General features: G+C 68.3%; 52 protein-coding genes (2 of these 52 cut by a window edge). 30 read left to right on the forward strand and 22 right to left on the reverse strand.

Features of this window, described 5'->3' with window-relative positions:
* From HWX76_RS26785 to HWX76_RS26825, 9 genes are all read right to left on the reverse strand, one after another.
* Window positions 1-785, reverse strand: partial view of a D-amino acid aminotransferase gene (locus HWX76_RS26785; protein ID WP_176016574.1) — the 5' portion only. Its footprint begins 142 nt before the window's first position; 785 of the gene's 927 nt are visible here — the first part of the coding sequence; its start codon is at window positions 783-785; its stop codon lies off the left edge, out of view.
* Window positions 786-833: 48 nt separating this feature from the next.
* Entirely contained in the window at window positions 834-2,144 is a 1,311-nt protein-coding gene (locus tag HWX76_RS26790) for a D-alanyl-D-alanine carboxypeptidase family protein (RefSeq protein WP_050018155.1), read from the reverse strand.
* 497 nt (window positions 2,145-2,641) lie between these two features.
* Entirely contained in the window at window positions 2,642-3,286 is a 645-nt protein-coding gene (locus tag HWX76_RS26795) for an alpha/beta hydrolase (RefSeq protein ID WP_050018156.1), read from the reverse strand.
* A 13-nt stretch (window positions 3,287-3,299) separates the two neighbouring features.
* Window positions 3,300-3,617, reverse strand: a complete 318-nt coding sequence (locus HWX76_RS26800) for a ferredoxin (protein WP_050018157.1) — start codon at window positions 3,615-3,617, stop codon at window positions 3,300-3,302.
* A gap of 154 nt (window positions 3,618-3,771) precedes the next feature.
* Window positions 3,772-4,923 (reverse strand): VanZ family protein, encoded by a 1,152-nt coding sequence (locus HWX76_RS26805; protein ID WP_089488852.1) that lies wholly within the window; start codon window positions 4,921-4,923, stop codon window positions 3,772-3,774.
* A gap of 31 nt (window positions 4,924-4,954) precedes the next feature.
* Window positions 4,955-5,578, reverse strand: coding sequence for an ABC-type transport auxiliary lipoprotein family protein (locus tag HWX76_RS26810; protein WP_023478104.1), 624 nt, complete (start codon window positions 5,576-5,578; stop codon window positions 4,955-4,957).
* An 83-nt stretch (window positions 5,579-5,661) separates the two neighbouring features.
* On the reverse strand, window positions 5,662-6,591 hold the full coding sequence (locus HWX76_RS26815) for an MlaD family protein (protein WP_050018159.1): 930 nt from the start codon (window positions 6,589-6,591) through the stop codon (window positions 5,662-5,664).
* A gap of 17 nt (window positions 6,592-6,608) precedes the next feature.
* Entirely contained in the window at window positions 6,609-7,508 is a 900-nt protein-coding gene (locus tag HWX76_RS26820; RefSeq protein ID WP_050018160.1) for an ABC transporter ATP-binding protein, read from the reverse strand.
* The gene (locus HWX76_RS26825; protein ID WP_235356330.1) at window positions 7,505-8,737 is read right to left on the reverse strand and encodes an ABC transporter permease; all 1,233 of its coding nucleotides are present in this window, start codon (window positions 8,735-8,737) and stop codon (window positions 7,505-7,507) included. Before HWX76_RS26825 ends, HWX76_RS26820 begins: the two co-directional genes overlap by 4 nt.
* 184 nt (window positions 8,738-8,921) lie before the next feature.
* Here HWX76_RS26825 and HWX76_RS26830 point away from each other — a divergent pair, with 184 nt between their 5' ends.
* Together HWX76_RS26830 and HWX76_RS26835 are read left to right on the forward strand one after the other, a co-directional pair.
* Window positions 8,922-10,991: a bifunctional 2',3'-cyclic-nucleotide 2'-phosphodiesterase/3'-nucleotidase gene (locus HWX76_RS26830; protein ID WP_176016575.1), complete on the forward strand. Its 2,070-nt coding sequence runs from the start codon at window positions 8,922-8,924 to the stop codon at window positions 10,989-10,991.
* 8 nt (window positions 10,992-10,999) lie between these two features.
* Window positions 11,000-11,851, forward strand: a complete 852-nt coding sequence (locus HWX76_RS26835) for a tetratricopeptide repeat protein (RefSeq protein ID WP_050018163.1) — start codon at window positions 11,000-11,002, stop codon at window positions 11,849-11,851.
* Window positions 11,852-12,351: 500 nt separating this feature from the next.
* On the opposite strand, the gene HWX76_RS26840 is transcribed toward HWX76_RS26835, so the two are convergent.
* On the reverse strand, window positions 12,352-12,981 hold the full coding sequence (locus HWX76_RS26840; protein WP_080334426.1) for a type VI secretion system amidase effector protein Tae4: 630 nt from the start codon (window positions 12,979-12,981) through the stop codon (window positions 12,352-12,354).
* Entirely contained in the window at window positions 12,963-13,568 is a 606-nt protein-coding gene (locus tag HWX76_RS26845) for a hypothetical protein (RefSeq protein WP_235356331.1), read from the reverse strand. The genes HWX76_RS26840 and HWX76_RS26845 overlap by 19 nt, the downstream gene beginning before the upstream one ends.
* Before the next feature lie 490 nt (window positions 13,569-14,058).
* Between HWX76_RS26845 and HWX76_RS26850 the strand changes: the two genes are divergently transcribed.
* From HWX76_RS26850 to HWX76_RS26860, 3 genes are all read left to right on the forward strand, one after another.
* Entirely contained in the window at window positions 14,059-14,979 is a 921-nt protein-coding gene (locus HWX76_RS26850; RefSeq protein WP_050018164.1) for a biotin--[acetyl-CoA-carboxylase] ligase, read from the forward strand.
* Window positions 14,976-15,776: a type III pantothenate kinase gene (locus tag HWX76_RS26855; RefSeq protein WP_050018165.1), complete on the forward strand. Its 801-nt coding sequence runs from the start codon at window positions 14,976-14,978 to the stop codon at window positions 15,774-15,776. The genes HWX76_RS26850 and HWX76_RS26855 overlap by 4 nt, the downstream gene beginning before the upstream one ends.
* A gap of 197 nt (window positions 15,777-15,973) precedes the next feature.
* A complete protein-coding gene (locus HWX76_RS26860; protein ID WP_050018166.1) occupies window positions 15,974-16,216 on the forward strand; it encodes a hypothetical protein in 243 nt (80 codons plus the stop codon).
* A 16-nt stretch (window positions 16,217-16,232) separates the two neighbouring features.
* On the opposite strand, the gene rfaE2 is transcribed toward HWX76_RS26860, so the two are convergent.
* The 6 genes from rfaE2 to HWX76_RS26890 all read right to left on the reverse strand — a co-directional run bounded on the left by rfaE2 (window position 16,233) and on the right by HWX76_RS26890 (window position 22,277).
* Entirely contained in the window at window positions 16,233-16,718 is a 486-nt protein-coding gene (gene rfaE2 / locus HWX76_RS26865) for a D-glycero-beta-D-manno-heptose 1-phosphate adenylyltransferase (RefSeq protein WP_012329309.1), read from the reverse strand.
* Between the two features lie 171 nt (window positions 16,719-16,889).
* The gene (locus tag HWX76_RS26870) at window positions 16,890-17,768 is read right to left on the reverse strand and encodes a ferritin-like domain-containing protein (protein WP_176016576.1); all 879 of its coding nucleotides are present in this window, start codon (window positions 17,766-17,768) and stop codon (window positions 16,890-16,892) included.
* A 466-nt stretch (window positions 17,769-18,234) separates the two neighbouring features.
* Entirely contained in the window at window positions 18,235-19,461 is a 1,227-nt protein-coding gene (locus HWX76_RS26875; protein WP_050017804.1) for a patatin-like phospholipase family protein, read from the reverse strand.
* 24 nt (window positions 19,462-19,485) lie between these two features.
* A complete protein-coding gene (locus HWX76_RS26880; protein WP_176016577.1) occupies window positions 19,486-20,235 on the reverse strand; it encodes a PhaM family polyhydroxyalkanoate granule multifunctional regulatory protein in 750 nt (249 codons plus the stop codon).
* 81 nt (window positions 20,236-20,316) lie between these two features.
* On the reverse strand, window positions 20,317-21,144 hold the full coding sequence (locus HWX76_RS26885; RefSeq protein WP_050017802.1) for an enoyl-CoA hydratase/isomerase family protein: 828 nt from the start codon (window positions 21,142-21,144) through the stop codon (window positions 20,317-20,319).
* 140 nt (window positions 21,145-21,284) lie between these two features.
* On the reverse strand, window positions 21,285-22,277 hold the full coding sequence (locus HWX76_RS26890; RefSeq protein ID WP_050017801.1) for a fumarylacetoacetate hydrolase family protein: 993 nt from the start codon (window positions 22,275-22,277) through the stop codon (window positions 21,285-21,287).
* A gap of 129 nt (window positions 22,278-22,406) precedes the next feature.
* Between HWX76_RS26890 and HWX76_RS26895 the strand changes: the two genes are divergently transcribed.
* The 5 genes from HWX76_RS26895 (at window position 22,407) to metH (ending at window position 29,172) form a co-directional block, all read left to right on the forward strand.
* Window positions 22,407-23,273, forward strand: a complete 867-nt coding sequence (locus HWX76_RS26895) for an IclR family transcriptional regulator (RefSeq protein WP_050017800.1) — start codon at window positions 22,407-22,409, stop codon at window positions 23,271-23,273.
* Window positions 23,274-23,386: 113 nt separating this feature from the next.
* Window positions 23,387-24,637, forward strand: coding sequence for a DUF3108 domain-containing protein (locus tag HWX76_RS26900; protein WP_050017799.1), 1,251 nt, complete (start codon window positions 23,387-23,389; stop codon window positions 24,635-24,637).
* A 247-nt stretch (window positions 24,638-24,884) separates the two neighbouring features.
* Window positions 24,885-25,142 (forward strand): DUF3567 domain-containing protein, encoded by a 258-nt coding sequence (locus tag HWX76_RS26905; RefSeq protein ID WP_006477667.1) that lies wholly within the window; start codon window positions 24,885-24,887, stop codon window positions 25,140-25,142.
* 203 nt (window positions 25,143-25,345) lie between these two features.
* The gene (locus tag HWX76_RS26910; protein WP_050017798.1) at window positions 25,346-26,413 is read left to right on the forward strand and encodes a homocysteine S-methyltransferase family protein; all 1,068 of its coding nucleotides are present in this window, start codon (window positions 25,346-25,348) and stop codon (window positions 26,411-26,413) included.
* A gap of 41 nt (window positions 26,414-26,454) precedes the next feature.
* On the forward strand, window positions 26,455-29,172 hold the full coding sequence (gene metH / locus HWX76_RS26915) for a methionine synthase (protein ID WP_050017797.1): 2,718 nt from the start codon (window positions 26,455-26,457) through the stop codon (window positions 29,170-29,172).
* Window positions 29,173-29,266: 94 nt separating this feature from the next.
* On the opposite strand, the gene HWX76_RS26920 is transcribed toward metH, so the two are convergent.
* Window positions 29,267-29,590 (reverse strand): DUF1840 domain-containing protein, encoded by a 324-nt coding sequence (locus HWX76_RS26920; protein ID WP_006489103.1) that lies wholly within the window; start codon window positions 29,588-29,590, stop codon window positions 29,267-29,269.
* Window positions 29,591-29,790: 200 nt separating this feature from the next.
* Here HWX76_RS26920 and argS point away from each other — a divergent pair, with 200 nt between their 5' ends.
* The 6 genes from argS to HWX76_RS26950 all read left to right on the forward strand — a co-directional run bounded on the left by argS (window position 29,791) and on the right by HWX76_RS26950 (window position 37,956).
* Window positions 29,791-31,572, forward strand: coding sequence for an arginine--tRNA ligase (gene argS, locus HWX76_RS26925; RefSeq protein WP_050017796.1), 1,782 nt, complete (start codon window positions 29,791-29,793; stop codon window positions 31,570-31,572).
* A 120-nt stretch (window positions 31,573-31,692) separates the two neighbouring features.
* Window positions 31,693-32,592, forward strand: coding sequence for an SPOR domain-containing protein (locus HWX76_RS26930; protein WP_124630934.1), 900 nt, complete (start codon window positions 31,693-31,695; stop codon window positions 32,590-32,592).
* 70 nt (window positions 32,593-32,662) lie between these two features.
* On the forward strand, window positions 32,663-33,301 hold the full coding sequence (locus HWX76_RS26935) for a thiol:disulfide interchange protein DsbA/DsbL (protein WP_011694426.1): 639 nt from the start codon (window positions 32,663-32,665) through the stop codon (window positions 33,299-33,301).
* A gap of 19 nt (window positions 33,302-33,320) precedes the next feature.
* Window positions 33,321-34,094: an SDR family oxidoreductase gene (locus HWX76_RS26940; RefSeq protein ID WP_176016578.1), complete on the forward strand. Its 774-nt coding sequence runs from the start codon at window positions 33,321-33,323 to the stop codon at window positions 34,092-34,094.
* A gap of 421 nt (window positions 34,095-34,515) precedes the next feature.
* Entirely contained in the window at window positions 34,516-36,111 is a 1,596-nt protein-coding gene (locus HWX76_RS26945) for an ABC transporter substrate-binding protein (protein ID WP_050017793.1), read from the forward strand.
* Window positions 36,112-36,303: 192 nt separating this feature from the next.
* Window positions 36,304-37,956, forward strand: a complete 1,653-nt coding sequence (locus HWX76_RS26950; RefSeq protein WP_050017792.1) for an ABC-F family ATP-binding cassette domain-containing protein — start codon at window positions 36,304-36,306, stop codon at window positions 37,954-37,956.
* Between the two features lie 13 nt (window positions 37,957-37,969).
* Here HWX76_RS26950 and HWX76_RS26955 read toward each other — a convergent pair whose 3' ends face one another.
* From HWX76_RS26955 to HWX76_RS26965, 3 genes are all read right to left on the reverse strand, one after another.
* Window positions 37,970-38,218 (reverse strand): DUF6429 family protein, encoded by a 249-nt coding sequence (locus HWX76_RS26955; protein WP_176016579.1) that lies wholly within the window; start codon window positions 38,216-38,218, stop codon window positions 37,970-37,972.
* Between the two features lie 30 nt (window positions 38,219-38,248).
* Window positions 38,249-40,036, reverse strand: coding sequence for a DUF6880 family protein (locus tag HWX76_RS26960; protein WP_089488861.1), 1,788 nt, complete (start codon window positions 40,034-40,036; stop codon window positions 38,249-38,251).
* A 76-nt stretch (window positions 40,037-40,112) separates the two neighbouring features.
* Window positions 40,113-41,189, reverse strand: a complete 1,077-nt coding sequence (locus tag HWX76_RS26965; RefSeq protein WP_050017789.1) for an MBL fold metallo-hydrolase — start codon at window positions 41,187-41,189, stop codon at window positions 40,113-40,115.
* Between the two features lie 302 nt (window positions 41,190-41,491).
* On the opposite strand from HWX76_RS26965, the gene aceK reads away from it, so the two are divergent.
* The 9 genes from aceK to bioB all read left to right on the forward strand — a co-directional run bounded on the left by aceK (window position 41,492) and on the right by bioB (window position 51,598).
* Window positions 41,492-43,309 (forward strand): bifunctional isocitrate dehydrogenase kinase/phosphatase, encoded by a 1,818-nt coding sequence (gene aceK / locus HWX76_RS26970; protein ID WP_050017788.1) that lies wholly within the window; start codon window positions 41,492-41,494, stop codon window positions 43,307-43,309.
* A gap of 56 nt (window positions 43,310-43,365) precedes the next feature.
* The gene (can, locus tag HWX76_RS26975; protein ID WP_050017787.1) at window positions 43,366-44,133 is read left to right on the forward strand and encodes a carbonate dehydratase; all 768 of its coding nucleotides are present in this window, start codon (window positions 43,366-43,368) and stop codon (window positions 44,131-44,133) included.
* Between the two features lie 111 nt (window positions 44,134-44,244).
* Complete coding sequence (locus HWX76_RS26980; RefSeq protein ID WP_050017786.1) at window positions 44,245-44,922, forward strand: SDR family oxidoreductase; 678 nt, start codon at window positions 44,245-44,247, stop codon at window positions 44,920-44,922.
* A 39-nt stretch (window positions 44,923-44,961) separates the two neighbouring features.
* Window positions 44,962-45,399 carry a YchJ family protein gene (locus HWX76_RS26985; protein WP_176016580.1) on the forward strand — a complete coding sequence of 146 codons (438 nt, stop codon included), beginning with the start codon at window positions 44,962-44,964 and terminating at the stop codon, window positions 45,397-45,399.
* A 106-nt stretch (window positions 45,400-45,505) separates the two neighbouring features.
* Window positions 45,506-46,777 carry a CocE/NonD family hydrolase gene (locus tag HWX76_RS26990; RefSeq protein WP_176016581.1) on the forward strand — a complete coding sequence of 424 codons (1,272 nt, stop codon included), beginning with the start codon at window positions 45,506-45,508 and terminating at the stop codon, window positions 46,775-46,777.
* A gap of 512 nt (window positions 46,778-47,289) precedes the next feature.
* Entirely contained in the window at window positions 47,290-48,636 is a 1,347-nt protein-coding gene (gene bioA, locus HWX76_RS26995; protein WP_176016582.1) for an adenosylmethionine--8-amino-7-oxononanoate transaminase, read from the forward strand.
* Window positions 48,633-49,820 (forward strand): 8-amino-7-oxononanoate synthase, encoded by a 1,188-nt coding sequence (gene bioF / locus HWX76_RS27000; RefSeq protein WP_050017782.1) that lies wholly within the window; start codon window positions 48,633-48,635, stop codon window positions 49,818-49,820. Before bioA ends, bioF begins: the two co-directional genes overlap by 4 nt.
* A complete protein-coding gene (bioD, locus tag HWX76_RS27005; protein WP_176016583.1) occupies window positions 49,817-50,539 on the forward strand; it encodes a dethiobiotin synthase in 723 nt (240 codons plus the stop codon). Before bioF ends, bioD begins: the two co-directional genes overlap by 4 nt.
* 39 nt (window positions 50,540-50,578) lie before the next feature.
* A complete protein-coding gene (bioB, locus tag HWX76_RS27010) occupies window positions 50,579-51,598 on the forward strand; it encodes a biotin synthase BioB (RefSeq protein ID WP_176016584.1) in 1,020 nt (339 codons plus the stop codon).
* 78 nt (window positions 51,599-51,676) lie between these two features.
* Here the strand turns inward: bioB and HWX76_RS27015 are convergent, their stop codons facing one another.
* On the reverse strand, window positions 51,677-52,594 hold the full coding sequence (locus tag HWX76_RS27015) for a LysR family transcriptional regulator (RefSeq protein WP_176016585.1): 918 nt from the start codon (window positions 52,592-52,594) through the stop codon (window positions 51,677-51,679).
* Between the two features lie 259 nt (window positions 52,595-52,853).
* Here HWX76_RS27015 and HWX76_RS27020 point away from each other — a divergent pair, with 259 nt between their 5' ends.
* The 5 genes in view from HWX76_RS27020 to HWX76_RS27040 are tightly spaced (at most 22 nt apart) and all read left to right on the forward strand, a layout consistent with a single transcriptional unit that may run on beyond the window.
* Entirely contained in the window at window positions 52,854-53,636 is a 783-nt protein-coding gene (locus tag HWX76_RS27020; RefSeq protein ID WP_050017778.1) for a 5-oxoprolinase subunit PxpA, read from the forward strand.
* A 22-nt stretch (window positions 53,637-53,658) separates the two neighbouring features.
* Window positions 53,659-53,901, forward strand: coding sequence for an acetyl-CoA carboxylase (locus tag HWX76_RS27025; RefSeq protein ID WP_006483474.1), 243 nt, complete (start codon window positions 53,659-53,661; stop codon window positions 53,899-53,901).
* Between the two features lie 4 nt (window positions 53,902-53,905).
* Window positions 53,906-55,363: an acetyl-CoA carboxylase biotin carboxylase subunit gene (locus HWX76_RS27030; RefSeq protein ID WP_050017777.1), complete on the forward strand. Its 1,458-nt coding sequence runs from the start codon at window positions 53,906-53,908 to the stop codon at window positions 55,361-55,363.
* A complete protein-coding gene (locus HWX76_RS27035; protein WP_006495445.1) occupies window positions 55,360-56,235 on the forward strand; it encodes an allophanate hydrolase subunit 1 in 876 nt (291 codons plus the stop codon). The genes HWX76_RS27030 and HWX76_RS27035 overlap by 4 nt, the downstream gene beginning before the upstream one ends.
* Window positions 56,225-56,868 carry the 5' portion of a biotin-dependent carboxyltransferase family protein gene (locus tag HWX76_RS27040; RefSeq protein ID WP_006483468.1) on the forward strand. Its footprint extends 352 nt past the window's final position, so only the first 644 of its 996 coding nucleotides appear in the window; its start codon is at window positions 56,225-56,227; its stop codon lies beyond the right edge, outside the window. The genes HWX76_RS27035 and HWX76_RS27040 overlap by 11 nt, the downstream gene beginning before the upstream one ends.

Consider the following 56,868-nt stretch of genomic DNA (forward strand, 5'->3'; position numbering starts at 1 on the left):
TTGGTGGCCGACGTCAGCATGATCTCGTCGGCCGAGCGCAGCTCGACCTCGCTGATCTCGCGCGCGACGAACCGGATCCCGCATTCTTCGACCAGCTGCTCGACCAGCGCGTAGCGGATCCCTTCGAGGATCTTGTTGCTGCGCGGCGGCGCGAACAGCTCGCCGTTCTTCACGATCCACACATTCGACGACGAGCCTTCGGTCACGTTGTCGTCGCGCAGCTGAATCGTCTCGAACGCGTCGCGTTCGGCCGCATGCTGCGCCATCAACACGTTGCCGAGCAGCGAAATCGACTTGATGTCGCAATGCAGCCAGCGGCGATCCTCGGCCGTCACGCAGCGCACGCCCTTCGCGCGCTCCGCTTCGGACGGCAGCCGCAGCGGGCTCGTCATCGCGAACACCGTCGGCACCGCGTTCGCCGGGAACGCGTGGCCGCGCTTCGCGACGCCGCGCGTCACCTGCAGGTAGACGAGCGCGTTGCCGTCGCCGAGGCCTTCCGCGTTCGCCGCGACCACCCGCTCGATCAGCGCGCGCCAGCCCGCCGCATCGTGCGGGTTGTCGATGCCGATCTTCTTCAGGCTGCGCGCGAGCCGGTCCAGATGCTGTTCGATCCGGAACGGCACGTGCGCGCCGTCGTGCGCATAGACGGGGACGACTTCATACACGCCGTCGCCGAAGATGAACCCGCGGTCGAGCACCGGCACACGGGCTTCGGACAGCGGCACCAGTTCCTCCTGCGCCGAGACGCTGAGGTAGACGATCGGTTCGAATTCGGCTTGGCTCATAGCTTTGACAGATGGGGATGAAGTCGTGAAAACAAAGGCCCGTCGTGCTTACTTCTTCTTGCTGAACATCAGCAGGATCGAGTCCCAGATACGTCCGAAGATACCCGCTTCCGGCACCGCCTGCAGCGCGACGACCGGGAATTCGGACAGCGTCTTGCCGTCGGCGACGATCTTCACGGTGCCGACCTGCTGGCCTGCCGCGAGCGGCGCGATCAGCGGCGCGTTGACGTCGACCTCGGTCTTGACCTTGTCGCCGAGGCCGCGCGGCACGGTCGCCCACTGGTCGCTCTTCACGCCGACCTGCACGGTGTTGTCCTTGCCCTTGTAGACGCGCGGCGTCGAGATCGCCTGGCCGCCCTTGAACAGGCGCACCGAATCGAACGCGCTGTAGCCGTAGTTCAGCATCTTCATGCTGTCCTGCGTACGGTCGCTTTCCTTCTGCTCGCCCATCATCACCGACACGAGGCGGCGCTGGCCGTCGACGCCCGGGATCGCGCGCTTCGCCGATGCGATCAGGCAGTAACCGGCCGCCTGCGTGTGGCCCGTCTTCAGGCCGTCGACCGTCGGGTCGAGCCACAACAGACGGTTGCGGTTGCCCTGGCGGATGTTGTTGTACTTGAATTCCTTCTCCGAGAAGATGCCGTAGTACTGCGGAAAATCGCGGATCAGGTGAGCCGACAGCTTCGCGAGATCGCCGGCCGTCGTGTAGTGGTTCGGGTCGGGCATGCCGTTCACGTCGGCGAAATGCGTGCCCTTCATGCCGAGGCGCGCGGCCTCGTCGTTCATCAGCGTGACGAACTGCCCTTCGCTGCCGCCGACGAGTTCGGCCAGCGCGATCGCAGCGTCATTGCCCGACTGGATGATCATCCCGTACACGAGGTCGTGCACGGACACCGGCTTGTTCGCCTCGATGAACATGCGCGACTCGTCGCGGCCGACGCGGCGCACGGCTTCGCTCGGCGTGACGATCTGCTCCATCGAGATCTTCTTCTTGTCGAGCGCCTCGAACACGAGGTAGGCCGTCATCAGCTTCGTCAGCGACGCCGGCTCGACGCGTTCGTCCGCATTGCCCGATGCGAGCACCGTGTTGCTCGTCGCGTCGACGAGCACCCACGAGCGCGCGTTCACGCCCGGCGGCGGCACCGCGCCCGGCATGTAGGTCGCGGGCGCGCCGGTGAACTGCTCGGCGGCCGGCGCCGCATGCGCGGCCTTGGCCTTGGCGGCCGGCTTCGCCTCGGCGACGACGATCGTCGATGCGAGCGCGACGGGCAGCATCACGCCGAGCGCGACGTTGCGCGCGGCGGTGCTGAAGGCGATGGAGGAAGCGAGGGACTTGAGGCCTTGGGAAGACAGACGCATGATCGATTCAGGCTGATGGCAGAAAGTGCGGTGCGAAACGCGCAGGGTTGAACGGCAAGGCGGCGGGCGTGTCGGGCGCTCGCCCGACACCGTCGGACGACGCGAAACGCGCCGGTTGGACTCGTGCGGGCGCGTTCGGTTCGCGGCCGTCGCGAGCGGGCGGACAGGCGGCGAAACGAGCGCCGCATGGGCCCAGCCGGGCCGCGGGCAACGCGAAAGCGGCCATTATACGTGGCCGCGAACGGCGTTTTCGCGAACCGGGCAGCGGACGTCCGCAACCCCGTTGCGCGAGCATCGCACGGGAATGCGGCGGGCACGCGTGCTCGAAGCCGCGCGAAAGGCGTGCGCAGGCGGCGTGCAAGCCGGGTTGCGGCGCCATGCAGCAGGCGGGGCGCGGCGCGATGTCGCGTGAAGTTTCGGGAAGGGTCGCGCATCGTCCGGACGGGCGCCGGTGCGCGGTACGGACGCTGGCGCTTGCGCCGACGCCCGCATGCAGGCTAGCGCCACGCGTCGACGACGATGCGCTTCAGCACGTGCAGCTTGCGATGGAGGAAATGCTCGGCGCCGGGGATCACGACGACCGGCAGCTCCTGCGGCCGCGCCCAGTCGTACACCGACGCGATCGGCACCGTGTCGTCGGTTTCGCCGTGGATCACGAGCGTGTTCTCGGGCACGTCGGCCACCTGCCAGCGGCTCGCGGCCGTGCCGACGAACACCATCCGCTCGATCGTCTCGCCCGCGTCGCGCAGGCGCTTCGCGACGTGCGACAGCACGAAGGTGCCGAACGAGAAGCCCGCGAGCACGAGCGGCAGGTCCGCATACGCGGGCTGCGCGCGCATGTGCGCGAGCACCGCGAGAAGATCGTCGGCCTCGCCCGCGCCGTTGTCGTGCACGCCTTCGGTCGCGCCGACGCCACGGAAGTTCGACCGGTAGACGACATAGTTCAGTTGCACGAGCGTGCGCGCGAGCGTCTGCGCGACCTTGTTGTCCATCGTGCCGCCGAACAGCGGATGCGGGTGCGCGACGAGCGCGATGCCGCGCGGCGCGGCGCCGCTTTCGCGCACGGCGTCGGGCAGGTCGACCGCGATTTCGATCTGGCCGATCGGGCCCGCGATCAGCGATTTCTGCGTATGAACGTTCATTCGGCCGGCCCGCTCAGATCTTCAGGCGGTCGACGACGTTGCCGTCGCGCAGGTGCGACTCGACGATCTCGTCGATGTCGGCCTGGTCGACGTACGTGTACCACGTGCCTTCCGGATACACGACCATCACCGGCCCTTCCTCGCAGCGGTCGAGGCAGCCGGCCTTGTTGATGCGCACCTTGCCGGGCCCCGCGAGACCGAGTTCCTTCACGCGCTTTTTCGCGTATTCCTGCATGGTCTGCGCATTGCATTGCGCGCAGCTCGGGCGCTCGGCGCCCGGATCGCGCTGGTTCAGGCAGAAGAAGACGTGGTGCTGGTAGTAGGAATCCATGATGGTGACGAGCGGCCCGGCACGAGGCCGTGCGCAAAGAAGGGCGATGAATTGCCGTTGCGCAAGGCGGCAACGGAGGATGCCGACGATTATAGCGAGCGGCGCACGCGGCTGCCCGCGGCACGGCCGCCGCCGCGCGGCCCGGGCTGCCGCGTCAGCGGCGCAGCGCGGCCGGCAGCCACGCGTGCTCGACGCGCTGGCCGAGCCAGATCAGCGCCGCGTAGGGCCAGATCCACGCGAGCCAGCGCGCGAGGCTGTTGAAGTGCACGTAGCGGCCCTGCCGCCACCCCGATAGCGTGAAGTCGAAGAACGGGTTGACCGGCAGCAGGTTCACGAGCGCGACGCCGGCCAGCAGCGCGAGCGCCGCGAGCATCGCGCGCCACGTCGCCGGCACGCGCAACGCGACGAGCGCCGCCGCGAAGCCGAGCTCGATGCCGAGCCGCGCGCCGGGCGTCGCCCACACGACGACGAGGCCGGTAGCCGACTGCATGAACGTTGCGGCCGCCTTCAGCACCAGCGTGGCGACCACCAGCGCGATCAGCAGCCGGATGCGCGGCGCGCGCGGGCGCATCGCGAGCGACGCGATCGCCAGCGCGGCGAACAGCATCAGCCCGCCGAGCACGGCTTCCCACGCGGAATCGGACAGCCAGCCGTCGACCCGCTCGGGCCATTCGCTGACGCGCCACGCGGCCGGCAGCCACGCGAGCAGCGCGTCCTGCATCGACGCGTCGGCGCGCTCCCACAGCGCGGCCGGCCAGTCGCCGATGCCGAACAGGAACGGCGACGGAAACACGATCGCGAACGGCCACAGCGCGGCGAGCAGCAGCGGCGTCGAACCGTCGGCCTCCAGCCACGCGAAGCGCAGCCGGCGCAGCGCGCCGCGGTCGAGCAGCGCGCCGGTGGCCGGCGCGGCGAGCGCCGCGCCCAGCAGCGCGCCGAGCGCGTTGGCGCCAAGGTCGAGATTCGACGCGACGCGCGTCGGCAGGTAGGTCTGCAGCGCCTCCATCGCGCCCGACAGCAGCACGCCGAGCCCGCCCGCGATCAGCGTCGCGGCCACGCCGCGCCAGCGCGGGTGCAGCGCGAGCACGCCGAGCGCGCCGAACGGCAGATAGCCGAGCACGTTCGTGGCCACGTCGAACGCGGTCACGTAGCGCTGCATCGGCGCGAACAGGTAATCGAACGGGCCGATGCCGAGCGACAGCCAGCCTTCGAACGGATACAGCGACGCATAGACGATCAGCGCCGCGTAAGCGGCAAACGCCTGCCGCGCGAGCGGTGACGCGCGATGCGTGCCCGGCACGTTCATCGCGGATGCAATCGCGGATGCACGTCGGCCGTCACGGCGTGCCCGCGTACGCCTGCACGCCGACCCACGCGGCGATCTGCGACACGAGTTCGTCGCTGGCCGCCGCGAGCGCACGCGCGCCGCCGGCCGCGTCGGGCGTGCTCGACGGCGCGCGCGCGACGAACGTGCGCTGGCCGAGCACCTTGCCGTCCTGCATCAGCGTCGCGCGCGCGGTCACCGCGCCGTGGCTTTGCGACTGCCCATCGAAAACCTGTTCGAATTCGCTCAGGTCGACCTTGAGCGTCGGCGCGCGCACGCCGTCGGCGCCTTCGAGCACCGTCCCGCGCGACGACAGCGCGCCGCGCAGCCGCTGCGTGAGCAGTTGCGCGGGCGGCGCGGTCCAGCGGCTGTCGCGATAGACGGCCACGTGCTGCGCATCGGCATACGCGAGGCGGTACGCGAACTTGTCGGAATCGAGCGCGTCCGGCGCGGCGACGTCGAGCACCTTCAGCGCGGGGCCCGAACCGGTGGTCGTCACCGACGACGCGGGCCCGAGGTCGTAGCGGATGTTCGACAGCACCGCGTCGTTGCCGGCGCAGCCGGCCGCCAGCGCGAGCGTCAGCACGGCCAGCGCGGCCGCGGCCGGGCGCAGCGCGCGGTCAAGGATTCGTGGCATGGCGTATTCCTGCATGAAGTTTCCGGTTTCGATGGGCGTCATGACCCGGCCGTTTCCGGCTGGACCCTCGATGGGTTTGCGCTTCACTTCCCGGCCGTCGCACCCGGCCAGACGAAGCCCGCCTCGCCGGGCCCCGGGGCCGCGCCGGGCGAGCCGAACAACAGACTGCGCGGGTTGCGGCCAAGTTCACCGGCGACGTCCTTCAATTGCCGCGACGCGTCGCCGACGCTGTCGGCCAGCGCATTGAAGCGCGGCAGCGTGTCGTACTGCACGCGCGCGTTGAGGCCGTTCAGCGCGACGCCGACCTGCTCGGCGGCCGTGCCGGCCTTGTTCAGGTTCGACACGAGCGGCCCGTTCGGCTGCAGCAGCGTGTTCGCCGACGCCATCGCGCGGTTCACCTCGTGCATCGTCTCCGGCAGCGCGGTGACTGCCGGGCCGAGCTGCCTGGTCAGCGTCGCGGCGCCGTCGGCCGCGTGCTGCAGGCTTTCGGCGGTCGCGCGCAACTGCTCGCGCATCTCGGGCGACATCAGCGCGTTCGCGCTCTTCGCGGCCAGTTCGAGCTGCCGCAGCAGCACGTCGCCGCGCTCCTGGATCTGGTCGAACAGGCTCGGCCGCATCGGGATCTGCGCGATCGCCTTCGGCGACGACGGCAGCGGCGACAGATCGCGCCCCGTATCCTCGAGCTGCACGAACGCGATGCCGGTCACGCCCTGGAAGCCGAGGCTGCCGTAGGTCGACTGCGTGATCGGCGCGTCGTGATCGACGAGAATGCGGATCCGGATCTGGCCCGGATGCGTGCGATCGAAGCCGATCGACTGCACCTTGCCGACGTCGAGGCCGCGAAAGCGCACGGCCGCGTCCGGGAACAGCCCGGTCACGTTGGTGCGCGCGAGCAGGTCGTACGGCACGCGCACGGTGCGGTCGACGTTGAACCAGAACACGGTGCCCGCGATCGCGAGCGTCAGCGCGATCGTGAACAGGCCGGCCCAGAACGCATGTGATTTGTTTTCCATTCGCGGGTTCCTTGCTTCTACAGCTCGACGCTCGACAGCGCCGGTTCGAGGGCCGCCTTCGGCAGCTTCGCGCGCCGCTCGGGCGGCAGCGCCTGCAATGCGCGGCGCCCGCGCAGCCCCAGGAAATATTCGTGGATGAACGGATGGTCGACGTTCGCGGCCTCCTCGACGGGCGCGGCGACCAGCACCTTGCGATCGGCCAGCACCGCGACGCGCGTCGACAGCGCGACCATCGTGTCGAGGTCGTGCGTCACCATCACGACGGTCAGCCCGAGCGTGCGGTGCAGCGTCGCGATCAGCTCGACGAATTCGTCGGACGCCTGCGGATCGAGGCCGGCCGTCGGCTCGTCGAGGAACAGCAGCTCGGGCTCCAGCGCGATCGCGCGCGCGATGCCGACCCGCTTCACCATCCCGCCCGACAGCGCGGCCGGCATCTTCGACGCGTGCTTGCACGGCAGCCCGACCATCTCGAGCTTCAGCATCACGATGTCGTGCAGCAGGTCCGGCGGCACGCGGCCGAGCTCGCGCAGCGGCTGCGCGACGTTGTCGAACACCGTCATCGACGAGAACAGCGCGCCCTGCTGGAACAGCATCCCCGAACGCGTGCGCATCATCCGCGCGGTCGCGTCGTCGATCGTCGCCGTATCCTCGCCGAACACCTTGATCGTGCCCGACGTCGGCCGCTCGAGGCCGAGGATCTGGCGCACGAGCGTCGTCTTGCCGGAGCCCGACCCGCCGACGATCGACACGATCTCGCCGCGCCGCACGTCGAAATCGAGCTTCTGGTGAACGACGTTGCGCCCGTAGCGCTTGGTCAGGTTGCGTACCTCGATCACGAGGTCGCCGGCGTCGGCGGCCGCGTCCGGCCCGGCGCCGATCGCCGCGGCATGCGCGGTCGTGTCGTTCGATGCGTTCATCCGAGCCCCACGTTCTGGAACAGGATCGCGAACACCGCGTCGGCGAGAATCACGACCGTGATCGACGACACGACCGACGTGGTCGTGCCTTCGCCGAGGCTCTGCGAGTTCGCCTTGATCCGGAAGCCGAAATGGCACGCGACCAGTGCGATCAGCATGCCGAACACGACGCCCTTGCCGACGCCGATGTACAGGTTCGCGATCGGCACGACGCCCGGCAGCGAGCGCACGAAATAGTTGATGTCGATGCCGAGCACCAGCTTCGCGGCGAGCGCGCCGCCCGTCAGCGCGATGATGTTGGTCCACATCACGAGCAGCGGCATCGCGACGCCGAGCGCGAGCACGCGCGGCAGGATCAGCCGCAGCCCGTGCGGGATGCCCATCACGCGCATCGCGTCGAGCTCCTCGGTCACGCGCATCACGCCGATCTGCGCGGTGATCGCCGAGCCCGAGCGGCCCGCGACGAGGATCGCCGACAGCACGGGACCGAGCTCGCGGATCACCGACAGCCCGAGAATGTTCACGATATAGCGGTTCGCGCCGAACATCTGCAACTGCTGCGCGGACAGGTAGCTGAGCACGATGCCGATCAGGAACGCGACGAGCGCGGTGATCGGCAGCGCCTGCGCGCCGGCGCTGTAGATGTTCGCCGAGGTCTCCTTCCACGGCATCGTCCGCGGGCGGCGCAGCACCGACAGCGCGTCGAGGATCACGCGGCCGAACATCGCGATGCCGCCCTGCAGGTGTTCGCCGAACGCGAAGATCGCCAGGCCGAGCCGCGTGACGGGATCGAACCGCACGATGCGCTCGGGCGCCTCGCGCTGGCTGTCGAGCCGTTCGATGCGCTCGAAGATCGTGCGCTGCGTGGCGCTCAGCGCGACGCCGGCCGGCAGCTTGCGGCCCCACACGCGCCACAGCGCCTGGCCGCCGACGTGGTCGAGCCGCTCGATGCCGGACAGATCCCATTCGCTCACGCGCCCGCTGGCGAGGGTCGCGATGCGGCGCGCCACGGCGCCGCGGTTGCGCGCGAGCGACAGCGCGGTCCACTGGCCGGTCAGGCGCACCGTCTGGCCCTGGCCGCCGGCGTCGACCGACAGGCCGGGAGGAGTCTCGAAGTCCAAGGGCGGGTTGTTTGCAAAAGGATGACAGCGGCCATTGTAGCGAACCGCCCGGCGCCGCGACGTGAGGATTACGGCCGGCATGCCCGGCCGCGGCGCCGGGCCGGGCATGCCGGCCGGGACCGGCCCGAAGCCGCCGTGGGCCTCGGCCAGCGGCCGGCGTCGCGACCTTTCATTGTTCCGTCACGTTTCCTTTCGATACTCTCACGCGCCGCACCTCAGGCCGTCGGCGCGCCGCGCCGCCATTCGTGCGTACCTCGCGTTTCATAAAACAGAACACCGAACAGGACAACCGATGCGTCTCCCCCCGCTTTCCCGCCGCCACGTGCCGGCCGCCGCCGCGCTCGCCAGCCTCGCCTTCGTCCTCGCCGGCTGCGGCGGCGACGACGTCACCGCCACGCCGCCGTCGCAGCCCGAGGCCCAGGCGCCCGTCGGCACGACGGCCACGCTCGCGCTGCTCGAGACGACCGACCTGCACACCAACGTGCTGTCGTACGACTATTTCAAGCTCGCCGCCGACAATTCGCTCGGCTTCGAGCGCGTGTCGACGCTGATCGCGCAGGCGCGCAAGCAGTACCCGAACACGCTGCTGCTCGACAACGGCGACACGATCCAGGGCACCGCGCTGTCGGACTACCAGGCGCTGGTTAAGCCGGTCGGCTGCGACCAGACGCTCGCGATCTACAAGGTGATGAACGCCGCGAAATTCGACGGCGGCGGGATCGGCAACCACGAGTTCAACTACGGGCTGCCGTACCTGTCGCAGGTGACCGGCAACACGTTCGAGGTCGACGGCCTGCCCGCGCCCGCCCAGCAGAAGAAGTGCGCGGGCCCGAACTTCCCGCAGGTGCTCGCGAACGTGATCAGCGCGAAGACCAATGCGCCGCTGTTCACGCCGTACACGATCCTGACGCGCACGGTGACGGCCACGGCGCCGGACGGCAAGACGGTCAGCGCGCCCGTGAAGATCGGCATCATCGGCTTCACGCCGCCCGCGATCATGAACTGGGACAAGCGCTGGCTCGACGGCAAGGTCTATACGACCGGGCTGAAGGAAGCGGCCGAGAAGTACATTCCGGAGATGCGCGCGAAGGGCGCCGATCTCGTCGTCGCGATCTCGCACGGCGGCCTCGACAATTCCGCGTACTCGCCGACGATGGAAAACGGCAGCTGGTGGCTGTCGAAGGTGTCCGGCATCGACGCGATGCTGATCGGCCACTCGCACCAGGTGTTTCCGGACGCGAACAGCACCGTCGCGCAGTTCAACCTGCCGGGCGTCGACAAGGTCAAGGGCACCGTCAACGGCGTGCCGACCGTGATGGCCAACTACTGGGGCAAGCACCTCGGCGTGATCAAGCTTGGCCTTAAGTTCGACGGCAAGACGTGGATCGTCGACAAGTCGCTAACGACCGTCGAGGCGCGACCGATCCAGAACGCCGACAAGAGCTACGTCGCGGCCGACCCGTCGGTCTCCACCGCGATCGCGGCCGAGCACCAGGCGACGATCGACTACGTGAAGACGCCGATCGGCTCGACCGACTACCGGATGAACTCGTACTTCGCGGACGTCGGCGATCCGGGCGCGATCCAGATCGTCAACGAGGCGCAGGCCGACTACGTGAAGACCTACGTGCAGGCGAACCTGCCGCAGTACGCGTCGCTGCCGGTGCTGTCGGTCAGCGCGCCGTTCAAGAGCGGCTTCGGCGGCGGCACCGACTACACCGACGTCGCGCCGGGCGCGCTCGCGATCAACAACGCGGCCGACCTGTACCTGTATCCGAACACCGTGTACGCGGTGAAGGTGAGCGGCGCCGACGTGAAGAACTGGCTCGAGACGGCCGCGAAGCGCTTCAACACGATCGACCCGACCAAGGCCACCGTGCAGCCGCTCGTCAGCACCTTCCCCGGCTACAACTTCGACATGTTCACGTCGGCCGATCTCGCGTATGAAATCGACGTCACGCAGCCGGTCGGCAGCCGGATCCGGAACCTGACGTACAAGGGCGTGCCGATCGACCCGAACGCGCAGTTCATCGTCGCGACCAACAACTACCGCGCGAGCGGCGGCGGCAATTTCCCGGGCCTCGACGGCAGCAAGACGATCTTCGCGTCGCCCGACGCGAACCGCGACGTGCTGATCGCGTTCATCAAGAAGCGCGGCGCGATCACGCGCGCGGCCGACGGCGCGCAGCGCAGCTGGCGCTTCACGAAGCTCGCGAGCTCGGTCGCGCACGTGCGGTTCGCGTCCGCGCCGAACCGCCTCGGCGACGCGGCGGCGGCCGGCCTGACCGGCATCACGCAGGTCGCGGCCGACGACGGCTCGGGCAAGAACCTCGCGACCTACGAGATCGACCTCACGCAATGAGACACACGATGCAACCGATCCGGACGATGCGGCCCGCCGAAACCGGCTTCGCCGCCGCCGCGCGGCGCGTGCTGCGCGCGAAACTCCCGCCCGCCGCGCTGCTCGCGACGGCGGCCGTGACCGTCGCGGCCGTCGTCGCGGCGACCGGCCTGCGCGGCGCCGGCCCCGCGCCGAGCGCCGCGCAGCTCGACGAATGGCAGGCGATGGTCACGCAGGCGACCGAGCCGCATGCGCTGGCGCAGTTGCGCACGCTCGCGCGCCGCGGCTCGGGCGCCGCGCAGGCGGCGCTCGGCATCGCGCTCGTCGATGCGCATGAACCGGGGCTGCGCGACGAGGGGCGCGGCTGGCTGGAAACGGCCGCGGCGGCGGACAAGGCCGACACGGCCGACGCGCCGGCTGCGCGGCGCGCGCAGCTCGCGCTCGGCAAGGCGTTGCTGCTCGGCAGCGGCGATCTCCCGAAAGACTATGCGCGCGCCCGGACGCTGCTCGGTGCAGCGGCCTCGGACGGCGACCCGGCCGCCGCGTATTACCTCGGGCTGATCTACCGCAGCGGCTACGGCATCGCGGCCGACCCGGTGCAAGCCGCGCACTGGTTCGACATCGCGTCGCGCGCGGACATCCCGGCCGCCGACTTCATGCTCGCGAACGCGTACCGCGACGGCAGCGGCGTGCCGCGCGACGACGCGCGCGCGCTCGCGCTGTATCGCCGCGCCGCCGAGCACGAGCTGCCGGAAGCCGTGCAGACGCTCGCGATGGCCTATCGCAACGGCGAACTCGGGCTTCGGCCCGATGCGGACGAATTCCACGCGCAGTGGATCGAGACCGCGCACGCGCTGAAGCACCCGGTGGTTGCGCCGTGACGGCCGTTCGGCCGGGGGGCGCGTGGGCGTGACCCGGCCGAACGGTGATTGCTTCGCATGCGTCATCCTCGCACCGCGCATTGGTATCGATCCCCGCAACCGGAATCGGCCTGCGCGACGGCAGTGGCGCACCAACCGTTCGACCGGTGAAGGATCGTCTGTTCATCCGGTACGCCACTTAAGCAGCCGGGAAACATAGGGCTCAAGGTAGAACAGGCCCGCGAGTATGGTTCCAATGCTGAGCGTGGTGCTCCATCTCTTGCACGACCAGCGTCTATACGCCAATACATTGACGACGCAGAAAAACAAGGCGGGCCCCAGCAAGTACGCCAGAAACAATACTCCCTGCCACCATGAGGTCGGGCACTTGTCGATCTCGTAACAACCGCGAGCCGGTGTGCCTGCAAGTTTCGGCCAATTGATATGGCTGTAAACGTAGAGGTAAAACCAAGTTAACAGCAAACCACCAAGCCCCCCCAAAAGCGCAATCGCAAACCGCTTCACTTGATCTCCCAAAACAAGACTGAGTTCGATTTCCCGAGATCGGAATAGCTGAGACTTGGGAAGACATTCGCTCCTTGCCGAAACGACACCATCCCGATATATCGCCCTATCGTCGACGCCGCACCCCAGAAACCATTCATCGTCATTCGAGAGCCATTCCAAAGATCAATGTGACCGCCGCTCGCATTCAATTCCGACTCGCCTGCACGCGCCCAGTAACCATCGAACATCACAATACCAGTACGCCCTTTTATTTTCGCCTCCCAGTCCGCTCCGGTAATCACCTCCGCCCTTCCGAGACCGGCAAATGGCTGCAGGTTGAGCCACGAGCCGAGTTCATTGGCGCGCGTGGCCGTTGCCTTTCCATTCAACAGAATTCGCCCAATACTACGTTGACCGCCGAGAGGCCTGACGAGCCTCGATGAAAATGACTTCATGTCGACACCAACACGGTGCAAGGCGACACTTATACGAATAGCGCACTGATTCGTATAGGCCGGATCGTTGTATGGATTCCCTGATGGATAGGCATCCCACAACGATTTGAATGTCACCGCGTGAAGCTGTACTACCTTGGTGGATCGAGGGATCGTATTCGCTCTCACCGTTATCGGTCTGTTGGGCATGGCGTCCAGTCTGGGTGGGCGAGCGCATCTTCGCCCCAATAGATCGTATAACTGCCAGCGGGCTCGGTACCGATGCGTGGCAGTTGGCCATTCGTACCGACACGCCCCGCATACGTGCGTCCGTCGGTCATTTCGATCAAATAGGGATAGCTTTGCGGCAACGTCGTGCCGATGCCGACACGTACCTGTTCGTCGTAATCGAGCGTGATATCCGCTCTCGCCGTCGCAACCGGCGCTTCGTCCTCGGGCGTTGGAGTGTGTCTATTCTCCAGAAGCTCAGTCGCCTCATGCGAAGTCAGGATCATCCTCATGCCCCGCTCGGCATAGAACACCGGCGGCGGATTGCACCCGCATGCATTGATATCCCCACTCAACGCCCATCCCTGACCATTCGGTGCCCTGCCAGGCAAGCGCGGACCTTTCGGCGCGACAAACCCAACCTGCTCGCAAGCCGTGCAGTAGGTTTTCATGTAGAGCGTGGCGATCTGCACACGCGGCGGCGGATTGGAACACGTGACGTATTCCAGTCCCTCGGTGATCGTCGCGCTGCCGCCCCGATCACCCTTGGCGAGGAAATAGCGAATCATGCGGCGCCACCTCGGCTCATCGCGCCCGAGCAACGCTCATCTGCGAAAGTACCGGGCGCCGCACATTCGACGACGGTCGGCCTGCCAGCCGCATACCGGCCGCCACTAGCCATCAACCGGCCGACAACAGCCAACGAAGACTCGAGTAACCATTGCTGGCCATCATTCATCCGGATTCCCTCTCGTCGCTATCAGCGCAAATCTCATCGCACCAAAATGCACGACCGGCACAAGGAAATCCATCATACGAATTCGAAATCCCGATCAATCGATATCGGTCGACGACGTTTCGTCAATCGATCAACCGGAATGTCGGCGCTACATTGATTCCAGCTCATATGCACGCGACTACCTGCGTGCCACTTCTCCCGATTCGGTACGAGCACATTCGCGCGAAGCGTCGCACATCAATCGGCCCCTGCCGCCCGAGGAAATGACCGTCGCCCCACTTGCCGACGCGCCCACGCCCCCTGTCGCTACAATAGGCGCCATGAACGCCCCCACCTCCTCCGACACGCCCGATTCCGGCGACGCGCACATCGCGCGCAACCGGCTCGAGGCGCACCTGGACGCCGCGCCGCGTGCGTGGCCGCTCGACATCGTCGCCGCCACCGGCTCGACCAACGCCGACGTCGCGACGCGGCTCAAGGCGCTGCCGCGCAAGGCGAACGCGCTGCCCGCGCCGCTCGTACGCGTCGCGTTCGAACAGACGGCCGGCCGCGGCCGGCAGGGCCGCCCGTGGTTCGCGCAGCCCGGCAATGCGCTGCTGTGCTCGGTCGGCTGCATCGTGCCGCGCGCCGTCGATGCGCTCGGCGGCCTCAGCATCGCGATCGGCGTCGCGCTCGCCGAAGGGCTGGCCACGCTGCCGCTCGACGCCCGCATGCGCGTCGCGCTCAAATGGCCGAACGACCTGCTGCTGACGGCCGACGACGACGGCGCGCCGCGCATCGTCGGCAAGCTCGCCGGGATCCTGATCGAAACCGTCTGGACCACCGCCGACGCCACCGCCGTCGTGATCGGCTTCGGCATCAACGTGCGCGGCGCAGAAGCCGTCGCCGCGCAGGTCGACGCGCTGCGCGCGCGCGAAGCCACGCTCGCGAGCGGGCTACCGCCCGCCGCGCTGTCGATCGCGTGCGCGTCGGCGAACCTCACCGATACGCTCGCCGCGTCGCTGAACGCGCTCACGCCCGCGCTCGCGCAGTTCGGCACCGACGGCCTCGCACCGTTCCTGCCACGCTGGCACGCACTGCACGCGTACGCGGGCCGCGAAGTCGTGCTGCTCGAACAGGGCGTCGAACGCGCGCGCGGCATCGCGACGGGCATCGACACGACCGGGCAGCTGCTGCTCGACACGCCGAGCGGCGTACAAACGATCGCAGCCGGCGACGTATCGCTGCGCGAAGCGCAATGAGCGAACCGCACCTGCTGATCGACGCCGGCAACAGCCGGATCAAGTGGGCGCTCACCGACGCGCGGCGCACGCTCGTCGACACGGGTGCGTTCGGCCACACGCGCGACGGCGGCGCCGATCCCGACTGGTCGATGCTGCCGCGACCGCGCGGCGCGTGGATCTCGAACGTCGCGGGCGCCGACGTGGCCGCACGGCTCGACGCGCTGCTCGACGCGCGCTGGCCGGGCGTGCCGCGCACGACGATCCGCTCGCGCCCCGCGCAATGCGGCGTGACGAACGGCTATACGACGCCCGACCAACTCGGCAGCGACCGGTGGGCCGGCCTAATCGGCGCGCATGCGGCGTTTCCGGGCGAGCATCTGCTGATCGCGACGTTCGGCACCGCGACGACGCTCGAGGCACTGCGCGCGGACGGCCGCTTCACCGGCGGCCTGATCGCGCCGGGCTGGGCGCTGATGATGCGCGCGCTCGGCACGCACACCGCGCAGTTGCCGACGCTGACCACCGATATCGCCAGCGGCCTGCTTGCGGGCGCGCAGGCCGAACCGTTCCAGGTCGATACGCCGCGCTCGTTGTCGGCCGGCTGCCTGTACGCACAGGCCGGGCTGATCGAACGCGCGTGGCGCGATCTCGTCGCCGCGTGGCAGGCGCCGGTGCGGCTCGTGCTGGCCGGCGGTGCGGCGGACGACGTCGCGCGTGCGCTGACGGTCCCGCATACGCGGCATGACACGCTGATCCTGTCCGGGCTCGCGCTGATCGCAACGGACGCGGCCGGCCCGGCGACGGCGCAGGATTGATGTAAAGGCGCCGGCATCCCGGCGGCGCGTGGCGACGCAGACCGAAGCGGGCCCACGTCACGCCGACGATGCAATACGCGCGGTGCCGCACCAGCGGCCCGCACGCATGGTCGACAGAAGCCATGAAAGAAGCCGGCCATGCGGCCGGCTCGACTGAACGACGTCAACCACGTCGATGACGACAAGGAGTTTCGACGATGCTGCGCTGGCTGATCGCTGTTCTCTTTCTCGCCAACATGCTCGCGTTCGTGGTGGCGCGCGGCGTGTTCGGGCCGCTGCCGGCGGCCGGCCCGCGCGAGCCCGGCGTGCTGTCGCGGCAGGTGCAGCCCGACGCATTGCGCGTGACCCCGCTCGCGCGGGCAACCGACCAGCCCGTCGTCGGCGGCCCGATCGCCGCGCCGGCCGTCACGACCGCACCGCTCGCGGCATCGACCCCGTGACGGCGCCGGGCCGCGCTCAGGACTGTTGCGCGCGCACCTTCTTCAGCAACGCAGTGGTCGAGCGGTCGTGCTCGAACGGAATCGCGAGCGCCCGGCCGCCCCAGCCGCGCACGAGCGCGGATTCCGGCAGCGCGTCCATGTCGTAATCGCCGCCCTTCACGAGGATGTCCGGACGGACGGCCTCGATCAGCGACACGGGCGTCTTTTCCCCGAACGTCACGACCCAGTCGACGCTTTCCAGCGCCGCCAGCAATGCCGCACGATCCTCTTCGCGGTTGATCGGCCGGTCGTCGCCCTTGCCGAGCATGCGCACCGACGCATCGCTGTTCACGCCGACGATCAGGCACGCGCCGAGCGCTTTCGCATCGGCGAGATACGTGACGTGACCGCGATGCAGGATGTCGAACACGCCGTTGGTGAACACGACGGGCGACGGCAGCGACGCGCGCAGTGCAACGAGGGCATCACGGGTGATCAGCTTGCGTTCGAAGGTGGCGGACATGATGGAGATCGGACGGAATGAACGACGGCGCGCGCGACGGCGGCGCCCGATAAAAAGCCCGCCGGACCGGCCGGGCGGGCTTCATGCAACGAACGCGACACGGTGTGCCGTGAGCCGCGCGCGAATCGGGTGCGAATCGGACCCGACTTGCGCCGGCGGCGCCGGCCAGCCTCAGGCCGGCTGCGCGGCCGACGACGGGCCGCTTTCGGCCTGCAGGCGACCGGTGACTTCCTTGCGGTAGCGGTTCAGTTCCTGCGCGGTCGCGAACGTGCGCTCGAACAGGATCGACAGGTTGTGCAGGATCCGCTCGACGACCTTCTTCTCCCACTCGCCGTCGAAACGGATCTGCTCGTCGAGCCAGCGCTCGAGCCATTCCGGATCGGGCAGGCGCGACTGCACGGTGTCGCGCGGGAACAGCGCCTGGTTCACGTGCAGGTTGGTCGGGTGCAGCGGCTTCTCGGTGCGGCGCGCCGACGCCATCAGCACGCCGATCTTCGCGAATGCGGCGCGGGCGACGTCGCCGCAGTTGTTCAGCGCTTTCTTCATATAGCGCAGGTACGCGCCGCCGTGACGCGCTTCATCGCGCGAAATCGTTTCGTAGATCTGCTTGATGACGGGCTCGGTGTGCCAGTCGGCCGCGCAACGGTACCAGTGGTTCAGGCGGATTTCGCCGCAGAAGTGCAGCATCAGCGTCTCGAGCGGCGGCGCCGGATCGAACTGGAAGCGCACCGCGTGCAGTTCCGCTTCGGTCGGCACCATCTCCGGCTTGAAGCGGCGCAGGTATTCCATCAGCACGAGCGAATGCTTCTGCTCCTCGAAGAACCACACGCTCATGAACGCGGAAAAATCGCTGTCGTGCTGGTTGTCGCGCAGGAACATCTCCGTCGCGGGCAGCGCCGACCATTCGGTGATCGCGTTCATCTTGATCGTCTTCGCCTGCTCGTCGGTGAGCAGCGAAGCGTCGAACTTGTCCCACGGAATGTCCTTCTCCATGTCCCAGCGGACAGCTTCGAGCGACCTGTAAAGTTCCGGATAAAGCATGGTGTTCATGATGGTCCCACCCCTGTTCTGCGCAATGCGACTTCTCTAAACGTGACTGTTGCCGCGCAAGCGCGCCACGCGCGCTTTTTGCAGCCAAGACTGTAATTTTACGCGGGAAACCGGCCCGCCGGACGTCGATTCCTCGTCCGGCAGCCAGGCGGCCGCGTTGCCGCCGTTGGGCATGCCGCAACCCGCTCCGTTCGGACGAAGCCGGCCGCGCTTGCCTGAGTGGGGGCCGGCGCTGGCCGGCTCGTTGGCGCGCCCGTCCCCTGCCCCAGGCGGGTTCCCCGAAAGGTCCCCGTGCGGATGCCGGATCGGCGGGCTGCTCGATATGGTGTATACGGCGGCGGCCATGATAGCACGCGTGCATGACGGTTCCGAGACGCCCGGCCGGTCGCGCGCCGCCTACCTCGGTGCGGCGATCGGTCGCGGCCCACCGTCGCGAAAACGCAACCTTACAGTGCGCCTTCGCGTGTCAGACCCGTATTTCGCCGGTCGCGAGGCCGTCTTCCGGCGGCGTGCCGGCCGCCGGCGCGCTGCCGCCGTCCGCCCCGGCAATCCAGCCGGCGAGCGTCTCCCGCTGGGCCCGGCCGTCGCGGTAGCCGAGCTCGATCAGCTCGCGCGTGAACGCTTCCTCGAACAGCAGGTAGCTGGCGAACGATGCGCCGGTCGGCTGGCTGCCGCCGATCGCGCCGAGCAGCCCGCGCATCGTCGCCGGCATCTGCTTCAGGTGTTTCGCGGCGATCAGCTCGATGCGCTCGGACGGCGCGATCGCGAGCACGTCGACGTGCCGCCAGCCGCTGTCGATCTCGACCTGGTGCGGCAGGTGCTCGATCATCTGGTTGATGTGCTCGATCCGTTCGATGTCCGAGCCGATCGAGTCGAGAAACACGCTCGCGAGCACCTGCTGGCCGATCTGCGCGAGCGTCGGGTAGCCACGGGCCCGTCCCGTGCCGTTCGCGGCCGGGATCTCGGGCCGCGGATCGGCCGCACCGACGACGACGATCCGGTCCGCGCCGAAGTGGATCGCCGGCGACAGCGGCGCGATCTGCCGGATCGAGCCGTCGCCGAAGTACTCGACCTGTCCGTCGAGCACGAGCGGCACGGCGGGAAACACGAACGGAATGGCCGACGACGCGAGCAGGTGCGACGCCGACAGGTCGACGAGCCGCGCGGTGCGCTGCGCGCGCCGCCACGCCTGGATCGGCTCGGCGGCCTGGTAGAACGTGAGGTGCCGGCCGCTCGAATAGCTGAGCGCGGTGACCGCGAGCGCGTGCAGCAGACGCGCCTCGAGCATCTGCTCGATCCGGTGGAAGCTCAGCTCGCGCTGCAGCAGGTGCGCAAGCGGCGTGTTGTCGAGCAGCCCGCGCGGCGAGCGGCGGGCCGCCCAGCCGAACGTCATCGTCGCGAGCCAGCGCGCGCCGGCGCCCGCGATGCCGAGCCAGTCGGTGCGATACACGTAATCGGCGCGCAGCGGCTCCCAGAATTCGAGCAGGCGCCGCACGCCGTGGGAAAAGTCGTCCGCGTGGCTCGCGATCGACGTCGCGTTGATCGCGCCGGCCGACGAACCGCAGATCACCGCGAACGGCACCGTATGCCGCTGCGGATCGGCCTCGCGCGCGATTTCGGCCAGCGCCTTCAGCACGCCGACCTGGTATGCGGCGCGCGCGCCGCCTCCCATCAGAACGAGCGCGAGTCGCATGATCGACCGCCTAGCTGCGCCGCATCACGTCGAGCGCTTCGGCGGACGCGTTTCGGGCGACGAAGCGGCCGCCGCGCGCGCCGCGGCCGAACCGGACGGCTTCGCGCGCTTCGCGGCGGGCTTGCGCGGCGCGGCCGCGGCGGACTTCGTCGCGGGCCCGGGCCCGGGCGCGGCGGCGGCCTCCGGCGGCGCGGCGTCCGGCGCCGCAGGCTGCATGCCCGGTTGCGCCATCGCGAGGCTCGCGAGCTGGTTGAATTGCGTCTGCAGCAGGTTCCACCAGCCGGACGGGTCGAACGGCTGCTGCGCGGGGTCGTCTTCCGCCGCATCGGCCGCATCGGCCGCATCGGCCGCGGGCGCGGCCTCGCCCGCTGACGCGGGTTTCGCGGCCTGCGCGGCGGCCACGGCCGCTTCCTCGGCCGCCGACATCGAGCTTTGCGCGAACGCGCCGAACGCGCGCAGCGTCGCGAGCGTCGCGCGCTGCACCTCGAGCGCCTGGATCGCGGACTGCAGCATCCCGAGATTGAGCTTCAGCCACTGCTCGACCGCGCGCAGATCGGTGATCCGCTTGTCGAGTTCCTCGACGTTCGTGAGCGGCGACATCATGTCGGACATGCTCGACAGCGACGGCGGCAGCCCGTGCGTGGCGCCCGGAAACGGCGCCATCCCGCCGAACGGCGACATCCGCATCATGTCCCACATCCGGTCCATCATGTCGGCGGGCTGGAACCCGGCAAAGCCGGCGAAAGGGTTGGCGCCGGAGGCATCGGTCGTCATACGGGCATCCTGGTTGACTGGGGGAACGAGGCGGCCGCCGTGCGTCGCGCAGCCGCGCGTGATTCGATCATAGCGCGCACGTCAGAACGGCGCGTCGCCGGGGAACGCGGGCGGGCGCCGTTCGCGCAGCGAGCGGATGCCTTCCTGCACGTCGGGCCCCGAAAAACCCATGAATTCGAGCGCGAGCGACGTATCGAAGGTCGGCCCGGCCGTGCGCAGCCAGTTGTTCAGCGCGTACTTGGTCCAGCGGATCGCCGACTGCGAACCGTGCGCGAGCCGCTCGGCCACTTCGTATGCCTTCGGCAGCAGGTCGGCCGGCGCGACCGCGAGCGAGACCAGCCCGATCCGCTCGGCCTCCTCGCCGCTCACGGGCTCGCACAGCATCAGGTAGTACTTCGCCTTCGCCATCCCGCACAGCAGCGGCCACACGATCGCCGCGTGGTCGCCGGCCGCGACGCCGAGCCGCGTATGGCCGTCGATGATGCGCGCATCCTTCGCGGCGATCGAGATGTCGGCGAGCAGCCCGGCGACGAGCCCCGCGCCGACGGCCGGCCCGTGCATCGCCGACACGATCGGCTTGCTGCAGTTGATCACGTTGTAGACGAGGTCGCGCGCCTCGCGCCACACGCGGGCGCGCACGTCGAAATCGTTCGCCATGTCCTCGACGAGCGCGAGATCGCCGCCCGCCGAAAAGCCCTTGCCTTCGCCGCGGATCACCGCGACGCGCGTGTCGGGATCGCGATCGACGTCGCGCCAGATGTCGGCGAGTTCGCGATGCATGCGCGCGTTCGCGGTCGCGAGGCTGCTGCGGTTCGCGCCCTCGCCGCTCATCACGATGTCGAGCACCCCATGGTCGCGGCGCGTCACCTTCAGTGCTTCGTAACCGCCGTACGCGGCGAGATCGGCCATCTGCTGCTCCTTGTTCGAGGTGCTCGAACGCTTGAATCGAGTGTAGCCAAGCCCGCGCGGTCAAACATCGGGCGAAACCCGGCGCGCGGGCCGAAGCCGGGGTTCGCCGTCGCGTCGCGTTGCGTTACGTACCGCGCCGCTTATGCCGCGCCGTCGGGCGGGGAAACCGACTGCTCGATCGCGCCGAAGATCGACTTGCCGGCCGCGTCGAACATCTCGATGCGCACGGTGTCGCCATGGCGCATGAACTCGGTCTGCGGCGCGCCGTGCTCGATCGTCTCGAGGCAGCGCTTCTCGGCGATGCAGCAGTAGCCGCGCTTCGCGTCCTTGTTCGATACCGTACCGGAGCCGACGATCGAGCCGGCGCGCAGGTTGCGCGTCTTAGCCGCGTGCGCGATCAACTGGCCGAAGTGGAACACCATGTCGGTGCCGGCGTCGGGCTGGCCGACCTTCTTGCCGTTCCAGTGGACGATCATCGGGCGGTGCACGCGGCCCTCGCGCCATTCGTCGCCGAGCTCGTCGGGCGTGACGGCGACCGGCGCGAACGCGGTGGCCGGCTTGCTCTGGAAGAAGCCGAAGCCCTTCGCGAGTTCGGCCGGAATCAGGTTGCGCAGCGACACGTCGTTCACGAGCGTGACGAGCCGCACGGCCTTCAGCGCGTCGTCGGGCGACGCGCTCATCGGCACGTCGCCGGTGATCACCGCGACTTCCGCCTCGAAATCGATGCCCCATTCCTCGGACGGGCATACGACGTCGTCGCGCGGCCCCAGGAAATCGTCGCTGCCGCCCTGGTACATCAGCGGGTCGGTCCAGAATTCGGGCGGCATCTCCGCGCCGCGCGCGCGGCGCACGAGCTCGACGTGGTTCACGTACGCGGAGCCGTCGGCCCACTGGAACGCGCGCGGCAGCGGCGCCATGCAGTTGGCCGGATCGAACGCGAAGGAATTGCGCGCGCGGCCGTGGTTCAGCGCGTCGTACAGGTCGCGCAGCTGCGGCGCGTAGAACGCCCAGTCGTCGAGGACCCGCTGCAGCGTCGGCGCGATCGCATCGGCAATCGCCGCGGTGTGCAGGTCGCGCGACACGACGATCAGCTGGCCGTCGCGCGTGCCGTCCTTCAGCGAAGCAAGTTTCATAGGGAGGATCTGCCGTTGTAGTGACGATGGAGGGAATCTATTTTACGATGGTGAATCCCTGCGGCGCGCCATGATCGCGCACGCCGTTTTCGCCCCGTTTCCTGTCGCATTTTCGCGCACCCGTTGCCCATGCCCGCCAGCCCGCTCCCCGACGACGATCTCGTCGACTCCGATACCGACGACGCCGCTTCCGGCGAACACGGCGAGAAGGTCCGTTCCGGCATCCAGTCGATCGAGGTCGGCTTCCGCCTGCTCGACGTGCTGACGAGCGAGCCGCGCGCGATGATGCTGCGCGATCTCGCGCAGCGCGCGGGCATGAGCCCGGCGAAGGCGCACCGCTACCTGGTCAGCTTCTCGCGGCTCGGCGTCGTGTCGCAGGACCCCGTCTCGGGCCGCTACGAGCTCGGCGGCTTCGCGCTGCAGATGGGCCTCGCGCGGCTCGCACGCGTCGACGGCGTGAAGCTCGCGCGGATCGCGCTGACCGAATTCCGCGACCGTCTCGACCAGACGGTCGGCATCGCGGTATGGGGCAACCAGGGGCCGACGATCGTGCACTGGATGGAATCGAGCCATCCGGCGAAGGCGTCGCTGAAGCTCGGCGACGTGATGCCGCTGCTCGGCTCCGCGACGGGCCTGCTATTCGCCGCGTACCTGCCGCGCAGCAAGACCGCCGCGATGCTCGAGCGCGAACTCGCCGATACGCGCCGCTCGCCGCACCACGGCGGCCCGCGCACGCTCGACGAAGTCGACGCGGTGCTCGCCGACGTGCGCGAGCACCAGGCCGCGCGCGTCGAAGGGATGCTGCTGCCGACGATCCATGCGTTCTGCATGCCCGTGTTCGACGCAGTCGGCGAACTGGCGCTCGCGATCGTCGCGCTCGGCCAGGAAGGCTCGTTCGACATCGCGTGGGGCGGCGAGATCGACACCGCGCTGCGCGCATGCGCGCAGAAACTGTCTTACGAACTCGGCTATAGTCCCGACGCACGCGACGCCTGACACATCCGGTTCACGCGACGTCACGCCTCGCGAACGGGCAGCGCATCCGGCGGTCCGATTCCTGTGGCGCGCGCCGCGCGCCCGACGTCACCCACGCGCCCGACCCTGTTCCGATGCCCAACCAGCCTGCCGACCTTCGCCCGAGTCACGCCCTGCCCCGCCGCTGGCTGCGCGTGGGCGTCGCGCTGGTCGCCGTACTGGTACTGCACGCGCTTGCCGGATTCTGGCTGATGCGCAACCGCGAATCGTTCACGCCGCCGCCGTCCGCTGAGATCCCCGTGCAGATCGAACTGCTGAAACCGCAGCCGATCGAGCGCCAGCCTGCGCCACCGGAACCGAAGCCGGTCGAACGTCCGGCCGCACCCAAGGCTGCCGCGCCGGAGGCCGCCCCGCCGAAACCCGCGCCGTCGCACGAGCCGGTCCTCACCTCCACGCAAACGGCCGAGCACGGCGAACCGCCGGCGGCCGCCGCATCCGCGGCGAGCGGCGCATCGGGGGCTTCGGGCACGCAAGCCGCGTCGGCCGCGGGCACCAGCGCCGCGACGCCGGGGCCTGCCACGAGCGGCGTGAAGTTCGCCGCGCCGCCATCCGGCGACCTGCAATACGACACGTTCTACAACGGCATGCAGAACATGATCGGCACGATCCACTGGCGCACCGACGGGCACACGTACGACCTGTCGGTGTCGATGCCGGTGCCGTTCGTCGGCCCGTTCACCTATCGCAGCGAAGGCCGCATCGACGCGTTCGGCGTCGCGCCCGACCGTTACGTCGAGAAGCGCGGCAAGCGGCCGGAAGACATCGCGATCTTCAACCGCGAGATCCGGCAGGTGGTGTTCACGCGCACGCCGAACAACGCGCCGCTGCCCGACGGCGTGCAGGACCGCTTCAGCATGCTGATGCAGTTGTCGGGGCTGCTGCGCGGCAATCCCGCCGCCTACAAGCCTGGCGTCACGCAGCAGTTCTTCGTGATCGACAACAACAGTGGCGAGACCTGGCCGATCACCGTGATCGGCGACGAGCAGGTGCAGACGCAGGCCGGCATCGTCGGCGCGCGCCACTTCATGCGCCTGCCGCGCCGCGACGGCGACACGCGCCGCATCGACATGTGGCTCGCGCCGTCGCTCGGCTGGCTGCCCGCGCGGCTCGTGCAGACCGAGCCGAACGGTGCGCAGATCGAGCTGCTGTGGCACGGCCGCCTCGCCGCACCGAACGTGCCTGCCGATGCAGCGCCCGGCGGCGCAACGAACGCGCCCACCGCGGCGTCGACGCCCCATGCATCGCCTGCGCCGCCTGCGGAACCGGCGCCATCGACACCGCCCGCGACGATGCAACCACCGGCGGCGTCGACTGTCACACAGTGATAAACGCACATGAATCGGCAATTTCGACCGATTACAGTTTTTCCGGAAATGGCCGATGACATTCTTTAACAACTATTTCAGTCCACCGGCTCACAATGAGAAACGTTTGATAGACATCGGCTTCTAACCGATACACCCCACGCAAACGGGAGAACGGGGTGTGCAGCGCAAGCCCCTTGAAACCGGCAAGGCTTGCCCCACCTAGGGGACAACAAGGCCAGATGCCACTGCGAAGAGGAGTGCCGCCATGCAAATGATCTACAACAGCCCCAATTACTGCGTCGTCGAATTTGCGCCGCAGGCCGGCCATCACCTGATGAATGCCGGCGGATACGAAATCGTCGACAAGAACGCGCAGCGCGAAATCTTCATCGACGGCGAACTTGCCGAACGATTCCGCGCGCACGTGAAGCAGCTGATCGAGGATGAACCGTCGCTCGACGAGGTCGACGAATTCCTCGGACAATTCGACAGCCTGATGATGATGCCCGTCGTGCTGCACTGACGACTCGCGGCCCGGCGCGTCACGCGGCCGGGCCATTCGCCGCGCATCGATGCGGCGCCGCGTGCACTCCGATCCTGCCCCCGTCCGGCTCGCCGGCGGGGGCTTTCCTTTGGCGGCCCGTCCGGCCCATGCGGCGAGGGCCGACGACCGCTTGACGCACCGGCTACAATGACGGTTTTCCCGTCTTCGCCGATTTTCCGCCCATGTCCGCGACTCCTCTCGCCGCTTCCGTCCCGCTCGACGCGCGCTACACGCGCGGCGCCGCCCTGCCCGCGCTGCTGAAATCGCGCATCCTGATCCTCGACGGCGCGATGGGCACGATGATCCAGCGCTACAAGCTCGACGAAGCCGCGTATCGCGGCGAGCGCTTCAAGGATTTCCCGCGCGACATCAAGGGCAACAACGAGCTGCTGTCGCTCACGCAGCCGCAGATCATCCGCGAGATCCACGACCAGTACTTCGCGGCCGGCGCCGACATCGTCGAAACCAACACGTTCGGCGCGACAACCGTCGCCCAGGCTGACTACGGGATGGAAGCGCTCGTCGTCGAGATGAACGTCGAATCGGCGAAGCTTGCGCGCGAATCGGCCGCGAAATACGCGACGCCGACCAAGCCGCGCTTCGTCGCGGGCGCGATCGGACCGACGCCGAAGACGGCCAGCATCTCGCCGGACGTCAACGATCCGGGTGCACGCAACGTCACGTTCGACGAGCTGCGCACGTCGTACTACCAGCAGGCGAAGGCGCTGCTCGACGGCGGCGTCGACCTGTTCCTCGTCGAGACGATTTTCGACACGCTGAACGCGAAAGCCGCGCTGTTCGCGCTCGACGAGCTGTTCGAGAACACCGGCGAGCGCCTGCCGATCATGATCTCGGGCACCGTCACCGATGCGTCGGGCCGGATCCTGTCGGGCCAGACGGTCGAGGCGTTCTGGAATTCGCTGCGTCACGCGAAGCCGCTCACGTTCGGGCTGAACTGCGCGCTCGGCGCGGCGCTGATGCGCCCGTACATCGCCGAGCTCGCGAAGCTGTGCGACACCTACGTGTCGTGCTACCCGAACGCGGGCCTGCCGAACCCGATGAGCGACACCGGTTTCGACGAAACGCCCGACGTCACGTCGGGCCTCTTGAAGGAATTCGCGCAGGCCGGGCTCGTGAACCTCGCGGGCGGCTGCTGCGGCACGACGCCCGAGCACATCGCCGAGATCGCGAAGGCGCTCGCCGACGTGAAGCCGCGCCGCTGGCCGAACCAGTACAGCGACAACGCCTGACCGACCGCCCCACGTCCATCATCAAAAGAATTCGCACCGCCATGACCGATCACATGATGCGCCTTGCCGGCCTCGAGCCGTTCAACGTCACGCCCGGGACGCTCTTCATCAACGTCGGCGAACGCACCAACGTCACCGGCTCGAAGGCGTTCGCACGGATGATCCTCAACGGCCAGTTCGACGAGGCGCTCGCCGTCGCGCGCCAGCAGGTCGAGAACGGCGCGCAGGTGATCGACATCAACATGGACGAGGCGATGCTCGACTCGAAGGCGGCGATGGTGCGCTTCCTGAACCTGATCGCGTCGGAGCCGGACATCGCGCGCGTGCCGATCATGATCGACTCGTCGAAGTGGGACGTGATCGAGGCCGGCCTCAAGTGCGTGCAGGGCAAGGCGATCGTGAACTCGATCTCGCTGAAGGAAGGCGAGGACGCGTTTCGCCACCACGCGAACCTGATCCGCCGCTACGGCGCGGCCGCGGTCGTGATGGCGTTCGACGAAACCGGCCAGGCCGATACGTACGCGCGCAAGACCGAGATCTGCAAGCGCTCGTACGACTTCCTCGTGAACGAAGTCGGCTTCCCGCCGGAAGACATCATCTTCGACCCGAACATCTTCGCGGTCGCGACCGGCATCGAGGAGCACAACAACTACGCGGTCGACTTCATCGAGGCGACCCGCTGGATCAAGCAGAACCTGCCGTTCGCGAAGGTGAGCGGCGGCGTGTCGAACGTGTCGTTCTCGTTCCGCGGCAACGACCCGGTGCGCGAGGCGATCCACACCGTGTTCCTGTACCACGCGATCCAGGCGGGGATGGACATGGGCATCGTGAACGCGGGCCAGCTCGGCGTGTACGCCGATCTCGACCCGGAGCTGCGCGAGCGCGTGGAAGACGTGATCCTGAACCGCCGCGACGATTCCACCGATCGTCTGCTCGAAATCGCCGACAAGTTCAAGGCGGGCGGCGCGAAGAAGGAAGAGAACCTCGAGTGGCGCAACCAGCCGGTCGAGAAGCGGCTTTCGCATGCGCTCGTGCACGGCATCACGACCTTCATCGTCGAGGATACCGAAGAAGTGCGCGCGAAGATCGCCGCGGCCGGCGGCCGTCCGATCAACGTGATCGAAGGGCCGCTGATGGACGGGATGAACATCGTCGGCGACCTGTTCGGCCAGGGCAAGATGTTCCTGCCGCAGGTCGTGAAGTCGGCGCGCGTGATGAAGCAGGCGGTCGCGCACCTGATCCCGTTCATCGAGGAAGAAAAGCGGCTGCTCGCGGAAGCGGGCGGCGACGTGCGCGCGAAGGGCAAGATCGTGATCGCGACCGTGAAGGGCGACGTGCACGACATCGGCAAGAACATCGTGTCGGTCGTGCTCCAGTGCAACAACTTCGAAGTCGTCAACATGGGCGTGATGGTCCCGTGCAACGAGATCCTCGCGAAGGCGAAGGTCGAGGGCGCGGACATCATCGGGCTGTCGGGCCTCATCACGCCGAGCCTCGAGGAAATGGCGTACGTCGCGTCCGAAATGCAGCGCGACGACTACTTCCGCGTGAAGAAGATTCCGCTGTTGATCGGCGGCGCGACGACGTCGCGCGTGCACACGGCCGTGAAGATCGCGCCGCACTACGAAGGCCCGGTCGTCTACGTGCCGGACGCGTCGCGCTCGGTGTCGGTCGCGTCGAACCTGCTGTCGGACGAAGGCGCGGCGAAGTATCTCGACGAGCTGAAGTCCGATTACGAACGCATTCGCGACCAGCACGCGAACCGCAAGGCGCAGCCGATGGTCACGCTCGCCGACGCGCGCGCGAACAAGACGAAGATCGACTGGGCCGGCTACCAGCCGGTGAAGCCGAAGTTCATCGGCCGCCGCGTGTTCAGGAACTACGACCTGAACGAACTCGCGAACTACATCGACTGGGGCCCGTTCTTCCAGACCTGGGATCTCGCGGGCCCGTACCCGGCGATCCTGAACGACGAGATCGTCGGCGAATCGGCGCGGCGCGTGTTCTCCGACGCCAAGTCGATGCTCGCGCGCCTGATCCAGGGCCGCTGGCTGACCGCGAACGGCGTGATCGCGCTGCTGCCGGCCAACACGGTCAACGACGACGACATCGAGATCTACAGCGACGAGTCGCGCTCGGAAGTGCTGCTCACGTGGCGCAATCTGCGCCAGCAGAGCGTGCGCCCGGTGGTCGACGGCGTGATGCGGCCGAACCGTTCGCTCGCCGATTTCATCGCGCCGAAGGAGTCGGGTGTGGCCGACTACATCGGGATGTTCGCGGTGACGGCCGGCCTCGGCGTCGACGTGAAGGAAAAGCAGTTCGAAGCCGATCACGACGACTACAGCGCGATCATGCTGAAGGCGCTCGCCGACCGCTTCGCGGAAGCGTTCGCCGAAGCGATGCACGCACGCGTGCGGCGCGAGCTGTGGGGCTATGCGAGCGGCGAGACGCTCGACAACGACGCGTTGATCGCCGAGAAGTATGCGGGCATCCGCCCGGCGCCCGGCTACCCGGCCTGCCCCGACCACCTCGTGAAGCGCGACATGTTCGACGTGCTGCACGCGGACGAGATCGGCATGAGCGTGACCGATTCGCTGGCGATGCTGCCGGCGGCGAGCGTGTCGGGCTTCTACCTCGCACATCCGGACAGCCGTTACTTCTCGGTCGGGAAAATCGGACAGGATCAGCTGGAGGACTACGCGCAACGTATGGCGCTGTCGCTCGACGACGCGCGCCGCGCGCTCGCGCCGCAGCTCTGATCGACGCAAATTTCATCAGACAAAAGAAAAAGCCCGCTCGAACGCGGGCTTTTTTCGTGTCGGGCGAACCGTTCGATCCGCCAGGCAAGGACGCTCAGAAGCCCCAGTGCACGTCGGCCTGGCCGGCCTTCGCTTCGCGCAGCATCGTCAGGAACGGCGCGACGCGCTGGGCCAGGCTCGGCGGCACTTCATGGTGCGCGTGGTCGGCTTCGTCCTCGTGGAAATGGCCGGCGTGCTCGGCGCGCTCCTGCTTCGCCTGCGCGACCGCGCCTTCCAGCTTGGCGATCGCGTGGTCCAGTTCGTCGTGCGTAATGACACCGCGCTCGCCCAGCTGCTTGCCGACGAGACCCAGCACATACACGGCGAAATCCTTCAGCACGTCGAGATCCTGTGCCGCCTTGCTCTTGAACGTAATCATGACAATTCCCTTTTCATCTTGTTGTGCCTGCGCGGCGCGGTTGGGGAACGCCGACAGACCGGCGTCCGGCCTCGCGGACGCGGGCCGCCTGAGCGGCATATTAGCACCTGTTAAAATTCTGCGATCCCTGAAACGCGCGCTTAAAAAGCGCGCCGGCGGGCCCGCGTTTCCGGCCGCCACCAACGAAGCCTTCTACCAGCATGCTGCCAGCACACAAACAGACCCTCGAAGCCCTGCTCGCGGATAGCGTCAAGCAGGTCGCACACGCGCTGAAAGGCGCCGACGCGGCGTTCGTCGCCCCCGCCATCACGCTGGAGCGCCCGAAGGTCGCCGCGCACGGCGACGTCGCGTGCAACGTCGCGATGCAGCTCGCGAAGCCGCTCGGCGCGAACCCGCGCCAGCTCGCCGAGCAGATCGTCGCCGCACTGACCGCGCAGCCGGCCGCGCAAGGCCTCGTCGAAGCCGCCGAGATCGCCGGCCCCGGCTTCATCAACCTGCGCCTGTCGGCCGCCGCGAAACAGGCGGTGATCGCCGCCGTGTTCGACCAGGGCCGCGCGTTCGGCACGTCGGATCGCGAGAAAGGCAAGCAGGTGCTGCTCGAATTCGTGTCGGCCAACCCGACCGGCCCGCTGCACGTCGGCCACGGCCGCCAGGCCGCGCTCGGCGACGTGCTCGCGAACGTGATCGCGAGCCAGGGCTATGCGGTACACCGCGAGTTCTACTACAACGACGCGGGCGTGCAGATCGGCAACCTGGCGATCTCGACGCAGGCGCGCGCCCGCGGCCTGAAGCCGGGCGACGCGGGCTGGCCGGAAGCCGCGTACAACGGCGAGTACATCGCCGACATCGCGCGCGACTACCTGAACGGCGAAACGGTCGCCGCGTCGGACGGCGAGCCGGTGAAGGGCGCGGGCGACGTCGAGGATCTCGACGCGATCCGCAAGTTCGCGGTCACGTACCTGCGTCGCGAGCAGGACATGGACCTGCAGGCGTTCGGCGTGAAGTTCGACCAGTACTACCTCGAGTCGTCGCTGTACAGCGAAGGCCGCGTCGAGCAGACGGTCGACGCGCTGGTCAAGGCCGGCATGACCTACGAGCAGGACGGCGCGCTGTGGCTGCGCACGACCGACGAAGGCGACGACAAGGATCGCGTGATGCGCAAGTCGGACGGCACGTACACGTACTTCGTGCCGGACGTCGCGTACCACGTGACGAAGTGGGAGCGCGGCTTCACGAAGGTGATCAACATCCAGGGTTCGGACCACCACGGCACGATCGCGCGCGTGCGCGCCGGCCTGCAGGGGCTGCACATCGGGATCCCGAAGGGCTATCCCGACTACGTGCTGCACAAGATGGTCACGGTGATGCGCGACGGCCAGGAAGTGAAGATCTCGAAGCGCGCGGGCAGCTACGTGACGGTGCGCGACCTGATCGAATGGTCGGGCGGCGCGGCCGCGGGCCAGGAAGCGGCACCCGACCTGATCGACGAGGCGACCATCACGCGCGGCCGCGACGCGGTGCGTTTCTTCCTGATCTCGCGCAAGGCCGATACCGAGTTCGTGTTCGACATCGACCTCGCGCTGAAACAGAACGACGAAAACCCGGTCTATTACGTCCAGTACGCGCATGCGCGGATCTGCTCGGTGCTCAACGAACTGAAGTCGCGCTACAACGTCGACGTCGCGCAACTGCCAGGCGCCGACCTGTCGCAACTGACGAGCGCGCAAGCGGCATCGCTGATGCAGAAGCTCGCCGAGTATCCTGACATGCTCACGCACGCGGCGAACGAGCTGGCGCCGCACGCGGTCGCGTTCTACTTGCGCGATCTCGCTGGCGAATTCCACTCGTTCTACAATGCGGAGCGCGTGCTGGTCGACGACGAAGCGCCGCGCAATGCGCGCGCCGCGCTGCTCGCCGCGACCCGGCAGGTGCTCGAGAACGGTCTGGCGGTGCTCGGCGTATCCGCGCCCGCCAAGATGTAAGGATGTCAGCGCGGCCCCGAACCGGGCCGCGAATGGCCGCGGCAGCACCGGCCGGCGGATGCCCGTCGCCGGATGCCCGCCGCGGCCCTCTCACGATTCTTTTTGCAGGTGACTCAAGCAATGGCACAACCACGCCGAACTTCGAAGCAATCGAAACAAGCAGGAGGGACATTTCTTGGAATCGTGCTGGGCCTGATCGTCGGCCTCGCGATCGCGGTGGTGGTGGCGCTGTACATCACGCGTTCGCCGTCGCCGTTCGTGTCGAAGGTCGCGCCGCCGCCGGCCGACAACGGCGCGAGCCAGCCGCAGCAGTTCGACCCGAACCGCGCGCTGCAGGGCAAGACGCCCGGCCAGCCGGTGCCGCAGGCCGCGCAATCCGCGCCGCCCAACACCGCGCCCGGCCAGGCCGCGAACCAGACCCAGAACGGCCTGCTGCCCGAGCCGCAGATCGTCGAAGTGCCGCCGTCGGGCAACACGAACGGCGCCACCGGCTCGAACAACACCGCCGCGTCGAACAATCCGTCGTCGGGCAACGGCGTCGCCGTCGCACCGAAGCCGGCCGACACCACACCGCCGCCGAAGAAGACGCAGCAAGCGCAGCAGCAACAGCAGCAAGGTGGCGAGGACGACCTCGCACGCTTCGCCGCGCAGAAGCAGGCGCAGCAGGCCGCCGCGCAAAAGCAGCAGCAACAGCAGCAGGCCGCGAACGCGCCGAAGCCGACGTCGTCGGCCGCAGCCGCCGCGGCAACCACGGCGAAGCCGCCGACCGCGAACGACGCGAACACCGGCTACTTCCTGCAGGTCGGTGCATACAAGACGGAAGGCGATGCCGAGCAGCAGCGTGCGCGCCTCGGCTTCCAGGGCTTCGAGTCGAAGGTGTCGAAGCGCGACGTCAGCGGCGTGACCTACTTCCGCGTGCGCGTCGGCCCGTTCTCGAAGTTCGAGGATATGAACTCGGCCCGTCAGCGCCTGTCCGATGCAGGTGTCGACACGGCGGTGATCCGCTTCACGAAGCAGTAAGCCAACCGGCCGCGTCCACGCAGAACCCGTTACGTTCCGTAACCCGAGCAACTGATTCGACGTTCACAACATGAAAAAACTACTTAGCACGCTCCTTCTGTCCCTGGGCCTGGCCGCCGGCCTCGCGCAGGCTTCGCCTGCCGCGCCGGCCGCCGGCAAGGACTTCGAGGTGATGAAGTCGCCGCAGCCGGTGTCCGCGCCGGCCGGCAAGGTCGAGGTCATCGAGTTCTTCTGGTACGGCTGCCCGCATTGCTACGAATTCGAGCCGACGATCGAGGCCTGGGTGAAGAAACAGGGCAACAACATCGACTTCAAGCGCGTGCCGGTCGCATTCCGTGACGATTTCCTGCCGCACTCGAAGCTGTTCTACGCGGTGTCCGCGCTCGGCATTTCCGAGAAGGTCACGCCGGCGATCTTCAACGCGATCCACAAGCAGAAGAACTATCTGCTCACGCCGCAGGCGCAGGCCGACTTCCTGGCTACGCAAGGCGTCGACAAGAAGAAGTTCATGGACGCGTACAACTCGTTCAGCGTGCAGGGCGAGGTGAACCAGTCGGCCAAGCTGCTGAAGGACTACGCGATCGACGGCGTGCCGACGGTCGTCGTCCAGGGCAAGTACAAGACGGGCCCCGCTTACACGAACAGCATCCCGGGTACCGCGCAGGTGCTCGACTTCCTCGTGAAGCAGGTTCAGGACAAGAAGCTCTGATCCCCACCCGCGCGCCGGCATGACTACTCCGCTGAAGGTCTTCATCACCGGCGCGTCGAGCGGCCTCGGCCTCGCGATGGCCGAGGAATACGCCCGCCAGGGCGCCACGCTCGCGCTCGTCGCACGGCGCACCGATGCACTCGATGCGTTCGCGCGGCGGTTCCCGAAGCTGTCCATCTCCGTCTATTCCGCCGACGTGCGCGACGCCGACGCGCTCGCGACGGCCGCCGCGTCGTTCATCGCCGCGCACGGCTGCCCCGACGTCGTGATCGCGAACGCGGGCATCAGCCAGGGCGCCGTCACGGGCCAGGGCGATCTCGCCACGTTCCGCGACGTGATGGACATCAACTACTACGGGATGGTCGCGACGTTCGAGCCGTTCGTCGGCCCGATGACGGCCGCCCGCCACGGCACGCTGGTCGGCGTCGCGAGCGTCGCCGGCGTGCGCGGGCTGCCCGGCTCCGGCGCGTACAGCGCGTCGAAATCGGCCGCGATCAAGTATCTGGAAGCGTTGCGCGTCGAGCTGCGTCCGGCCGGCGTCGGCGTCGTGACGATCGCGCCCGGCTACATTCGCACGCCGATGACCGCGCGCAACCCGTACAAGATGCCGTTCCTGATGGACGCCGACCGCTTCGCCGCGCGTGCGGCGCGCGCGATCGCTCGGCAGCACGCGTTCCGCGTGATTCCGTGGCAGATGGGCGTCGTCGCGAAAGTGCTGCACGTGCTGCCGCGCTGGCTGTACGATCGCCTGTTCGAAAAGGCGCCGCGCAAGCCGAAGGCCGGCGCGCACTGAGTGCGTCGCGGATCCGGCGCGCGTCTCGCCGGATCGCTGTCGCGCCGCAGCCTGATCTGCATCGCCATACCGCGCGAATCCGCGCGGATCTCTCCCCTCGTGTCGCACCGCTGCGGCGACCTGTTGGTTCCATTGAGCGCGCTGCGCCGCGCATTTCCGTCGCGCATTCGCAGCCGCCCGCCTCGCCCCGACCCGGAACGTCGCCTCCCACGCCGCGCTCGCACTACCCGCTCCGCCGCATCAACACCCGTTCCGTCGCGAACGCAGCCGTTTTTCGGTCAATTCGCTGCGTTCCGACGCCTTTTTTCACGCGTCGCGCGCTTTGACGGTATCCTATTCGCCAGCCGCGCGGCCCTGCCCGCTTCCGGGCCGCGCCTGCCTCCGTCATCCAGCGAAAAACACACGCCACGTGGGAGATCCTATGCACGTCAAGCCGTTCGCCGTGGCCGCGCTCGCGGTCGCCCTTGCCGCCCCCGGCCTCGCCGCCGCCAAGCCGCTTACCGTCTGCACGGAATCGAGCCCGGACGGTTTCGACGTCGTGCAGTACAACTCGCTCGTCACGACCAACGCATCGGCCGACGTGATCTTCAACACGCTCGTGTCCTACGACGAAGCCGCGAAGAAAGTCGTACCCGCGCTCGCGGACAAATGGGAAGCGAGCGCCGACGGCCTCACGTACACGTTCCACCTGCGCCCGAACGTCGCGTTCCAGACCACCGACTACTTCAAGCCGGGCCGCGCGCTGAACGCGGACGACGTCGTGTTCACGTTCGCGCGGATGCTCGACGACGCGAATCCGTGGCACAAGGTGGCCGGCGCGAGCGGCTTCCCGCATGCGCAGTCGATGGGCCTCGTGAAGCTCGTGAAGTCGGTCACGAAGGTCGACGACAGCACGGTGAAATTCGTGCTGAACGAGCCGAACGCGACGTTCGTGCCGATCCTGACGATGGGCTTCGCGTCGATCTACTCGGCCGAATACGCGGACCAGCTGCTGAAGGCCGGCAAGCAGGCCGACCTGAACGCGAAGCCGGTCGGCACCGGCCCGTTCGTGCTGAAGAGCTATACGAAGGACGCGCTGATCCGCTACGACGCGAACTCGACGTACTGGGGCACGAAACCGAAGGTCGACCGGCTGATCTACGCGATCACGCCCGACCCGTCGGTGCGCCTGCAGAAGGTGAAGGCCGGCGAATGCCAGATCGCGCTGTCGCCGAAGCCGCAGGACGTGCTCGCCGCGAAGGGCGAAAACGCGCTGAAGGTCGTGCAGACGCCCGCGTTCATGACCGCGTTCGTCGCGCTGAACACGCAGAAGAAGCCGCTCGACAACGACAAGGTGCGCGAGGCGCTGAACCTCGCGTTCGACCGCGCGACCTACCTGAAGGTCGTGTTCGACAACACCGCGACGGCCGCGAACAATCCGTATCCGCCGAACACGTGGAGCTACGCGAAGGACGTCGCGCCGTATGCGTACGATCCCGCGAAGGCGAAGCAGCTGCTCGCGCAGGCCGGCTTCCCGAACGGCTTCTCGACGACCATCTGGACGCGCCCGACCGGCAGCGTGCTGAACCCGAACCCGAAGGTCGGCGCGGAACTGCTGCAGGCCGACCTCGCGAAGGTCGGCGTGAAGGCCGAGGTGAAGGTGATCGAATGGGGCGAGCTGATCAAGCAGGCGAAGCTCGGCCAGCATGACATGCTGTTCATGGGCTGGGCCGGCGACAACGGCGATCCGGACAACTACCTGTCGCCGCTGTTCAGCTGCAACGCGGTGAAGTCGGGCATCAACTTCGCGCGCTTCTGCGACGCGCAGCTCGACAAGCTGATCGCCGACGGCAAGTCGACCGCGGATCAGGCCAAGCGCGCGAAGCTGTACGAATCGGCGCAAAAGATCATCCACGATCAGGCGCTGTGGATTCCGCTCGGCTACCCGACCGCGGCCGCGTTGACGCGCACGAACGTGAGCGGCTATCACGTGAGTCCGTTCGGCCGGCAGAACTTCACGACGGTCGCCGTGCAGTAACCGTGCGTGGCGCGCAAGCGACGGCGTTCGCGCCGCTCGCTTGCGGCCCGCGCGCCGCGCTTGCTACACTGCGCGCTCATTCCTCATACCGGACGCCAGCCAAAGTGAACAACTAAGCCTTCCCGAAATGTTTTCGCCGCCCGTGCCACGCACGCCGCGCGCGAAGGTCTTCATGCATTTTTGGAGGTGCTTATGGCTGCAGCCACGCCCACCGGCGCGCTCGTCGCGCTTCATCACGTTTCCTTCCGCTTCGACGACGGCGTCACGCTGTTCGATTCGCTCGACCTGTCCATCGACCGCACGCCGACCGGCATCGTCGGCCGCAACGGCGTCGGCAAGAGCCTGCTCGCGCAACTGATCGCGGGGCGGCGCACGCCGAGCGCGGGGACGATCGAGCGACATACGCACGTCGTCTACGTCGCCCAGCAGCACGATCTCGACCGCGACGACGCGGCCGCCGCCCCGCCGACCGTCGCGCAGATCGCGGCGCTCGATGCGCCGCTCGGCGCGCTCGCGCGTCTCGCGGACGGTCGTGCGACGCCGCACGACTTCGACCTGATCGGCGATCGCTGGGATCTCGCGGAGCGGCTGCGCACGGCGCTCGACGCGGCCGGCCTGCACGACGTCCACGCCGACATGCCCGCGCATGCGCTGAGCGGCGGCCAGCTCGCGCGCGTCGCGCTGATCGGCGCGCTGCTGTCGGGCGCCGGCCTGCTCGTGCTCGACGAACCGACCAACCATCTCGACGCCCCGGGCCGCGCGTGGCTGCGCGCGGCGCTCGACGGTTGGCGCGGCGGCGTCGTCATCGTGAGCCACGACCGTGCGCTGCTCGCCGGCGTGCAGCGCATCGTCGAGTTGACGCCGCACGGCGCGCGCTCGTATGGCGGCAATTACGCGCTCTACCGCGCGCAGCGCGACGCGCAACAGGAGGCCGCACATGCGGCGCTCGACCATGCGCGCACCGAGCGCGGGCGCGTGCGGCGCAGGCTCGAACAGGAACACGACACGATCCAGCGCCACGCGGCCGCCTCGCTGCGCGACGCGAAGACGGCCAACCTGTCGTCGATGGCGCGCCAGAGCCGCAAGGGCGCGGCGCGCGCGATCATGGGGTCGGTCCGGCGTCATCAGAGCGACTTCAAGGCGACACTCGACACGCGCGTGCAGGAGGCAGCCGCGCGCATCGAAGCCGACGCGCCGGTGCTCGTCTCGCTGCCGGGCACGGAAGTCAGCGCGCGCCGCCAGCTGTTCACGCTCGAGCGCGCGCGATTGCCGTGGCGCGTCGCGGGCGACGCCGACGCGATCACGTGGTCGGCGAGCGGCGCCGTGCGCATCGCGCTGACGGGCCCGAACGGCTGCGGCAAATCGACGTTGCTGAGGATGCTCGCGGGCGAGCTCGCGCCGCGCTCAGGTACCTGCACGACGCACGTGAGCGCCGCGTATCTCGACCAGCGGCTCGCGCTGCTCGACCCGGAGCGCTCGATCGTCGAGCAACTGGGCCTGCTCGATACGCCGCTCGCCGAAGGCGATCTGCGCAGCCGTCTCGCGCTGCTGCAGCTCGACGCGACGCGCGCGACGCAACCGGCGCGGCAACTGAGCGGCGGCGAACGGCTGAAGGCCGCGCTCGCCTGCGCGTTGTGGCGCGGCACGCCCGCGCAATTGCTGCTGCTCGACGAGCCGACCAATCACCTCGATCTCGAATCGGTGCGCGCGATCGAAGCGGCGCTGGCCGGCTTCCCCGGCGCGATCGTGGTCGCGTCGCACGACGCCGCGTTTCTCGCGGCGCTCGAACCGACGCACACGATGCAATGGCATCGCGACGGGTGGCGCTACGAACCCGCCGCGTGATTGGCGCTGACGATCACTTATCTGTGCGCGCACCGCCCGAAACGACGAATTTCTGCGTGAAGAGACGCTCCGATTCCCGCAGGCCTTCCTCCGTCAGGAGGACAGATTTCGCCTTGTTGATCGAGTCGCCGATCAACCCGCGCTCATGCAACCGATTCAGCACATCCCAATCGAAGCCTTTCCATGCGCGATTGCCGTCGTGCAGCGTCAGACGCAAGAGCGCGAGGACGGTGTCGTCGACTGCCTGCAGATCGATATTCATTTCCATGCCCTCCCGTGCCTGTCAGCCGGATCACGCGTCGAGCTTCCCGAGCAGCTTGATGAAATTGCGCTTCGCGCGGTAGGTCTTGCGAATCGCTTCGAGTTCGTCGTCGAATACCGTCTGCTGGCGATGCGCAACGCGCAGCGCGCGAATTTCGCGCACGACGCCGAACGCCTCGTCGTATCGTGCGCTGCCCGCGCCATGGTCGAGCGCGAACGGCAGATAGCGGTGATACAGCGCGATCGCGTCCTCGGGATGCGTCTTCGCCCGCGCAGCGGCCACCGCCGGCCATACGAGGGCTTCGACCGGCCCCTCCTGGAACGCGGCCCACGCTGCGTTGTCGTCCCGCTCCGCAAGCAAGAGCTTCACCAGCTCGGTGCGCGGCGGCGGTTCCCAGCGTCGTGCGCCGTTGCCGGGCCTCCCGGCCGCTTCGCGCTTGCGAGCAGCAGACTGCAGATGCGAGATCGCGCGCGCCTTCACGGTAGCGTCCCGCCCCGTCCGCTTTGCGACCTTCATCAATGCACGGAATGCGTCGGCCGTCGGGTGGTCCGCGAAGCGCTCCCACGCCAGTGCGTCTGCTCGATCGAACGCACGCCGGCGCAAATATTCGTCGATGCAGAAGCCCATCAGCCGATCGTCGTGCCGGTCCTTCATCTCGCGCATTCCGCGTTCGGCCCAGGCCAGCCCTTCATCGAATCGACGGTGCTCCGCGCACAGTTCCGCGATCTGCGCATACCGGTACGAAGCGGACAGATCCTTCGACCAGATGCCGATCAGCGCGTCGACATCACCATCGTGCCTCGCCAGCGACTCCAGCGCATGCTCGAGATTCAGGCGCGCCGTTTCGTACGAGCCCCGATCGTCCCGCCCCGGCAGCAGCGGCGGCAACTCGGCCCAACGAGCCTCGACCTGTTCCCGATAATGGGTCAGACCCGCATCGCCCAATACTTCCGCATAGGCCGGCACCACGTCGCGAAACGTATCCCACTGCCCGCCGGCCTGCAGGCGGAACAGGCGTTCGGCCAGTTTCACCGGATCCGGCCGCGTCTGAATGCATGCGTCGAGATGCAATGCCGCGAGTTCCTCAATCCCCGGCGCCACGCTGCCGTCCGAGTCGTCGATCTGCTCGAGACTCGCTTCGGCCTCGGCAATCGCCAGTTCCGCCAGCTCGACCACCTGCGCGGCATGGGATCTCGTCAGTTGCCGCCGCAGCATGTCGGCGAGCTCGAACAGGCCTTCTCCGTAGGTGTGCGCCTCGTCCCAGCCGAGCGGCCGCGACACGCGCGCCAGTTGTCGGACGGCGGCACGCAGGCTCGCCACATCATCGACATTCGCGCTGCGTGCGTCGAACAGCAGCCTGTCTCGCAACGAGCGGTCGCGCTCGGCCGCATCGAGCAGCCAGTGCCGCAACGCGCGCTCGTCGAGCGTCTCCAGATAGTCACGAATCAGCTCCGTCTGCGTCTTGCGCTTGCGACGCGGCTTCGACGACGGCTCGCGCTCCGCTTCACGGAAGACTTCCTCTCCGCTGTTTTCGAGCCACGACAACGCGACGGCCACCGCATGCTTGCAGAACGCGCCTTCGCCGCCCACCGGGCAATTACACGTGTAGCCGAGCGTGTCGTCGTCGCCCACCGACAATTCGACGCGATAGCGATACGTGCCGCGCACGGTCGCCGACAGCTCGCCGTCGCGCTCGGTCAGCCGCGAGACGGCGCCGTCGTGGTAGTACGCGGTACCGCGCTCGAAGGATTTCGGGTCGGCCAATGCGCGTATTTCCGCGAGCGTGATGACGTCGGCTAGAGAGGTATTGCGAGACATGGATCGCTACGGGTATTCGGATCGGGATCTGGAAATCGCACCAAAGCGCGCCGCGCAACTGCGCCAATGCGCATGCTCACGGTCGCACGAAGCGAATCACGCCGTCGTCCCCCTGCTCGCGCACGAGCTCGCCCGCGAGCCACAGCAGGTTCAGGTGCGCGAGCGCCTCGCCGAGCGCGAAGGTCATCTGGTGGATGTCGAGCTCGCGGCGGCGGAACATGATCGGCACGATGTCGGCCGCGCTCATCGGCTGCTCCGCGCACGCGACGCGCACTTCGGCCAGACGCGCATCGTGGTGCTCGCGCAGTTGCGCGATGCGCGTGCGCACGCCGCGGAACGGCTTGCCGTGCGACGGCAGCACGAGCGTGTCGGGCGCCATCGTCTCGTAGCGGCCGAGCGATTCGAGGTACAGCGCGAGCGGGTTCGCTTCCGGCTCGAGATCGAACACCGACACGTTCGTCGAGATGCGCGGCAGCACCATGTCGCCGGAAATCAGCACGCCGTCCGCTTCGCTGTGAAGCGCGCAATGTTCAGGCGAATGGCCGAAGCCGGTGACGACGCGCCACGTGCGCGCGCCGATCGTCACCGCGTCGCCTTCGCGCAGGCGCCGGTAGCGCGGCGGCACGGCCGGCACGAGGTCCGAGTAATAGCCGCGGCGGTTGCGCAGCTTGTCGAGCGCGGCCGGATCGGTCAGCCCGTGGCGCGCGAAGTGCTCGGCAGCCGCCGCGCCGCCCGCGTTCGAACCGTTGCCGGCCGCCATCAGGCAGCCGAACAGATATTCGCCGAGCGTCATCCACAGCCGCACGTTCCAGCGGCCCTTGTCGCCGCCTTCGCACAGCCAGTTCGCGAGGCCGAAGTGGTCGGGGTGGCAGTGCGTGACGAGCACGCGCAGCACGGGCAGGCCGTCGAGCTGCGTGTCGAAGATCTGCTCCCAGTGCGTGCGGATCGCGTCGGACGAGATCCCGCAATCGACGATCGTCCAGCCGGCCTGCCCGTCGATTTCGTCGCGCAGCAGCCAGAGATTGATGTGGTCGAGCGAGAACGGCAGCGGCATGCGCAGCCAGCGCACGCCGGGCGCGACCTCGAACGTGTCGCCCGCGGCGGGCAGCGTATCGGCGAAGGGATAGTCGAGTTGGTGTTCCAGGGCGTTCATCGGTGGGGCGTCTCGTCGTTATCGTGCGAATGCGCGCCGGCGGCAGGCGCGGCGGGCGGTGCGTCGATTCTATCGCCGTCGCGCGAAACAGGTTCTCGACGACCGCCGGCCCGCCGCAAAAAAGTTCGTGTCAGAATCGGCTCCGTACCCGTATCTTTACGCGAAGATGCACCGAACGGCACCCAACGGCGAACAACACGCCGATTGACGGCCGCTCGCGCGTCACCCCGAAAGTCATTGAAACGCCGACTTGGGCGCTAAAATGGCGGGTGCTTACAGCCCCTTGAACGAGCCTGCACGCGATGAATCACTTCCCCAAACTGCTGTCGTCGCAGATCGGTTTCGACGTCGCGCAGACGATGCTCGAATACTTCGATCGCCATTACCGGATCTTCCGCGAAGCGGCGGTCGATGCGAAGACGCTGTTCGAGCGCGGCGACTGGCACGGGCTGCAGCGGCTCGCGCGCGAGCGGATCACGTCGTACGACGATCGCGTGAAGGAATGCGTCGAGGTGCTGGAAGACGAATACGACGCGGAGAACATCGACGACGAAGTGTGGCAGCAGATCAAGCTGCACTACATCGGGCTGCTCACGTCGCACCGCCAGCCCGAGTGCGCGGAAACCTTCTTCAATTCGGTGTGCTGCAAGATCCTGCACCGCTCGTATTTCAGCAACGATTTCATCTTCGTGCGCCCGGCGATCTCGACCGAGTATCTGGAGAACGACGAGCCGGCCGCGAAGCCGACCTACCGCGCGTACTATCCGGGCACCGACGGGCTCGCGGTCACGCTCGAGCGCATCGTCACGAACTTCCAGCTCGAGCCGGCGTTCGAGGATCTCTCGCGCGACATCGGCTGCGTGATGCAGGCGATCGACGACGAATTCGGCCGCTTCGACGAAGCGCCGAATTTCCAGATCCACGTGCTGTCGTCGCTGTTCTTCCGCAACAAGAGCGCGTACATCGTCGGCCGCATCATCAACGCCGACCGCGTGCTGCCGTTCGCGGTGCCGATCCGCCACGTGCGCCCGGGCGTGCTCGCGCTCGACACCGTGCTGCTGCGCCGCGACCTGCTGCAGATCATCTTCAGCTTCTCGCATTCGTACTTCCTCGTCGACATGGGCGTGCCGTCCGCGTACGTGGATTTCCTCTGCACGATCATGCCGGGCAAGCCGAAGGCCGAGATCTACACGTCGGTCGGGCTGCAAAAGCAGGGCAAGAACCTGTTCTACCGCGACCTGCTGCACCACCTGTCGCATTCGAGCGACCGCTTCATCATCGCGCCCGGGATCAAGGGCCTCGTGATGCTCGTGTTCACGCTGCCGTCGTTCCCGTACGTGTTCAAGATCATCAAGGATCACTTCCCGCCGCCGAAGGAAACGACGCGCGCGCAGATCATGGAGAAGTACCAGCTCGTGAAGCGCCATGACCGCCTCGGGCGGATGGCCGACACGCTCGAGTATTCGAGCGTCGCGCTGCCGCTCGCGCGGCTCGATCATGCGCTCGTGCGCGAACTCGAGAAGGAAGTGCCGTCGCTGCTCGAGTACGAGGACGACAAGCTCGTGATCGAGCACCTGTACATCGAGCGCCGGATGACGCCGCTGAACCTGTATCTGCAGAACGGCAGCGACGCGGACGTCGAGCACGGCGTGAAGGAATACGGCAACGCGGTGAAGGAGCTGATGAAGGCGAACATCTTCCCCGGCGACATGCTGTACAAGAACTTCGGCGTCACGCGCCACGGCCGCGTCGTGTTCTACGACTACGACGAGATCGAGTACCTGACCGACTGCAACGTACGACGCGTGCCGCCGCCGCGCAACGAGGAAGACGAACTGTCCGGCGAACCGTGGTATACCGTCGGCCCGCACGACATCTTTCCGGAGACCTACGGGCCGTTCCTGCTCGGCGACCCGCGCGTGCGCGACGTCTTCATGAAGCATCACGCGGACTTTTTCGATCCCGTGCTGTGGCAGGCGAGCAAGGACAAGCTGATGCAGGGCGAATTGCCCGATTTTTATCCGTACGACACGGCCCTGCGCTTCAGCGTGCGCTACCCCGCGCGCTTCGACGCGACGGGCCGCAACGACGGCGCAGGCGACGCGCAGCGCGCCGCCTGACGCCGGCAACACCCGATCCGATATCGACTTGATTTCCGCCAACGGAATCCACACCGATGACTACCCAAGACAATCCGCTTTCACATCTGTTCGACAATAACGATGCCTGGGTCAAGCGCCAGCTCGCCGACGATCCCGATTTCTTCGCACGGCTCGCCGACCAGCAGGCGCCGGAATATCTGTGGATCGGCTGCTCCGATTCGCGCGTGCCGGCGAACCAGATCATCGGCCTGCCGCCGGGCGAAGTGTTCGTGCACCGCAACATCGCGAACGTGGTCGTGCACAGCGACCTGAACTGCCTGTCGGTGATCCAGTTCGCGGTCGACATCCTGCGCGTGAAGCACATCATGGTCGTCGGCCACTACGGCTGCTCGGGCGTGAACGCGGCGCTGCACAACCGCCGCGTCGGCCTCGCCGACAACTGGCTGCATCACGTGCAGGACGTGCGCGAGCGCCATGCGGCGCTGCTCGACGAATGGCCGGTCGGCGAAGCGCGGTATCGCCGCCTGATCGAGCTCAATTCGATCGAACAGGTCGTCAACGTGTGCCGCACGACGATCGTCAACGACGCGTGGGCGCGCGGCCAGTCGCTCACCGTGCACGGGCTCGTGTACGGCGTGCACGACGGCCGGATGCGCAACCTCGGGATGTCCGTGTCGAACTTCGACGCGCTCGACGCCACCTACAAGCGCTGCGTGGCGGCGCTGACCGCACGCGGCCAGCACGCGCCGGACAACGACATGGTCGCGGCGGACGCGGCACGGCTCGAGGACGTCGCGCAGGCGGTCGCCGCCACGCTGAAGCCGTGCGACGACGCGCAGTAACGTGCAGTGACGCGCCAGTCGCCTGACGGCGGCTGCCACGCGGGCGCGGCGCGCATCGAACGAATCTGACACCGGCACTGCCTCGGCGGCGCCTACCCAAGGAGCGACGGCATGAAAACCGTATTGATCGTCGGCGCATCGCGCGGCCTCGGCCGCGAATTCGTCCGGCAATACCGGCGCGACGGCTGGAACGTGATCGCCACCGCGCGCGACGCGGCGTCGCTCGATGCGTTGCGTGCGCTGGGCGCGCAGCCGCATGCGCTCGATATCGCGCAGCCCGCGCAGATCGCGGCGCTCGGCTGGAAGCTCGACGGCGAGCGGCTCGATGCGGCCGTGCTCGTGTCGGGCGTGTACGGGCCGCGCACCGAAGGCGTCGAGACGATCACCGCCGAGGATTTCGACGCGGTGATGCATACGAACGTGCGCGGGCCGATGCAGTTGCTGCCGATCCTGCTGCCGCTCGTCGAGGACGCGCGCGGCGTGCTGGCCGTCGTGTCGAGCCGGATGGGCAGCATCGCCGAGGCGACCGGCACGACCGGCTGGCTGTACCGCGCGAGCAAGGCCGCGCTGAACGACGCGCTGCGCATCGCGTCGCTGCAGACGCGCCATGCCGCATGCATTGCGCTCCATCCCGGCTGGGTGCGCACCGACATGGGCGGCGCGCAGGCCGCGATCGATCCGGAAACGAGCGTGACCGGCATGCGTCGCGTGATCGCCGAATCCGGTTCGGACGTGTCTCAGGCGAACGGCCGGTTCTTCCAGTACGACGGCATCGAGCTCAGTTGGTGAGCCGCGCCGGCAACCGGGCGTTGTTAATTCACATTGCGCATGATTTCGAACCGACCTGACGCGTGCCCGTGCGGCGGCGCATCCCCCGCGCCCGCCGGCAACGCGCCGGCACCGCGCTACGCGGCCTGCTGCGGCCGCTTCATCAACGGCGGCGAAGCCGCCCCGACCGCACTCGAATTGATGCGCTCGCGGTACAGCGCGTACGTGCTCGGCGCGACCGATTACCTGCGCGCGACATGGGCCGCGCGCACCTGCCCGCCCGATCTCGACACCGACCCTGACGCGCCGGACGCGCCGCGCTGGCTCGGCCTCGCGGTCAAACGGCACGTACCGCTCGACGACCGGCACGCGGAGGTCGAATTCGTGGCGCGCTACAAGGTCGGCGGACGCGCTTACCGGCTGCACGAGACGAGCCGTTTCGAGCGCGACGAGCAGGGATTCTGGCGCTATGTCGACGGCGAAGTAAGTGAACGCTGACAAATAGTTGCCATGTCAGACGCCGGGTAATTCCCGCATTGCACAACCTGATTTTGTCGGGCTACGATGGGCTCAACTTGGTCATGTTGCATGGCAGGGCTTACGGATGGCGTTCAGCAAGGTATTGGTGGGATGGATGGCGGCGTGTGCGCTGTCGGCCGCTCAGGCCGGTACGCTGCCGAGCGCCATTACGGGTGTGGGCGCCAGCGGGTCGCTCGCTCATGCCGAGCATTTCGACTACGCCGACTCGAACCTGCCGCAGGTCGCCGCCGATCTCAACGAGCAGATCCTTCGCATTCCGGCCGATGCGTCGGGCGCCATCACGCTCGAGGCCACGCTGTTCAAGCCGAACGGCCCCGGCCCGTTCCCGCTCGTCGTCTTCAACCACGGCAAAAATACCGGCGATCTCCATCTGCAGCCGCGCAGCCGGCCGCTCGCGTTCGCGCGCGAATTCGTGCGCCGCGGCTATGCGGTGATCGCGCCGAATCGCCAGGGCTTCGCCGGTTCCGACGGCACGTACCAGCAGGAAGGCTGCAACGTCGGCAAGAACGGCCTCGCGCAGGCCGCCGACGTCGATGCGACGGTGCGCTACATGTCGCGCCAGCCGTACGTCGATGCGTCGCGCATCGTCGTCGCCGGCACGTCGCACGGCGGGCTCGCGTCGGTCGCGTACGGCACCGAAGCCGCGGCCGGCGTGCGCGGCATCATCAACTTCTCCGGCGGGCTGCGCCAGGACCTGTGCGACGGCTGGCAGCGCAACCTCGTCGACGCGTTCGACCACTACGGCGCGCATACGGCCGTGCGGTCGCTGTGGCTGTACGGCGACAACGATTCGGTGTGGACGCCCGCGCTGGTCGCGCAGATGCACGATGCATACGTGTCGCACGGCACGCAGGCCCGCTTCATCGATTTCGGCCGCTACAAGGACGATGCGCACCGGCTGATCGTCGATCGCGACGGCGTGCCCGTGTGGTGGCCGGCCGTGAACGCATTCCTCGCCGAACTGAACCTGCCGACCGCGGTGCGCTATGCGGTCGCGGACCCGCACGAGCCGAAGGCCACCGGCTACGCGTCGATCGATGCGGTCAACGCGGTGCCGTACGTCGACGAAGCCGGCCGCGAAGGCTATCGCCGCTTCCTGAACCAGCATCCGAGCCGCGCGTTCGCGGTGTCGTCGGAAGGCGCGTGGTCGTGGGCCGAAGGCGGCGACGACCCGATGGCGCTCGCGCTCGACAACTGCGCGAAGCAAGGCGCCGGCGCGTGCCGGCTGTATGCGGTCAACGACCGCGTCGTGTGGAACGCCAACACGACGCAGACGGCCGACAACGGCGACGATCGCACCCGCGATACCGATACGCGCGCGCTGGCTTCGCGCTGACGCTCGGCTGTCGTTCCTCTCGCTTCCCCTTTGCGCACCGTCGATTCAAGATCATCGCGGTGCTCCGCCGCATGCTCGTCAAATCGAGCACGCGCCGCGTAATGCTCGTTTTTACGAGCAATCGACTTGAATTCGCGCCAGATCTCGTCCAGCCGTCCGGGCCTTCCGCGCCCCTGTCGAACTGACGATGCACGAAGCAAGACCGCCCCTCGTCGCCGCCAAACCCGCACCATCATCGTTCCCCATATTTCGCCACCCGGCCGCCCCTCGCCCAGCGATTTTTTCTGTCGGGGGCGTCACTCGAACGTCGTCATCTGCGCGCATTTCGCCCGATCCGCCGCGTTCCGTTCCGAGCCCCTCCGAACTGCGTCGAACTCCCGCCCAGCAAGGCTGTGCGGCGTTTGTAACCGCTAGTGCAACGCGCGGCGGAACACGCTAATCTCTGCGCGTTTCGTATCCCGCCGCGCGGTATCCCGTCGATGCCGCGCGGTCGTTTTACCCCCGGAGTCGCCTTGAGTACGCCAGCCACCGACGACTGGGTCGCGCGCAGCCTGCGCGCGGTCTGGCATCCCTGCACCCAGATGAAGCACCACGAGCGCCTGCCGCTCGTCCCCGTCGCGCGCGGCGCGGGCGTGTGGCTGGTCGACCGTGACGGCCGCCGCTACTTCGACGCGATCAGCTCGTGGTGGGTCAACCTGTTCGGCCATGCGAACCCGGACATCAACGCGGCGCTGAAGGACCAGCTCGACACGCTCGAGCACGCGATGCTCGCCGGCTGCACGCACGAACCGGCGATCGAGCTCGCCGAACGCCTGCATGCGCTGACCGCGCGCACGCTGGGTCATGCGTTCTTCGCGTCGGACGGCGCGTCGGCCGTCGAGATCGCGCTGAAGATGAGCTTCCACGCGTGGCGCAACCGCGGCCGCGCGAACAAGCAGGAATTCGTCTGCGTCGCGAACAGCTATCACGGCGAGACGATCGGCGCGCTCGGCGTGACCGACGTCGCGCTGTTCAAGGATGCGTACGACCCGCTGATCCGCCACGCGCACGTGGTCGCGTCGCCCGACGCGCGCGGCGCGCTGCCGGGCGAGACGGCCGCCGACGTCGCGGGCCGCGCGCTCGCGGACGTGCGGCGCCTGTTCGCCGAACGCGGCGACCGGATCGCCGCGCTGATCGTCGAGCCGCTCGTGCAGTGCGCGGCCGGCATGGCGATGCACGATCCGTCGTACGTGCGCGGGCTGCGCGCGCTGTGCGACGAATTCGGCGTGCACCTGATCGCCGACGAGATCGCGGTCGGGTGCGGGCGCACCGGCACCTTCTTCGCGTGCGAGCAGGCCGGCGTCTGGCCCGATTTCATGTGCCTGTCGAAAGGGATCAGCGGCGGCTACCTGCCGCTGTCGCTGGTGCTCACACGCGACGACGTGTTCGCGGCGTTCTACGACGACGACACGACGCGCGGCTTCCTGCACTCGCATTCGTACACCGGCAATCCGCTCGCGTGCCGCGCTGCAGTCGCGACGCTCGACCTGTTCGCGCGCGACGACGTGCTCGCGAGCAACGCGCGCAAATCGGCGACGCTGCGCGCGGCGCTCGCGCCGCTCGACGCGCACCGCCAAGTGCGCCATCTGCGCGAGCGCGGCACGCTGTTCGCGTTCGACGTCGCGCTCGACGGCGACGCGGCGCGCGGCTTCTCGCGGCGCTTCTTCGAACACGCGCTCGAACGCGAGCTGCTGCTGCGCCCGATCGGCACGACCGTGTACCTGATGCCGCCGTACGTGATGAATGACGACGACATCGCGTGGCTCGCGCAGCGCACGCGCGACACGCTCGACGCGACGCTGGAGGACCTCGGCCGATGAGCCTGCTCGACACCCTGCAACGCGGCCTCGCCGACCTCGACGCGCAAGGGCTGCGCCGCGTGCGCCGCATCGCCGACACCGCGTGCGACGCGCGCATGACCGTGAACGGCCGCGAGATCGTCGGCTTCGCGAGCAACGACTACCTCGGCCTCGCCGCGCATCCGGCGCTCGTCGCCGCGTTCGCGGAAGGCGCGCAGCGCTACGGCTCCGGCAGCGGCGGCTCGCACCTGCTCGGCGGCCATTCGCGCGCGCACGCCAAACTGGAAGACGAACTCGCCGGCTTCGCGGGCGGCTTCTCCGATGCGCCGCGCGCGCTGTACTTCAGCACCGGCTACATGGCGAACCTCGCGGCGATGACAGCGTTGGCCGGCAAGAGCGCGACGATCTTCTCCGACGCACTGAACCACGCGTCGCTGATCGACGGCATGCGGCTGTCGCGCGCGAACGTGCAGGTCTATCCGCATGCGGACATGGCCGCGCTCGCCGCGCTGCTCGACGCATCGGATGCGGAAACGAAGCTGATCGTCAGCGACACCGTATTCAGCATGGACGGCGACCTCGCGCCGCTTGCCGAGCTTGTCGCGCTGGCCGAGCGCCACGGCGCGTGGCTCGTCGTCGACGACGCACACGGCTTCGGCGTGCTCGGCCCGCAGGGTCGCGGCGCGCTCGCGGCCGCCGCGCTGCGTTCGCCGCATCTGGTGTACGTCGGCACGCTCGGCAAGGCGGCCGGTGTCGCAGGCGCGTTCGTGATCGCGCATGAGACCGTGATCGAATGGCTGATCCAGCGCGCGCGCAGCTACATCTTCACGACGGCCGCGCCGCCGGCCGTCGCGCATGCGGTATCGGCAAGCCTGAAGGTGATCGCGGGCGACGAAGGCGACGCGCGCCGCGCGCACCTCGCCGCGCTGATCGGCCGCACGCGCGCGCTGCTGCGCAATACGCGCTGGCAGCCGGTCGATTCGCACACGGCCGTGCAGCCGCTCGTGGTCGGCAGCAACGACGCGACGCTCGCGGCGATGCGCGCGCTCGACGCGCACGGCCTGTGGGTGCCGGCGATCCGGCCGCCGACGGTGCCGGCCGGCACGTCGCGGCTGCGCGTGTCGCTGTCGGCCGCGCATTCGTTCGACGATCTTGCTCGGCTCGAAGCCGCGTTGATCCAGGCCAGCGAGGAGGCCGCGGCATGACCGCCGCCCCGCTGTCCGTCTTCGTCACCGGCACCGACACCGAAATCGGCAAGACCTTCGTGTCGGCCGCGATGCTGCACGGCTTCGCACGGCATGGCCTGCGCGCGGCCGCGCTGAAGCCGGTCGCGGCCGGCGCGTACGAACGCGACGGCGTGTGGCGCAACGAGGACGCGGACCAGCTCGACGCGGCCGCGAACGTCGTGCTGCCGCCCGAGCTGCGCACGCCGTTCCTGCTGAAGGCGCCGGCCGCGCCGCATATCGTCGCCGCGCAGGAAGGCGTGACGCTCGACCTCGACACGATCGTCGCGTGCCATCGCGAAGCGCTGACGCGCGCGGACGTCGTCGTCGTCGAAGGCGTCGGCGGCTTTCGCGTGCCGCTGAACGACACGCAGGACACCGCCGATCTCGCGGTCGCGCTCGGCCTGCCCGTCGTGCTCGTCGTCGGCGTCCGGCTCGGCTGCATCAGCCACGCGTTGCTGACGGCCGCTGCGATTCGCCAGCGCGGCCTCGCGCTCGCGGGCTGGGTCGCGAACCATGTCGACCCGGCCATGTCGTTCGCCGACGAGAACGTCGCGACGATTCGCGACTGGCTCGCGCGCGAGCACCGCGCGCCGCTCATCGGCCGCATTGCGCACATGACGCCGGCCGCCCCCGAATCCGCCGCGGCGATGCTCGACATTGCCGCGCTCGTCGAGTCGCTGCGCACCGCGCGGCCTTGACCCAACCGATCCCCCATCCCGCCAGGACAGGAAAACGAAATGACCCAAGCCCAGACCGCCACCGTGCAACCCGACGCGATTCCCGTGGCTGCACCGGCCCCGCAGCGCTGGCGCGTCGCCGACGTCGTCGCGCTGTTCGCGCTGCCGTTCAACGACCTGATGTTCCGCGCGCAGCAGGTGCATCGCGAGCACTTCGACGCGAACGCGGTGCAGCTGTCGACGCTGCTGTCGATCAAGACGGGCGGCTGCGAGGAAGATTGCGGCTACTGCTCGCAGTCGTCGCATCACGACACGGGCCTGAAGGCCGAGAAGCTGATGGACGTCGACACGGTGCTCGACGCCGCGCGCGCGGCGAAGGCGAACGGCGCGAGCCGCTTCTGCATGGGCGCCGCGTGGCGCAATCCGAAGGAGCGCCACATGCCGGCGCTGACCGAGATGGTGCGCGGCGTGAAGGAGCTCGGCCTCGAGACCTGCATGACGCTCGGCATGCTCGAAGACGAACAGGCTCGGCAGCTCGCCGACGCGGGCCTCGACTACTACAACCACAACCTCGACACGTCGCCGGAGTTCTACGGCCAGGTGATCTCGACGCGCACGTACCAGGATCGCCTCGACACGCTCGACCGCGTGCGCGACGCGGGCATCAACGTGTGCTGCGGCGGCATCATCGGGATGGGCGAATCGCGCCGCGAACGCGCGGGCCTGATCTCGCAGCTCGCGAACCTGAACCCGTATCCGGAATCGGTGCCGATCAACAACCTCGTCGCGATCGAAGGCACGCCGCTCGAAGGCACCGCGCCGCTCGACCCGTTCGAGTTCGTGCGCACGATCGCGGTCGCGCGCATCACGATGCCGACGGCCGTCGTGCGCCTGTCGGCCGGGCGCGAGCAGCTCGACGACGCGATGCAGGCGATGTGCTTCCTCGCCGGTGCGAACTCGATGTTCTACGGCGACCAGCTGCTGACGACGAGCAACCCGCAGACGCAGCGCGACCGCGCGCTGTTCGAGCGCCTCGGCATCCGCGCGAGCCAGGCCGACGCGCTGGCGGAAAACGCGTAAGCGGCAACGGCCGGCGCGCCGCGCCCGCCAACGAAAAGCCGGGGCGCGCCCCGGCTTTTTCACGCCCGCGCGCACGGTTCAGGTCGCGCCGCCCAGTACGCGCGGCTCCATGAACGTGTGCCGGAAATAGTCGCGCATCGCGTGCATCGCGGGACTCAGCTCGATGTTCTTGCGCCAAGCGAGGCCGACGCTCATCGGCGGCACCGGGTCGCGCAGCACGATCGTCTCGATGCGCCGCCCTTCGAGCGACCACGGGCGATACACCATGTCGGACAGGATCGCGACACCGCTGCCGTTCGCGACCATGCTGCGCACCGCCTCGACCGACGAGGTGCGCAGGATCACGTTCGGCCGGTACGGCGTCTCGTTCCAGTAACGCAGCGCGGTCTGCCCGGCCTCGTCCACCGTCAGCATCACGAACGGCTCGTGCGCGACCTCCGCGAACGTGACGCTCTCGCGCCGCAGCAGCGGATGATGCGCGCCGACCCACAGCCTGCGCACCGAATGGATCACCGGCTCCAGCACGAGCTCCGGATTCGACACGTTCGACGTGAGCAGCACGGCCATGTCGTAGCGGCCCGCGATCAGCCCTTCCTCGATCGACTCGCGGTTCAGCTCGTGCAGGTGGATCGTCAGGCGCGGATAGAGCGTATTGAGCCGCAGCACGTGATGCGGCAGGAAGTAGCCGAGCACCGTGTAGCTCGCGGCGATCGCGAGCGTGCCGGTCAGCGTGCTTTCGAGATTCGGGATCCGCATCGCCTCGTCGACCGACGACAGGATCGTGTACGCGTGATTGAGAAAACGCCGCCCGGTATCGGTCAGCGTCACGCCCGCCGACGTGCGCACGAACAGCTGCGTGCCGAGACTGTCCTCCAGTTCCTTGATCGCGCTCGTCACGGCCGACTGCGAGATGGTGAGCTGGATCGCGGCCTGCGAGATCTGTCCGAGCTCGGCGGTCGCGACGAAGTACTTGAGCTGTCTGAGCGTCAGGGCCATGCGCGGTGGAAAACTGATGGGGGCATGGCAACCATCATATCAACCGTCCGTTTCGCGGCAATCCGGGCCCGCCCGACCCGCGCGCATCCGCCTGCCGCGACGCCGGGCGGCCGCTTTCGGCGATATCTGAAAAATCGATACGCTCGCATATAAAAATAGAACTATTTTGACGCACCCCGCACGGCTAACCTGCGTTCAACACGGTGTCGACACGCGCTGCAGCGCACGCGAAACCGGAGAACCTGGAGGAACGAACCGTATGAGGAAGCACAGTGTCGACCTGAATTCGGACATGGGCGAAGGTTTCGGCCCGTGGACGATCGGCGACGGCGTCGACGAGCAGATCATGCCGCTCATCAGCTCGGCGAACATCGCCACCGGTTTTCATGCCGGCGACCCGAACATCATGGCGCGCACGGTGCAGCTCGCGCGCGACGCCGGCGTCGGGATCGGCGCGCATCCGGGCTTTCGCGATCTGGCGGGCTTCGGTCGCCGCACGATCACCGAAACGCCGCAGGCGCTCGTCCACGACATCCTGTATCAGCTCGGCGCGCTGCGCGAGTTCGCGCGGCTCAACGGCGTGGGCCTGCAGCACGTCAAGCCGCACGGCGCGCTCTACATGCACGCGGCGGCCAACGAGGCGTTCTCGCGGCTGCTGATCGAGACGCTGCAGCGCGTCGATCCCGGCCTGTGGCTGTACTGCATGGAAGCGTCGGTCACGTATCGCGTGGCGCGGGAGTACGAACAGCCGGTGATCCGCGAGTTCTACGCCGATCGCGACTACGACCGCAGCGGCTCCATCGTGTTCACGCGCCGCGTCGGGCGCCCCGACCCGCAGCAGGTGGCCGACAAGGTGCTGCGTGCGTGCATCGACGGCAAGGTGCGCACGATCGACGGCGACGACATCGACATCGATTTCGATTCGGTCTGCATCCACAGCGACACGCCCGGCGCGCTCGAACTCGTGCGCGAAACGCGCGACGCGCTGGTCCGCGAAGGCATCCGGACCGCCGGCCCGCAACCGCTCGCCGCTCATCACTGAACCCGATTCAAGGAGACGCAAGATGGCATTGCACGACATCGTCAGCCCGCTGCCGGGCACGTTCTACCGACGCCCGTCGCCCGAGGCGGACTACTACGTCGCGGTGAATGCGACGGTCGCGGCCGGCGCGGTGGTCGGCCTCGTCGAAGTGATGAAGCAGTTCACCGAGATCGAAGCCGATGCGGCGGGCCGCGTCGTCGAGCTGCTCGTCGACGATGGCGAGCCGGTCGACGCCGGCCAGGTGCTGATGCGGATCGAGGGGTGATGCGATGAAGCCGGCAAACGCCCCCGACACCTTCTATCGACCGTCGCGGATCAAGACCGTGCTGGTCGCGAACCGCGGCGAAATCGCGGTGCGCGTGATCCGCGCGGCACGCGAGCTCGGCATGCGTGCGGTCGCCGTGGTCAGCGACGCGGACCGCGACAGCCTCGCCGCGCGCATGGCCGACGAAGCGATCCACATCGGGTCGTCGCATGCGGCGAAGAGCTATCTGAATCCGGCCGCGATCCTCGACGCCGCGCGGCAATGCGGCGCGGACGCGATCCATCCGGGCTACGGCTTCCTGTCCGAGAACGCGGCCTTCGCCGCGCAGGTCGAGGCGGCCGGGCTGATCTTCGTCGGCCCGGACGCGCAGGTGATCGCGACGATGGGCGACAAGGCGCGCGCCCGCGACACCGCGCGGCGCGCGAACGTGCCGACCGTGCCCGGCAGCGACGGCGTCGTCCAGTCGCTCGACGCGGCCCGCGCGGTCGCCGCGCGCATCGGCTATCCGATCATGATCAAGGCGGCCGCGGGCGGCGGCGGGCGCGGCATCCGCGTCGCGCACGACGCCGCGCAGCTCGACGCCGAACTGCCGCTCGCGCAGCGCGAGGCGCAGGCCGCGTTCGGCGACGGCGGCGTCTATCTCGAACGCTTCATCGCGCGGGCGCGGCACATCGAGGTGCAGGTGCTCGGCGACGGCCGCGACGTCGTCCACCTGTTCGAGCGCGAATGCTCGCTGCAGCGGCGCCGCCAGAAGATCCTCGAGGAAGCGCCGTCGCCGTCGCTCACGCCGGCGCAGCGCGACGCGCTGTGCGCGTCGGCCACGCGGCTCGCGCGCGAGGTCGGCTACCGCAGCGCGGGCACGCTCGAATACCTGTTCGACGATGCGCGCGGCGAGTTCTACTTCATCGAGATGAACACGCGCATCCAGGTCGAGCATCCGGTGACCGAGGCGATCACCGGCATCGATCTCGTGCGCGAAACGCTGCGCATCGCCGACGGCGAGCGGCTGCGGTTCGCGCAGGCCGACATCGCGATGCGCGGCGCCGCGCTCGAATGCCGGATCAACGCGGAAGATCCGCTGCAGGATTTCCGCCCGAATCCGGGCCGGATCGACGCACTGGTGTGGCCGACCGGGCCCGGCGTGCGCGTCGATTCGCTGCTCTACCCGGGCTACGTCGTGCCGCCGTTCTATGATTCGCTGCTCGCGAAGCTGATCGTGCACGACGAGAGCCGCGCGGCCGCATTGCGGCGTCTGTCTCGCGCGCTCGGCGAGCTGCAGGTCGGCGGCCTGAAGACCACCGCGCCGCTGCACGTCGCGCTGCTCGCGGACGACGACGTGCGCGCGGGCCGCTATCACACGAATTTTCTCGAAGCGTGGATGCCGTCATGGCGCGAGGCCGCGACGGCCGCCGCCCGGCAGCACGAAACTGCGGACGCCGCGCGCGTCGGGGAGGCCCTGTGACGACCCGTTATACGTTCGGCGGCGACGAATTCGTGTTCGTCGAGATCAGCGAGGCGATGTCGCTCGACGCCTTCTTCAAGGGCACGGCGATCACGCGCGAATTGCAGCGGCGCGCGGTGCCGGGCATTACCGAGATCTGTCCGGCGAACGCGTCCTACCAGGTGCGCTACGACCCGGACGTGATCGAGCCCGACACGCTCGTCGCGCTGCTCAAGGCGATCGAGGCCGAGGTCGGCGACGCGCCGCTCGAACTCGATACGCGCATCGTCGAGGTGCCGGTGCTGTACAACGACCCGTGGACGCACGAGACGCTGATGCGGTTTCGCGAGCGTCACCAGGACCCGTCGTCGACCGACCTCGAATATGCGGCGCGGATCAACGGCAAGCGCGACGTCGACGACTTCATCGCCGCGCACTCGGGCTCGCCGTGGTTCGTGTCGATGGTCGGCTTCGTCGCGGGCCTGCCGTTCATGTACCAGATGGTCGAGCGCGCACGCCAGCTCGAAGTACCGAAATACCTGCGGCCGCGCACCGACACGCCGAAGCTGACGGTCGGCCACGGCGGCTGCTTCGGTTGCATCTACTCGGTGCGCGGCGCGGGCGGCTACCAGATGTTCGGCGTGACGCCGGCGCCGATCTTCGATCCCGCGCAGCGGCTCGACTACCTGCGCGATTTCATGGTGTTCTTCCGGCCCGGCGACATCGTGAAGTTCCAGCCGATCGATCGCGACGCCTATGACGCCGCGGTGGCGGCCGTCGAAGCGGGTACCTTCTCGCTGCGCGTGCGCCCCGTGAAATTCTCGCTCGACGCGTTCCGGCGCGATCCCGATGCGGTCAACCGTTCTCTCGTCGAGGTGCTGCATGCCCGCTGACGCGCACAACCTGATCGAGGTCGTGAAACCCGGCCTCGCGACGTCGGTCCAGGATACGGGCCGGCAAGGCTACTACCACGTCGGCATCCCGCCGTCGGGCTCGCTCGACCAGTACGCGTCGCGCGCGGCGAACCTGCTGGTCGGCAATCCGGAACAGGCGGCCGTGCTCGAATGCACGCTGCTCGGCCCGGAGCTGCTGTTCCATGCGGACGCGCTGGTCGCCGTCACGGGCGCCGAGATGACCCCGAAGATCGACGGCGTCGGGCAGCGCTGCAACGTCGCGCTGTGGATTCGCGCGGGCAGCGTGCTGTCGTTCGCCTACGTGAAGGGTGGCGCCCGCGCGTACCTGGCCGTCGCGGGTGGCATCGACGTGCCGGTCGTGCTCGGCAGCCGCTCGACCTACACGCTCGGCGCGATCGGCGGCCACGCGGGCCGGCGCCTGCAGAAAGGCGACCGTTTGCCGATCGGCGCGGCGCGCGGCACGCTTCGCGAAGGGCGCGAACTGCCGGCGTCGGTCAGCCGGCCGCTGGACAGCCAGGTCGAACTGCGCGTGCTGCCGGGGCTGTACCACTACCGGCTCACCGACGCGTCGGCGCACACGTTCTTCGATGACGAATGGACGGTCGCGCCCGA

The sequence above is a fragment of the Burkholderia sp. BCC0398 genome, from assembly GCF_902833245.1.
Taxonomy (GTDB): Bacteria; Pseudomonadota; Gammaproteobacteria; order Burkholderiales; family Burkholderiaceae; genus Burkholderia; species Burkholderia sola.

Excerpts from the sequence above, each read along its gene's own strand:
- HWX76_RS26945 (WP_050017793.1), top strand. The coding sequence starts at position 34,516 with ATGCACGTCAAGCCGTTCGCCGTGGCCGCGCTCGCGGTCGCCCTTGCC.
- HWX76_RS26980 (WP_050017786.1), top strand. The coding sequence starts at position 44,245 with ATGAAAACCGTATTGATCGTCGGCGCATCGCGCGGCCTCGGCCGCGAA.
- HWX76_RS26940 (WP_176016578.1), top strand. The coding sequence starts at position 33,321 with ATGACTACTCCGCTGAAGGTCTTCATCACCGGCGCGTCGAGCGGCCTC.
- HWX76_RS26855 (WP_050018165.1), top strand. The coding sequence starts at position 14,976 with ATGAGCGAACCGCACCTGCTGATCGACGCCGGCAACAGCCGGATCAAG.
- HWX76_RS26810 (WP_023478104.1), bottom strand. The coding sequence starts at position 5,578 with ATGCCACGAATCCTTGACCGCGCGCTGCGCCCGGCCGCGGCCGCGCTG.
- HWX76_RS26845 (WP_235356331.1), bottom strand. The coding sequence starts at position 13,568 with ATGATTCGCTATTTCCTCGCCAAGGGTGATCGGGGCGGCAGCGCGACG.
- HWX76_RS26850 (WP_050018164.1), top strand. The coding sequence starts at position 14,059 with ATGAACGCCCCCACCTCCTCCGACACGCCCGATTCCGGCGACGCGCAC.
- HWX76_RS26960 (WP_089488861.1), bottom strand. The coding sequence starts at position 40,036 with ATGTCTCGCAATACCTCTCTAGCCGACGTCATCACGCTCGCGGAAATA.
- aceK (WP_050017788.1), top strand. The coding sequence starts at position 41,492 with ATGAATCACTTCCCCAAACTGCTGTCGTCGCAGATCGGTTTCGACGTC.
- HWX76_RS27025 (WP_006483474.1), top strand. The coding sequence starts at position 53,659 with ATGGCATTGCACGACATCGTCAGCCCGCTGCCGGGCACGTTCTACCGA.
- HWX76_RS26900 (WP_050017799.1), top strand. The coding sequence starts at position 23,387 with ATGCCCAACCAGCCTGCCGACCTTCGCCCGAGTCACGCCCTGCCCCGC.
- HWX76_RS26965 (WP_050017789.1), bottom strand. The coding sequence starts at position 41,189 with ATGAACGCCCTGGAACACCAACTCGACTATCCCTTCGCCGATACGCTG.
- HWX76_RS26905 (WP_006477667.1), top strand. The coding sequence starts at position 24,885 with ATGCAAATGATCTACAACAGCCCCAATTACTGCGTCGTCGAATTTGCG.
- HWX76_RS26875 (WP_050017804.1), bottom strand. The coding sequence starts at position 19,461 with ATGCGACTCGCGCTCGTTCTGATGGGAGGCGGCGCGCGCGCCGCATAC.
- HWX76_RS26950 (WP_050017792.1), top strand. The coding sequence starts at position 36,304 with ATGGCTGCAGCCACGCCCACCGGCGCGCTCGTCGCGCTTCATCACGTT.
- HWX76_RS26815 (WP_050018159.1), bottom strand. The coding sequence starts at position 6,591 with ATGGAAAACAAATCACATGCGTTCTGGGCCGGCCTGTTCACGATCGCG.
- can (WP_050017787.1), top strand. The coding sequence starts at position 43,366 with ATGACTACCCAAGACAATCCGCTTTCACATCTGTTCGACAATAACGAT.
- metH (WP_050017797.1), top strand. The coding sequence starts at position 26,455 with ATGACCGATCACATGATGCGCCTTGCCGGCCTCGAGCCGTTCAACGTC.
- bioD (WP_176016583.1), top strand. The coding sequence starts at position 49,817 with ATGACCGCCGCCCCGCTGTCCGTCTTCGTCACCGGCACCGACACCGAA.
- HWX76_RS26935 (WP_011694426.1), top strand. The coding sequence starts at position 32,663 with ATGAAAAAACTACTTAGCACGCTCCTTCTGTCCCTGGGCCTGGCCGCC.
- HWX76_RS26880 (WP_176016577.1), bottom strand. The coding sequence starts at position 20,235 with ATGACGACCGATGCCTCCGGCGCCAACCCTTTCGCCGGCTTTGCCGGG.
- HWX76_RS26895 (WP_050017800.1), top strand. The coding sequence starts at position 22,407 with ATGCCCGCCAGCCCGCTCCCCGACGACGATCTCGTCGACTCCGATACC.
- HWX76_RS26805 (WP_089488852.1), bottom strand. The coding sequence starts at position 4,923 with ATGAACGTGCCGGGCACGCATCGCGCGTCACCGCTCGCGCGGCAGGCG.
- HWX76_RS26795 (WP_050018156.1), bottom strand. The coding sequence starts at position 3,286 with ATGAACGTTCATACGCAGAAATCGCTGATCGCGGGCCCGATCGGCCAG.
- HWX76_RS26990 (WP_176016581.1), top strand. The coding sequence starts at position 45,506 with ATGGCGTTCAGCAAGGTATTGGTGGGATGGATGGCGGCGTGTGCGCTG.
- HWX76_RS26840 (WP_080334426.1), bottom strand. The coding sequence starts at position 12,981 with ATGCCCAACAGACCGATAACGGTGAGAGCGAATACGATCCCTCGATCC.
- HWX76_RS26825 (WP_235356330.1), bottom strand. The coding sequence starts at position 8,737 with ATGCCCGGCCCGGCGCCGCGGCCGGGCATGCCGGCCGTAATCCTCACG.
- rfaE2 (WP_012329309.1), bottom strand. The coding sequence starts at position 16,718 with ATGTCCGCCACCTTCGAACGCAAGCTGATCACCCGTGATGCCCTCGTT.
- HWX76_RS26870 (WP_176016576.1), bottom strand. The coding sequence starts at position 17,768 with ATGAACACCATGCTTTATCCGGAACTTTACAGGTCGCTCGAAGCTGTC.
- bioF (WP_050017782.1), top strand. The coding sequence starts at position 48,633 with ATGAGCCTGCTCGACACCCTGCAACGCGGCCTCGCCGACCTCGACGCG.
- HWX76_RS26820 (WP_050018160.1), bottom strand. The coding sequence starts at position 7,508 with ATGAACGCATCGAACGACACGACCGCGCATGCCGCGGCGATCGGCGCC.
- HWX76_RS26885 (WP_050017802.1), bottom strand. The coding sequence starts at position 21,144 with ATGGCCGATCTCGCCGCGTACGGCGGTTACGAAGCACTGAAGGTGACG.
- HWX76_RS27015 (WP_176016585.1), bottom strand. The coding sequence starts at position 52,594 with ATGGCCCTGACGCTCAGACAGCTCAAGTACTTCGTCGCGACCGCCGAG.
- HWX76_RS26830 (WP_176016575.1), top strand. The coding sequence starts at position 8,922 with ATGCGTCTCCCCCCGCTTTCCCGCCGCCACGTGCCGGCCGCCGCCGCG.
- HWX76_RS26930 (WP_124630934.1), top strand. The coding sequence starts at position 31,693 with ATGGCACAACCACGCCGAACTTCGAAGCAATCGAAACAAGCAGGAGGG.
- HWX76_RS26920 (WP_006489103.1), bottom strand. The coding sequence starts at position 29,590 with ATGATTACGTTCAAGAGCAAGGCGGCACAGGATCTCGACGTGCTGAAG.
- bioB (WP_176016584.1), top strand. The coding sequence starts at position 50,579 with ATGACCCAAGCCCAGACCGCCACCGTGCAACCCGACGCGATTCCCGTG.
- HWX76_RS26860 (WP_050018166.1), top strand. The coding sequence starts at position 15,974 with ATGCTGCGCTGGCTGATCGCTGTTCTCTTTCTCGCCAACATGCTCGCG.
- HWX76_RS27020 (WP_050017778.1), top strand. The coding sequence starts at position 52,854 with ATGAGGAAGCACAGTGTCGACCTGAATTCGGACATGGGCGAAGGTTTC.
- HWX76_RS26985 (WP_176016580.1), top strand. The coding sequence starts at position 44,962 with ATGATTTCGAACCGACCTGACGCGTGCCCGTGCGGCGGCGCATCCCCC.
- HWX76_RS26910 (WP_050017798.1), top strand. The coding sequence starts at position 25,346 with ATGTCCGCGACTCCTCTCGCCGCTTCCGTCCCGCTCGACGCGCGCTAC.
- argS (WP_050017796.1), top strand. The coding sequence starts at position 29,791 with ATGCTGCCAGCACACAAACAGACCCTCGAAGCCCTGCTCGCGGATAGC.
- HWX76_RS26800 (WP_050018157.1), bottom strand. The coding sequence starts at position 3,617 with ATGGATTCCTACTACCAGCACCACGTCTTCTTCTGCCTGAACCAGCGC.
- HWX76_RS26835 (WP_050018163.1), top strand. The coding sequence starts at position 11,000 with ATGCAACCGATCCGGACGATGCGGCCCGCCGAAACCGGCTTCGCCGCC.
- HWX76_RS26955 (WP_176016579.1), bottom strand. The coding sequence starts at position 38,218 with ATGAATATCGATCTGCAGGCAGTCGACGACACCGTCCTCGCGCTCTTG.
- HWX76_RS27030 (WP_050017777.1), top strand. The coding sequence starts at position 53,906 with ATGAAGCCGGCAAACGCCCCCGACACCTTCTATCGACCGTCGCGGATC.
- HWX76_RS26890 (WP_050017801.1), bottom strand. The coding sequence starts at position 22,277 with ATGAAACTTGCTTCGCTGAAGGACGGCACGCGCGACGGCCAGCTGATC.
- HWX76_RS26790 (WP_050018155.1), bottom strand. The coding sequence starts at position 2,144 with ATGCGTCTGTCTTCCCAAGGCCTCAAGTCCCTCGCTTCCTCCATCGCC.